Source organism: Thiemannella venezuelensis (assembly GCF_014203605.1).
GTDB lineage: Bacteria > Actinomycetota > Actinomycetes > Streptosporangiales > Streptosporangiaceae > Planomonospora_A > Planomonospora_A venezuelensis.
The window spans coordinates 1-57,379 of record NZ_JACHJJ010000007.1; the positions used below are offsets into that span (position 1 = coordinate 1).

Here is a 57,379-nt window from a genome sequence, read left to right on the forward strand (position 1 = left end):
CCTGCGGGCGGTGGCCGAGGGCGTGGAGACCGCCGACCAGGCCGAACGGCTCTACCAGCTGGGCTACCGGCTGGCCCAGGGCTTCCACTTCGCGCGGCCGCTGCCGCCCGCGGAGATCGAGCGCCGGCTGGCCGGGCGCTCGGTCCCCGCGGGCGGCGACGACCCCGGCCGGTGGGAGCCGTCCTCGCTGGCGAGCTGACGGACCGCGCCCCTCAGCGGCACGCCCCGGCGAGCCGGACCGCCAGGTGCGGGCTGCCCGCCCAGTGCAGGTGCAGGTAGGAGGCGGTGACACGGCCGGCGGCGAACCCGTCGGCGCCGCCCCGCCAGCGGAACAGCGGCCGGTCGGGGGCGGGCGTGACGGCGGTGCGGTGGAACTCGTGGCCGCGGTAGCGCTCCCCCTCCCTGGTGAGCACCGAGTCGCGGACGGCCACCGCGTCACGGTAGCCCAGGGTGAGCGTTCCGGTCATGGCGGCCTCGGTCTCCAGCACCCCGCACATGGGTCTGCCCTCGAGCGACCGGGCGAGGTAGAGCAGACCGGCGCACTCGGCCGTGATCGGGCCGCCGAACGCGGCGACCTGCGCGCGCAGCGGCTCGTTGGCGGCGAGTTCGGCCGCGTAGACCTCGGGGAAGCCTCCGCCGATGACGATCGCCCCGGTGCCCTCGGGCAGGGCCTCGTCGGTGAGGGGGTCGAAGACGGCGATCTCGGCTCCGGCCGCGGTGAGCAGCTCGGTCTGCTCGGTGTAGCCGAAGGTGAAGGCCGCCCCGGCGGCGACCGCGACCGTGGTCCCGGCCGGTCCGGGAGTCCGCGCGGTGTCCGGTGCGGGGAGGGGCGTGCCGGCGGGCGCCTCGGAGGGGACCGGAGCGGAGGCGAGGGCGGCGGCGGGGTCCCACGGGCGTGCGGTCAGGGGCGGTGCCGTGCGCGCCAGCCGTACGAGCCCGTCCAGGTCGCAGGAGGCGGCGACGAGCGCCTCGGCGGCGTCCAGCGCCGTGCCCGCCCGGGTACGGCGCTCGGCGGCGGGGACCAGGCCCAGGTGGCGGGAGGGCGTGGTGACGGCGTCGCTGCGGCGGAGCGCGCCGAGGACGGGTACACCGCTCTCGGCGAGGGCCTCGCGCAGGAGCTGCTCGTGCCGCTCGGAGCCGACCCGGTTGAGGATCACCCCGCCGAAGCGGAGCCGGGTGTCGTAGGAAGCGAAGCCGTGGACCAGGGCGGCCACGGAGCGGCTCTGCCGGGCCGCGTCGACGACCAGGACGACCGGGGCGTCCAGCAGCCGGGCCACGTGCGCGGTGGAGGCGAACTCGCCCGACCCCGCCCCGTCGTACAGGCCCATCACCCCTTCGACGACCGCGATGTCCGCACCCGCGGCGCCGTGCAGGAACAACGGCGCGACGAGTTCCTCCCCCACCAGCCAGGGGTCGAGGTTGCGCCCGGGCCTACCCGTGGCGAGGGCGTGGTAGCCGGGGTCGATGTAGTCGGGCCCGACCTTGTGCGGGGAGACCGCGAGCCCGCGGCGGGCCAGCGCGGCCATGAGCCCGGTCGCGACGGTGGTCTTCCCCGCCCCGGACGCGGGCGCGGCGATCACCACCCGCGGCATCCGCGCGCTCATCCGCCCGCCTCCCGCGCACCCCTCACCGGCGCCCCGCCCCGCGGCGACGCGCGGCCCGGTGACGCCGGATGCGGGGCGGGGGACCCCGGATCCCCGGCGCCTCCGCGCGGTGCGGACCGGTTCACCATTCGATGCCCTTCTGGCCTTTCTGGCCGGCGTCCATGGGGTGCTTGACCTTGCCCATCTCGGTGACCAGGTCGGCGGCCGCGACCAGGTCCGGGTGGGCGTCGCGCCCGGTGATGACGACGTGCTGGCCGCCGGGGCGCGCCGCGAGGGCGGCGACCACGTCGCCCACGTCGATCCAGCCCCACTTCATCGGGTAGGTGAACTCGTCGAGCACGTACAGGCGGAAGGCCTCGGCCGCCAGGTCGCGCTTGATCTGCTCCCAGCCCTCGCGCGCGTCGGCGGCGTGGTCGGCCTCGCTGCCCGGACGCTGGATCCAGGACCAGCCCTCCCCCATCTTGTGCCAGGCGACCGGCCCGCCCTCGCCCGACTCGCCGAGGACCCGCAGCGCGCGTTCCTCGCCGACGCGCCACTTGGCGGATTTGACGAACTGGAACACCCCGATCGGCCAGCCCTGGTTCCAGGCGCGCATGGCCAGGCCGAAGGCCGCGGTGGACTTGCCCTTGCCCGGCCCGGTGTGGACCATCAGCAGCGGCCGGGTACGGCGCTGCCGGGTGGTCAGGCCGTCCTCGGGCACGCTGACCGGTTTCCCCTGGGGCATGGTCGCGCCTCCTTCTGCGTGCTCACGCGGCGGTCCGCCGCTCCCTGATCAGTCCGGCGAGGCCGGTGAGGTCGTCGAGGCGCACGGTCTCCGCACCCAGCCGGCGGGCGAGGGACCGGGCCAGGCCGAGGCGGACGTGCCCGCTCTCGCAGTCCACGACCACGCTCGCCACCCCGGCCAGCAGCCCGGCCGCCCGGTGCGCCTCCTCGACGGTGCCGGAGGTCGCGCGGCCGTCGGTGACCAGCACCAGCAGCGGCCGCCGGGCCGGGTCGCGCAGGCGTTCGGTGCGGAGCACCCCGGCGGCGCGCAGGAGTCCGGCGGCCAGCGGGGTGCGTCCGCCGGTGGGCAGCTCGCGCAGCCGGGCGGCGCCCGCCTCGACGGAGGACGTGGGCGGCAGGACGAGGTCGGCGCGGGCGCCGCGGAAGGTGATGAGGCCGACCTTGTCCCGGCGCTGGTAGGCGTCGAGCAGGAGGCTGAGCACGGCCGACTTGACGGCGCTCATGCGCTTGCGGGCGGTCATGGAACCGCTGGCGTCGACGACGAGGAGCACCAGGTTGCCCTCGCGGCCCTCGCGGACGGGCTCGCGCAGGTCGTCGCGGCGCAGCAGCAGGCCGGGGCCGGTCCTGCCGCGTTCCCGCTGGTACGGCGCTGCGGCGAGGGCGGTCGCCGCCAGGTGGACGGAGCCGGGGCGGCCGTCGGGGACGCGGGCTCCGATGGTGCGCCCGAGCGGGGTCCTGGCCCGGGAGCGGCGCCCGGGGGCTCCGGCGCCGACCCCCGGGACGGTGAACAGCCGGGCCCGGCGGAGCGGGTCGGCCTCGGCGACCTGCTCGCGGTGCCCGCCCCCGGTCTCCTGCGGGCGCCCGGCGGGGCCGGATCCCGCCGCGGCGGGCGGGTCGCCGTGCTCGCCGGGTGCCGGGTCGCTCGCGGAGGACCCGCCGCCGGCGCCGCCCGGCGGCGGGGCTCCGCCGGCCGCGGAGGACGCGCCGTCCGCGCCGGGCTCCGCGGAGGCCTCGGCGGCGCCGTCCGCGGCGGGCCCCGGGGATCCGCCGTCACCGGGGCCGTCACCCTCGGGATCGTCGTCGGGGTCGTCGGGGACCTGGGCGAGGAGGTCGTCGAGACGGGCCTCGTCCAGACCCGGGGCGTCGAAGGGGTCGCGGCGGCGGCGGTGCGGGAGGGCGAGCCTGGCCGCCTCGCGGACGTCCTCGGCGGTGACCCTCGTACGGCCCCGCCAGGCGGCGTGGGCGATGGCGGCGTTCGCGGTGACCAGGTCGGCGCGGAGGCCGTCGACGTCGAATCCCGCGCAGACCGTGGCGATCCGCCGCAGCGCGGAGTCGGGCAGGACCACGTCGGCGACGCGGGCGCGGGCTCCGGCGATCCGGGCCGCCAGCTCCGCCTCCCGGCCGGCCCAGGCCTCGGCGAAGGCGGCCGGTCCGGCCTCGAAGGCCAGGCGGCGCCGCACCACCTCGGCCCGCTCCGCCGGGTCCCGTGAGGCCCTGACCTCCACGGTGAGGCCGAACCGGTCGAGGAGCTGCGGGCGCAGCTCGCCCTCCTCGGGGTTCATGGTGCCCACCAGCAGGAACCGGGCGGCGTGCCGTACCGAGACGCCCTCGCGCTCGACGTAGCAGGTGCCCAGGGCGGCGGCGTCCAGGAGGAGGTCGACGAGGTGGTCGTGGAGGAGGTTGACCTCGTCGACGTAGAGGACGCCGCGGTGGGCTCCGGCGAGCAGTCCGGGCTCGAAGGCCTTCACGCCCTCCGTGAGGGCGCGTTCGATGTCGAGCGAGCCCGCGAGGCGGTCCTCTGAGGCGCCGACGGGCAGCTCGACCAGGCGGGCGGGTCGCGAGCCCCCGGTCCCGGCCTCGTGCGGCCCGTCGGGGCATCCGGGGTCGGGGGCGGCCGGGTCGCAGGAGAAGCGGCAACCGCGCACGACCTCCACGGGCGGCAGCAGCGCGGCGAGCGCCCGCACGATCGTGGACTTGGCCGTGCCCTTCTCACCCCGGACGAGCACGCCGCCCACGCGCGGGGAGACCGCGTTGAGGATCATGGCGAGTTTGAGGTCGGCGAGCCCCACGACCGCGGTGAAGGGGTATCGGGTGTCGGGCACCGTCGGGGTCTCCTTGAAGGTCGTCATTCGGGGAAGCCCAGCCGCCAGCGGCCGCCGCGCCCGGTGAGGGCGACGCGGGCCAGGGGCGCGACGTCGACCCGCCAGAAGGACCCGGCGGGGGCGCCGAGGGCGTGGACGACGGCGGCGCGGACGACCGCCGGGTGGGTGACCGCGACGGTCCTGCCCGGTGCCCTGACGGACAGCCACCCCGCCACCCTGCCGATGAGGTCGAGGACCGACTCCCCGCCGTGGGGCGCGGCGGCGGGATCGGTGAGCCAGGCGGTGAGCGCCTCGGGCTCGGCGGCCCGGACCTCGGCGAGCGTCATGCCGCGCCAGCGGCCGTGGTCGCAGTCCGCCAGCAGCGGATCGGGTTCGCCGGTCCGCAGGCCGAGCGCCTCGGCGGTCTGCGCGCAGCGCCGCTCGGCGGCGCAGGCCACCCGGGCGCCGGATCGCGGCGCCGGGCCGGCGGCCCCCTTCCCTCCCGCCCCCGCCGCCGGGCCGGCGAGGGGGGCCAGGTCCGCGGCCCGGCGCAGGCCGCGCTCGTCGAGCGGCTCGTCGCGGGGGAAGGCGGCCCGCGCGGTCGCCCGGGTCGAGGCGTGGCAGACCAGCAGCAGGCGGGTCGCCCCGCTGGAGGCCGTCACGCCGGGGCGGGTGCGGGTGCTGCCGGGGTCCGCTCTCGCGAGGCGAAGGCGAACAGCGCGCCGACGCCGAGCCAGAACACCGCCTGGGTGCCCAGGGAGGCGATCCGGAAGTCCCAGAGCAGGTCGGCGGGGAATCCGGGGGGGACCTCGGCGATCTCCGGCAGGAGGAGCCAGGCCGCGCCCACGGGCAGCAGCGTCGCCGCGCCCCCCGCGAGCCAGCGCAGCCAGGGCTCGGCTCCGGCGGTCGCGCGGTGGGCGGCGGCGCCCGCGGCCGCGGCGAGGATCCCGACGGCCACGGCGACCAGGTAGAGCACGGTGCGCTGGTCGATCGTGGCGGGGTCGCCGACGGCGGGCGGGTTGGCCGGGTACTTCAGGAAGGGGACCAGGACCACCGCGGCGAACGCCGCGGCGGCGAGCACGACCGCGAGCACCGGCTCGGAACGGGGACCGGCCCGGCCGCGCACGGCCGCGTGGACCAGGGCGAACAGGCCGCCGACCGCCACGCCGTACAGGGCCAGGGCGAGGAACAGCCCGAACCGCTGGCCGCCCCGGCTGACGAGGGCGTCCCCGCCGTGGGAGTGGCCTGCGGCCCCGTCCTGCGCATGGGAGTGGTCCTCCGCGGACGCTCCGGAGTGGGCGTGCTCCCCCGCCGGGACGGCGGAGGCGGCCGCCGCCTCTTCCAGGGCGATGGCCCGTTCGATGTGCGGCTCGCCCACGGCGTAGGCGAAGACGGCCGCGAGCAGGCCCGCGAGCAGCCCCGCCAGCATGCCGCGGACCAGGAGTCTGGTGATCATCTCTGGCTCAGTGGCACGGAACGCCGAGCAGGTGGCGCCCGTCGTGCATGAGCTCGTGCAGGTAGTCGCCGGCCTGCGAGACCGCGCCCTGGTCGAAGGCGACCAGGTAGGCGACGAGCAGCAGCGCCGGTACGGCGAGCAGCCAGCGGGCGAGCGTGGTCCAGGGAACGGGCCGGGTCTGCGGAGCCGAGATGTGGCTCACGGCTACCTCCTTCAGGGATTGCGCGTCCCTCTCGTCGGTGGTGGCGGCCGAGTGACCTGGCTCCCGGCCCCGCAGGGCCGATCACAGTGGCGCGACCGCACCGGAATCTCACCGGATTTCCCTCGCACCGCCACAAAACATCCGGAACGTATCCCGTGATCCTCTTTCCCGTCAATTCACACTGCCCGGTGCGGCCGGGCAGAGCCCGGAGGAGTCCGGGCGCGCCGGAACCCGGGACCCGGAGCCGGGTCCCGGGCGCGCCCGGCGCTCGTCACTCGCCGGTGAGGGCGGTGACCAGTTCGGCGGCGGTGCGGCAGCGGTCGAACAGCTCGCCCACGTGGGCCTTGGTACCGCGCAGCGGCTCCAGGGTCGGGACGCGCTGCAGCGACTCGCGGCCGGGGATGTCGAAGATGACCGAGTCCCAGGAGGCGGCGGCGACCGCGTCGCTGTACTGGCTCAGGCAGCGGCCGCGGAAGTAGGCCCGGGTGTCGCTGGGCGGGATCTCGACGGCGCGCTGCACCTCCTCCTCGCTGACCAGGCGCTGCATCCTGCCCCGCGCGACCAGGCGGTTGTAGAGGCCGCGGTCGGGGCGGATGTCGGAGTACTGCAGGTCGACGAGCTGCAGGCGCGGGTGCGACCAGGGGAGACCGTCGCGGGTGCGGTATCCCTCCAGGATCTCCAGCTTGGCCACCCAGTCGAGCTCTCCGGCCAGTTGCATGGGATCGTCGGCCAGGCGGGTGAGGACCGACTCCCAGCGGTCCAGGACGTCCTTGGTGGGCTCGTCGACGCCGTTGCCGCTGCGGGTCTCGGCGTACTTCCTGGCCAGTTCGAGGTACTCCATCTGGAGCTGGAGGGCGGTGAGCCTGCGCCCGTCCCGCATGGGGATCTCGTACTTCAGCGTGGGGTCGTGCGAGACCGCGCGCAGCGCCTGGACCGGGTTCTCCACGGCGAGGTCGCGGGTGAAGTAGCCGTCCTCGATCATCGCGAGGACCAGGGCGGTGGAGCCCAGCTTCAGGTAGGTGGAGATCTCCGACATGTTGGCGTCACCGATGATGACGTGCAGCCGGCGGTACTTCTCCGGGTCGGCGTGGGGCTCGTCCCTGGTGTTGATGATCGGCCGCTTGAGCGTGGTCTCCAGGCCCACCTCGACCTCGAAGAAGTCGGCCCGCTGGCTGATCTGGAAGCCCTCGCCCCGCGAGTCCTGCCCGATGCCGACCTTGCCTGCGCCGGTGACGACCTGCCGGGAGACGAAGAACGGCGTCAGGTATCTGACGATGTCGGCGAAGGGCGTGGCCCGCCGCATCAGGTAGTTCTCGTGGCAGCCGTAGGAGGCGCCCTTGTTGTCGGTGTTGTTCTTGTAGAGCTGGATGGGCGCGTTGGAGGGGATCGCCGAGGCGCGGACCGCGGCGTCGTGCATGACCCGTTCCCCCGCCTTGTCCCAGATCACCGCGGCCCGCGGGTTGGTGCACTCGGGCGTGGAGTACTCGGGATGGGCGTGGTCGACGTAGAGCCGCGCGCCGTTGGTGAGGATCACGTTGGCCAGGCCGAGGTCCTCGTCGGTGAGCTGACTGGCGTCGGCCACCTCCCGGGCGAGGTCGAAGCCCCGCGCGTCGCGCAACGGGTTCTCCTCCTCGAAGTCCCACCGCGCCCGCCGTGCCCGGGCCGCCGAGGCGGCCAGGTAGGCGTTCACGACCTGAGAGGAGGTCACCATCGCGTTGGCCCCCGGCTGTCCGGGCACGGAGATGCCGTACTCGGTCTCGATGCCCATCACCCGCCGTACCGTCATGCGCACCCTCTGTTCGTCCGGGGCTATCCTGTCCGCCGTGTATATCCCCGAGCCTAGACCTTTCACTATGCCCTGGGGTCAGACAGTTATGGCACCGAGGCCTTTTCGCCCAGGACTCGCGGCGCCGGGGAGGCGGCGGCCGGCTCCGGCGCCCTGCGCCGCCGGGCCCTGACGAGCTCCTGGACCGGACGTTCGGCGAGCCGGTAGACCGCGTAGGAGAACGCCGTCACCGCCAGGACCGTGACGGCCGCGGTCAGCCAGGGCGGCAGCGACCCCCTCAGCGCCGGGACGATCAGTACGGCCGCCGCCGTGTGGAACAGGTAGAGCGGGTAGGTGATCGCGCCCAGGACGACCAGGCCGCGCCAGCGCAGCCATCCGAGCCAGCCGAGCGCCACCATGGCCATGAGCGCGTAGAAGGCGACCACCGTGGCGACGACCGCCCACTCGGGCACGGGCATGGCCTCGTAGCCGACCAGCTCGATCCGGCCGGAGACCCGGTCCAGGGCGGCGCTGACGGCCAGGCCCGCGCTGATCCCGGCCACGCACCACAGGACGAGCCGGGGACCGTACCTGGTCATCAGGTAGAAGGCCATGCCGCCGACGAAGTAGGCGGCGTACTTGGGCATCACCAGCAGCTCGACCCAGTGGTTCTCGCTGCCCGCGAAGAACCCGGCCGCCAGCAGCCAGACGCCCATGAAGGCCAGGCAGCGGCCGAGCGTCACCCCGAAGACCACCAGGACGGAGATCAGCAGGTAGAACCGGAGCTCCACCCAGAGCGACCAGTAGACGCCGGTGGCGTCGTAGACGCCGAACAGGCGCTGGAGCATCGTCAGGTTGACCGCGTAGCCCCCGGCGTCCAGCTTGGGGTCCAGCGCCGTGGCCGAGGTGAGGCCGTACAGGGCGGCGGTGACGCCGACGCTGACCCAGTAGGCGGGGTAGAGCCGGACCACCCGGGAGAGCGCGAAGGAGCCCAGGCCCCGCCCCCAGATGCTCATCAGGATGACGAAGCCGCTGATCATGAAGAACAGCTCGACGCCGAGGATGCCCAGGCCGGAGATCGTGGAGATCGCCGGGAACAGCTCGGCGGGGGTCTCCCCCCAGACCGAGCGGAAGGCGACGAAGTAGTGGAAGGCGAGCACCGCCAGGGCGGCGACGAAGCGCAGGAGATCCAGCTCGGCGAGGCGGCCGCCCCCTCGGGCCGCTCCGCGGGATCCCGTACCGGTCAACGAGCGGCCGCCCGCCCGAGATGTTCATGCACGCCCCTTTGACGGGGAAGCGATCAGTTGGGTTCCAAGTGACGACATTTCACTTTTGTGACGGATGTGAAAATACGCGGACCCGGCGCCCGGCCCGGAACGCGCAGCGGCGCGGCCCCCGGTCCGGGGAGCCGCGCCGCCGAGGGTCCGGTCAGAGGTACTGGCCGGTGTTCGCCACGGTGTCGATGGACCGGCCGGCCTCGGCGCCCTGCTTGCCGGAGACCAGCGTGCGGATGTAGACGATCCGCTCGCCCTTCTTGCCGGAGATGCGGGCCCAGTCGTCCGGGTTGGTGGTGTTGGGCAGGTCCTCGTTCTCGGAGAACTCGTCCACGCAGGCGGTCAGCAGATGGTTGATCCGCAGACCCTTCTGCCCGGTCTCGAGGAACTGCTTGATCGCCATCTTCTTGCCGCGGTCGACGATGTTCTGGATCATCGCGCCGGAGTTGAAGTCCTTGAAGTACAGGACCTCCTTGTCGCCGTTGGCGTAGGTGACCTCCAGGAAGCGGTTCTCCTCGCTCTCGGTGTACATCCGCTCGACGACCCGCTGGATCATGCCCGCGATCGCGCCCTCCCGGCTGCCGCCGTGCTCGGCGAGGTCGTCGGGGTGGAGCGGGAGCTCGGGGATGAGGTACTTCGAGAAGATGTCCTTGGCCGCCTCGGCGTCCGGCCGCTCGATCTTGATCTTGACGTCCAGGCGGCCGGGCCGCAGGATCGCCGGGTCGATCATGTCCTCGCGGTTGGAGGCGCCGATCACGATCACGTTCTCCAGGCCCTCGACGCCGTCGATCTCGCTCAGGAGCTGGGGCACGATCGTGTTCTCGACGTCGGAGGAGACGCCCGAGCCGCGGGTCCGGAAGATCGAGTCCATCTCGTCGAAGAACACGATCACCGGGGTGCCCTCGGAGGCCTTCTCCCGGGCCCGCTGGAAGACCAGGCGGATGTGCCGCTCGGTCTCGCCGACGTACTTGTTGAGGAGCTCGGGGCCCTTGATGTTGAGGAAGAAGCTCTTGCCGGACTGGCCGGTCTTCTCCGCGACCTGCTTGGCCAGGGAGTTGGCGACGGCCTTGGCGATGAGCGTCTTGCCGCAGCCGGGCGGGCCGTACAGCAGCACGCCCTTGGGCGGGCGGAGCTTGTGCTCGCGGAAAAGGTCGGCGTGCAGGTAGGGAAGCTCGATGGCGTCCCTGATCTGCTCGATCTGCCGCATGAGCCCGCCGATCTCCTCGTAGGAGATGTCGGGCACCTCCTCCAGGACGAGCTCCTCGACCTCGGACTTGGGGATGCGCTCGTAGACGTAGCCCGAGCGCGGCTCCAGCAGCAGCGAGTCGCCGGCCCGGATCGGCTGGTCGAGCAGCGACTCGGCCAGCTTCACCACCCGCTCCTCGTCGGCATGCGAGATGACCAGCGCGCGCTGGCCGTCCTCGAGGAGCTCCTTGAGCATCACGATCTCGCCCAGTTCCTCGAAGCCGAGGGCCTCGACGACGTTGAGCGCCTCGTTGAGCATGACCTCCTGGCCGCGCTTGAGCGCCTCGACCTCCACCGCCGGGCTGACGTTCACCCGGAGCTTGCGGCCACCGGTGAAGACCTCGACCGTGCCGTCCTCCCTGGACTCCAGGAAGACGCCGAACCCGGACGGCGGCTGCGCCAGCCGGTCGACCTCCTCCTTGAGGGCGACGATCTGGTCCCTGGCCTCCTTGAGGGTCGCCACCAGACGCTCGTTCTGTCCGGTGACGGCCGCGAGCTTCATCTGGACATCGCGGAGACTCTCTTCGAGAACCCTGACCTGCCGGGGAGACTCCGTCAGCTTCCGACGTAGCGCGGTGATCTCCTCCTGCAGGAAGGAGACCTGTGTTGTGAGGTCGGCGACCTCCCGTTCGCGCTGCGCGGCCCGAGCCTCAGCGTCGTCGCGAGCTGCCACGCCGTCACCTCCTTCCCAGTCGAGACCGACTACTCAAGACCCTACCCATCTGAGGGCTGTCCGTTACCTGGCCGGGCAGTGTTCGTATGGCTACGTTAAGCGATCAGCGATTAATCCCCTATGGTGCGTTTAGCGCTGAGAGCATGAGAACACGGGGTTCCGGTCCATGTATACCCCGACATATGTCGTGGCCGAATCGTCACGCCCCGGACGTCACGGAGAGGTCGTGGACTCCTCGCCATAAGCACCCTTCGCCGGCCGTCTGCGCCGGGGTGGTGGGGTCACCCCGTCCGCCATGCGACGGGCGCTGACGAGGAAGCCGGTGTGCCCGACCATCCGGTGGTCGGGCCGTACGGCGAGCCCTTCGACATGCCAGTCGCGAACCAGGGTCTCCCACGCGTGGGGCTCGGTGAAACTCCCATGTTCACGCAAAGTTTCCACCGTGCGGGAGAGCTGCGTCGTGGTGGCCACGTAGCAGCAGATCACACCGCCGGGGGTGAGGGCCTTGGCGGCGGCGTCCACGCACTCCCACGGGGCGAGCATGTCCAGGATGATCCGGTCGACGTCGGTCTCGTCCAGCGCGTCGACGAAGTCGCCGACGACCAGGCGCCACTGGTCCATCGGCCCGCCGTAGAACTTCTCCACGTTCTTGGTCGCGACCTCGGCGAAGTCCTCGCGGCGCTCGTAGGAGGTGACCTTCCCCTCCGGGCCGACGGCGCGCAGCAGGTAGCAGGTCAGCGCGCCGGAGCCGACGCCGGCCTCCACGACGCGCGCTCCCGGGAAGACGTCGGCCATGCCGACGATCTGGGCGGAGTCCTTCGGGTAGATCACGGCCGCCCCGCGCGGCATCGAGAGCGTGTAGTCGGCCAGGAGGTGCCGGAACGCGAGGTACTGGGTGCCGCCGGAGGAGCGCACCACCGAGCCCTCCGGCCGCCCGATCAGGTCGCTGTGCGGGATGAAGCCCTTGTGCGTGTGGAAGACCCCGTCCTCCTTCAGCGTCACCGTGTGGCGCTTGTTCTTGGGGTCGGTGAGCTGAACCTGATCCCCGGCCTGAAACGGCCCATGCCTGCGAAAACCCATGCCCGCAAGGGTATCGGCGCGCGGATGCCGCCCGGTCCGCTCCGGCGGCCCGCGGGCGGACGCCGCGGGTGCCGCGGGTGCCGCAGACCGGCCGGCCCCTGCCCTGCCCCGTAAAGGGTTCGCCCCGCTTCCCCTCCTGCTGGTACCTGTAGGGAATGTTCCCCAGAGAGACCATCCCCGCCGGTCCGGTCCTGCTGCGCCCGCACTCCCCGGGCGACGCCGACGCCATCGCCCGCGCCTGCGCCGACCCCCGGATCGTCGAGTTCCTCCCCGCCGTGCCGTCGCCGTACACCCGCGACGACGCGCTCGCCTACCTGGAGTCCGCCGTGCGGGCGTGGCAGGCGGGCGGCGCCGAGTTCGCCGTCGCCGACCCCGGGACCGGCGAGTGGCTGGGGAACATCGGGCTCAAGCCGCCCGGCCCGCGCGGCAGCGCCGAGATCGGCTACCTGGTCGCGCCGTGGGCCCGGGGACGCGGGGTGGCCGCGGCCGCGACCCGGGCGCTGACCGCCTGGGCCTTCGCCCACGGGATGCACCGGGTGGACCTGCTGGCCGCCGTGGGGAACCTGGCCAGTCAGCGGGTCGCGCTCGCCGCCGGGTTCCGGCGCGAGGGCGTGCGGCGCGGGGACGAGCCGCTGCGCGACGGCTCCCGGGGCGACCTGGTCTCCTTCGCCCGGCTGCCCGCCGACTCCGGCGAGCCGGTCCGGCCGTACCTGCCCTTCCCGCCCGGCGGGTCGCTCTCCGACGGGGTGGTACGGCTGACGCCGCTGGGCCCCTCGGACGCCGCCGACTACCACGCGCTGGAGAACCTGCCCGAGGTCGTCAGGCACAGCGTCCCGCCGGAGGGCCCCTCCCTCGGCGAGGTCGACAAATCCTGCCGCGAGGCGGGAACGCTCTGGCTTGCGGGCTCGCGGGCGGAGCTCGCCATCCGGGACGCCGCCACCGGCGCGTTCGCCGGTCACATCCAGCTCAGCAACGTCGTCCCTCCGCTGGACGAGGCCATGACGGGCTACAGCCTGCTGCCGGAGTTCCGCGGCAGGGGCTTCGCCACCCGCGCGGTGGGACTGCTGGTGGAGTGGGCCTTCACGCACACGTCCCTGGCCCGGATCGTCGCGGGCACCTCCCCGGACAACACCGCCTCCCACCGGGTGCTCGAGCGGGCGGGCTTCACCCGGGAGGCGCTCGTGCGCGGCAGGCTGCCCGGCCCCGGCGGCACCCGGCTCGACGACCTCCAGTGGTGCCGCCTGCGGCCCGCGGGCTGAGCCGGGCGCGGGAGCCCGGCCCCCTCCGCAGGTCTGCGGGCGCGTCCCGTCTCCGCCGGGCGCTCCGCTCCCTCCCGTCCGCCGCGTGCCCACCGACCTCTCGGAACTCTTCCGTCCCACCCGTCCCGCATCCCGCATTCGGGGCTGGCCAAGAGGAGTTTTGGGGGTAATACTCCGAATCGCGCCACCCCGGCCCCCACCGCTTCGGTGCGGGCACCCGGCTCGACGAAGAGAGGGAAGGGATGAGCATCACCCATCAGATCGGCCTGGATCCCGGTGCCGTCCTGTGGTACAGCGAGCCCCGCGACTCCCTGCGGGGCCTGATCGAGATCTTCTCCGGACTCGACGCCGACGACCTGATCGAGCAGGTGGTCGCGGCGGCGGCGACGGTGTGCGCGACCGGCTACGCGGGGCTGGTCGAGGTCGACCCGGCCGAGGAGAGCGCGCTCCTGGTCTGCATGCACGCCCCGCCCGGCGACCCGCTGGCCGTACGGCGCTGGCTGCGCGACGGCACGGCGCTCAAGACCCTGGCCACCCGCCGCCGCCCGGTGTCCCTCTCCCGCGACCCCGCCCTGGGCCGTCCCGGTTTCCTGGCCGTCCCGGTGCCGCTGGCCACCCGGGGCGAGGCCTACCTGTGGGTGGCCGGGCGCCCCTTCGACCACCGGGACGAGGACCTGCTCGTCCGGTTCGCCACCGCGGCCGGGCGGGCGGTGGAGGCGGCCCGGGGGTTCGAGGCCGCCACCCGGCTCCTCCGCTCGGTGCACGCCTTCGCCCGCCCCGCTCCCGGGCCGGGGAGCACGTGATCAGTCGGCGCCGAACCGCGCCCTGAGCCGCGCGAAGGCGGCGTCGGTGCCCTGCAGCGCCCGGTCGATGTCGGCGTCGGTGTGGGCGGCCGAGATGAACCAGTTGTGCCAGGGATGGAGGTAGACGCCCTCCTCCAGGCATGCGGAGGACCAGAACATGCCCTTCTCCAGGGTCGCGTCGCCCTCGAAGGAGAGCCACGGGATCTGGACCGGGCCGGTCTGGTCGACCACGAAGCCGTGCGCGGCGGCCTGGGCGGCCAGGCCCTCGCGCAGGCGGGTTCCGGCGCGCTCCATGAGGGCGACGCCGCCGATGGCGTGCAGGGTCTCGATGGTCGCCTTCGCCGCGGCCATCGGGGCGGCGTTGAACCAGAACGAGCCGGTGGAGTAGATCGTCTGGGCCGGGCCGCGCAGCGCGTCCACGCCGGTGACGGCGGCGATCGGGTGCCCGTTGGCCATCGCCTTGCTGAAGGCGTAGAGGTCGGGGCGGACGCCCAGGGTCTCCCAGGAGCCGCCGAGGTCCAGCCGCCAGCCGCCGCGCACGTCGTCGATCACCAGGGCGGCGCCGAGCCGGTCGGCCAGGGCCCGCAGGCCGCGGGCGAACTCGGGCGTCGCGAGCTCCTGGTCCTCGAAGGAGTCGTGCTTGAACGGCGTGACGATGATCGCGGCGACGTCCGACCCGCCCGGCCCCTCCGCCTGCGCGGCGGCGGCCTCGGCGCCGGCGAGGTCGTTGTAGGTGAACTCGATCAGGTCGGCGCGCTCGTTGGGCGTGGTGCCCGAGGGACTGGGCGTGCACCAGGGGTCGGCGCCGTGGTAGGAGCCGTGCGCCATGAGCACCTTGGTCCGGCCGGTGGCCGCGCGGGCGACCATCAGGGCCTGGGTGGTGGCGTCGGTGCCGTTCTTGGAGAACATCACCCAGTCGGCCTGCGGGATGGTCTCCACCATGAGCTCGGCGAGCTCCACGTAGACCGGGCCGGGGCCGTTGAGGCAGTCGCCCTCGGCGAGCCGGGCCGCGACCGCGGACTCCACCGCCGGGTGGCGGTGACCGAGCACGATGGGGCCCCAGGAGCACATGAGGTCGACGTACTCGCGGCCGTCGGCGTCGAACTGGCGGCAGCCCTCGCCGCGCACGAAGAACTGGGGGTAGCCGGGGCCGTGCAGGGCCGCGTTGAGGTGGCCGTACATGCCGCCGGGGACGACCTTGGCGGCGCGGTCACGGAGATTCGCATCGATCGACATTTCCGGAAATATCACCTTTCATGCTCGCCGCGTGGCCCGGGTGGGGAAGCCGTACGAGGCGGGAGCCCGCGCGGGCCGCCGGGACGGGCCGCGGTGCGGGGGGACGCGGGACGGGAGGGGGAACGGAGGGAACGGAGGGAACACGGTGCGGGTCGCGGGAGCAGTGCGGGACGGGCCGGGGCTCAGAGGAGGGACGGGTCGAGGCCGTCCAGGCCCGCGTCGGAGCCGAGTCCTCCGGCGACGCGGGCGGCCACCGCGGTGCCGAGCCCCGCCGCGCCGAGGACGTCGCGGCCGGCGGCCAGACCGGCGATGAACCCCGCGCAGTAGGCGTCGCCGCAGCCGGTCGTGTCGACCACCGGCACGTCGAGCGCGGGCACGCGGGTGATCCCGGCGGCGGTGGCGACCAGGCTTCCCTCGCCTCCCAGGGTGACCAGCACGCCCCTGGGCCCCTCCCCCAGCAGCTTGACGGCGGCCTCCTCCGCGTCGGCGGCCCCGCTCATCATGAGCGCCTGCTCCTCGTTGGGCAGGAAGTAGTCCACGTGCGGCAGGAAGACGCGCGCTCCCTGCACCAGGTCGGGCATGTTGGACAGGAGGTCCATCGTGACGACCGTCCCTCCGCTCCGCGCCTCGTCCAGCAGGGCGAAGAAGCCCGGGTCGTGCAGGCCCCAGGTCACGTCCATGCCGCCCAGGTGCAGGAACCCCGCCGCCCTGACGCGCCCGTGGTCCAGGTCCGCCGGGGACAGGCCGAGGTTGGCGCCGGGCACGTGGAAGGAGGGGCGGCCGCCGTCGGGCCGGATGGGCAGGATCGAGGCGGCGGTCTGCTCGCCGGGCTTGCGGACGATCCCGCCGACGTCCACGCCGTGCCGCTCCATGACCATCAGGAGGAAGTCGCCCAGCTCGTCGTCGCCGACCGCGCCGGCCGAGGCGACCTGGACGCCCAGTTTCGCGAGGTCGACGGCGGTCCCGGCCGCGGCGCCCGCCGCGGTGATCCGGATCTGCTCCAGCAGGTGGGTGTCCTGCCCGGCCGGGATCGACTCCACGGGCCGGGCGAGCACGTCCACGATGTGCACCCCGAGGGTGACGACAGTCATGGCGAGCCCTCCTCATATCTAAGGTCCTGAGCGGATAATAGACGGGCGCCCGAATACCATGTCAACGAGCGGACCGGGAGGAGCGGGGAAATGCCGAAGATCGTCAATCACGCGGAGCGCCGCGAGGAGGTCGTCGAGGCCGCCCGCCGCATCATCCTGCGCGACGGCATCGAGGCGGCGACGACCCGGGCCATCGCCAAGGAGGCGGGCTACTCCAACGGCGTGCTCACCCACTACTTCGCCGACAAGGACGAGATCATGCTCTCGGCGCTGCGCTCCTCGCACCGGCGCATCGTGGAGCGGCTGCGCACCAAGCTCTCCGGCCGCACCGGCCTGGCCGCCCTGCGCGAGCTGCTCCTGGACAACCTGCCGCTGGACGGCGAGCGCACCGCGGAGAGCGGCCTGGAGGTCGGCTTCTGGAGCCGGAGCCTGACCAGCCCCGCCCTGCTGGAGGCCCAGCGCGCCGAGGCGGGCGAGCTGCGCTACCTGGTGCGCAGCCTGCTCGGCGCGGCGGCCTCCGGCGGCGAGATCACCACCGCCGAGGACCTCGACGACGTCACCGAGCGGCTGCTCGCCCTCGTCGACGGGCTCAGCGTGCACCGGCTCCTCTACCCCGACCGGCTGGGCGCCGAGCGCGTCCAGCGGCTGCTGGAGGCCGAGCTGGACCGGCTCCGCTAGCCTCACGGCACGCCGGGACGCCCGCCCGGACCACGGGGGCGCCCCCGTGGTCCGGGCGGGCGTCGGAAGCCGGGCTCCGCCGGGGAGGGGCCCGCCTCCGCCCCCGCCGTCAGAGCAGCGCGTGGATCCGGTCGGCCACGCCCCTGGCCGTGGGCCGCTTGCCCGCGTCCCCGGTGCAGGCACGGACCAGCTCCGCCAGCTCGGGGGCAAGCTCGCCGCGGACCTCTGGCGCGGTGCTGTTGATCTTGCGTAGGGTCAGCAGCGGGTCGTGCACGGGCAGCTCGCCGTAGAGCCCCGTGCCGCCGCTCGCCGCCCAGTGCAGCGTCGCGCCGAGCGACCACACGTCCGAGGCCGGCGTGGGCCGGTCCCCCTGCAGCACCGCCGGGTCGGTGAACTCCACCGACCCCAGCGCGCCCATCCCGGTCACCGTCGCGCCCGGCGTCAGCACCTGCGACAGCCCGAGATCGGAGAGCTTGCCCCCGGTCTCGGTCAGCAGCACGTTGCCGGGGGTGATGTCGCGGTGCACGATGCCCTCCTCGTGCAGCGCCTGCGCGGCGTGCGCGGCGCAGGCGACGGCCCGCAGGGCCCGCTCCCGCGAAGGCGGCTCGGCCGGGCGGCCCAGCGAACCGGCGGGCAGGTACTCCATCGAGTAGTAGAACACCCCGCCCTGCTGACCCGCGTCGTAGAGCGTCACCAGGTACGGCGAGCGCACGGCGGCGAACGCCTTCAGCTCCCGGGTGGCCCGCCGGAAGGCGTCGGCCCCGGTGCCTCCGAGTACTTTCACGGCGACGAACTCGGCATCCACCGGCAGCCGCTCGGGCTTCCTGGCGAGGTGGAACTCCCCGTGGTTGCCCTCCCCCAGCGACCGGACGAACTTGTAGTCGGCGATGCCCTCCACCGGCGTTCTCCCCTCCGAACCTCATACGGCCCTCGCGACGCCGCCTTCCTCACGGTAACGTCGCCCTGGTCATTGTCGGGGCTTTTCTTTGCCCACGGGAAGGGTGCTCGCCGGTGCTCCGCATGGATCTTCTCCTGCTCGACCTCGTGATCGTCTTGGCCGCCGCGCGGCTCCTCGGGGCCGCGGCCAGGCGGATCGGCCAGCCCCCGGTGGTCGGCGAGATCCTGGCGGGCATCCTGCTCGGCCCCACCCTGCTCGGCCCGTTCCTGGGCGACGCCCTGTTCGGCCCGGAGATGAAACCCCCGCTGCAGGCCCTGGCCAACGTCGGGCTGGTGCTCTTCATGTTCGTCGTCGGCCTGGAACTGGACCAGAAGCTGGTGCGGGGCAAGGGCCGGATCGCGGTGACCGTCGCGCTCGGTTCCACGGTGCTGCCGTTCGTGCTGGGCTGCGGGCTCGCGCTGGCCATCGCGGGCGATCACGTCGGCGGGGAGAAGACCCTGTCCTTCGTGCTGTTCATGGGAGCGGCGATGGCCGCCACCGCCTTCCCCGTGCTGGCCCGCATCCTCACCGACCGGGGAATGCAGCGCATCACGCTCGGCGGCCTCTCGCTGGCCGCCGCCGCGGTGATCGACGTGCTCGCCTGGACCGTGCTGGCCGTCGTGGTGGCCATCGCCGGGACCGGCGACGCGGAGGGGCAGTGGAAGGTCGCGCTGGCGCTGCCGTACGCGCTGGTGATGTTCCTGGTGGTCCGCCCCCTGCTGGCGCGGCTGGTGCCCGCCCGGGAGAAGGCGGGACGGCTGACGCCGGGGCTGCTCTCGCTGGTGCTCATCGGACTGATCGGCTCGGCCTGGGCGACCGAGTGGATGCACGTGCACTTCATCTTCGGCGCGTTCCTGTTCGGCGCGGTCATGCCCCGCGAGGGCGCCGAGCAGCTCATCCACGAGATCCTGGAGCGCCTGGAGCAGCTCGCCGTCCTGCTCCTGCTGCCGATGTTCTTCGTCGTGGCCGGGCTCAACGTCAACCTGCGGGAACTGGACCTGTCCAGCCTCGGCACCCTGGCCGCGATCCTGGCGGTGGCGATCGGCGGCAAGCTGCTGGGCTCCTACGCCGCGGCCCGCACGCAGGGGGTGCCCGGACGGCAGTCCTGGGCGCTGGCCACCCTGCTGAACACCCGCGGGCTCACCGAGATCGTCATCCTCACCGTCGGCCTGCAGAAGGGCGTGCTCGACAACGAGCTGTACTCGCTGATGGTGGTGATGGCCCTGGTCACCACCGGGATGACCGGCCCGCTCCTGCGCAGGATCTACCCCGACCGGCGCATCGCCCGCGACATCGCCGAGGCCGAACGCGCCGCGCTGGGAGAGACCGCCGCGCACCGGGTGCTGGCCGTCGTCCCCGCGCCGCCCGCCGGGCAGGGGCCGCTGGTGGACCTGGCCTCCGTCCTGGCCCGCGCGGCCTCCCCCTCCGAGGTGGCCCTGGTCCACCTGCGCCCCTACCCGAACGGCCGGCTGGAGGTGGGCACCGGCCTGTCGTCGGAGCTGGCCGAGATGGCCGGGACCCTCCAGGAGCTGGAGACGCTCGCAGCCGGGGCCCGTGCCCGGGGCTCGGTGGCCAGGGTGGTGAGCCGGTTCGCCGCGGACGTGGCCGCCGAACTGCCCGAGGTGACCGCCGGGGCCCGGCCCGACCTGCTGGTGCTGCCCGCGGACATGCCCGGCCACGCGGCCGTCCGGACGGCCGCGGAGTGCCGCGTGGTGACCGTGCTCCCCCCGGGCCGTCCCGACACCGCCGACGCGGGGACGGCCGGCGCGGGGACGGGACCCGTCGCGGTGCACGCCGGCCGGGGCGGCTCCGACGCCGCCGTCCACGTCGCGCTCGTGCTCGCCCTGCTGGACGACCGGCCGCTCGTCGTCACCGGCGGCGGCCGGACCGGCGCCCTGGTCCGGCGGCTGGCCGGGCTGGGGGTGGCGGTCACGGCGGGTGAGGTCCCGCCCGGCGCGCTGGTCGTGGCCCCCGACACCGCGGCCGCGCCGGCCGGTGCGCACCTGCTCGTCCGCGCCGAGCAGGATGCCGACCCGGTCGACTGGGCCGCCGCGGTCGCCGCCCTGCGCGCCGTGCCCGCGCCGGCGACCCGGTCCTGAGGCGCGGGCGGTACCGCTAGCCGTTGCGGTGCGACTCGTAGCGCATGGTGCGCGAGACGCCGATCCGCACGGTCGTGCCGGGCGCGACCGTGACCGGCTCGTTCGGCGGGATGTCGTAGAAGTTGGGGTCGTTCGGCGGCTGGATCTGCGTGCCGTTGACCGATCCCAGGTCGACCAGGTTGACGTCCCAGCCGTCCAGCGCCACCCGCAGATGGCGCCGGGAGACCGAACCGTCGGGGCTGGTGACCTTGGCCGGGCGGACCGAGCCGTCGGCGACCTCCGGGGCCCGCTCGGGGTCGCGGCCGAGCAGGTAGTCGGTGTCGAGGCGGAGCGTCATGCCGTCGTCGAGCAGGAGCACGCCCAGCGGCGGGCGCGGCCCCTTGTAGGGGACGAGCGTGCGCTGCACCAGCGCGATGCCGCAGACCGCACAGTACGGCACCCGCGGATCGTTGAAGTGGTCGTTCTTGCAGTCCACGCCGTAGACCAGCGGGCGCGACTCGGGCTCGGGCTGCACCGGCATCTCGGGGGCGGTCTGCGAGGGGCCGCCGGGGGTCAGCAGCTCGTACTCGAACGACTCGTGGCGGAAGTCGACGGGGTCGCCGCCCATGCCGTTGGCGCGGGCGGTCTCGATGTCCTCGTGCCCCGCCATGACCGGGCCGGGGCCGGAGGGAGGGCCCTGCGGCGGGATCTGCGGCATGGGCTCGGAGTGCCAGCCCGCCGGGGCGGGAGCCTGGGGCTCCATCGGAGGTGCCGTGTAGGGGTCGGCGGGGCCGAGCGGATACGGCGGCGGACCGGGCGGGGCCGTCTCCACCGGGGGCCCGGACCGCTCCATCGGCGCCGGGCCGGGGTCCAGCGGCGCCCCCCAGTCGGGGACCGGCGGCGGGCCGGGCACGGCGGCCCCCGCGGCGGGCTCGGGCGCGGCGGGCACGGAGAACTCGGGCGCGGGCTGCGCCTGGTGCGCGGAGGGCTCCGGGTGCGCGGGAGGCGCCGGGTGCGAGGAGGGCACCGGGCGCGCGGAGGGCACCGGGCGCGCGGAGGACTCGGAGGGCGCGGGAGAGGCGGCCGCCGGCCGCTGCGCGGACCACGGCGCCTCGCCTGCCTCGGACGGGTCGCACTCGACCCCGCCGCCGACGACCACGCCGCTGTCCAGCCGGGCGAGCCGCTGCGCGGCCCCGGCCTCGGGCAGGCGGAGCTCGACCCGGGTGACCGGGCCCGGCACCAGCCGGTCGGACCAGGTGAGGGCGTCGCGCCCGGCGAGCCTGACCTCCCCGCCGGCGCCGGTGACCGACGCGGACGCAGGGCCGCTGACCAGTACGGCCACTCCCTCCGGCACGGGACCGGCGACGGCGCACGCCACCGGCTCGCCCATCATGGAGGCCAGCACCTGGGCGACGCGCCGGGCCAGCGCCCGTCCGTCCCCGCCCGAGGCGGCGGTCTCCCGGACCGCCCCCAGCAGGTCCTCCGCCACGGCCTCGGCCGCGTCGCACACCAGCAGCAGTCCGCCCACATGGGCGACCAGCCCGTTGCCCGGAAGCGGACGCACCGCTCCGAAGCCCTGGTCGGTCACAGAACTCTCCCTCCCCGGAAACGCCACCGGATGAACGGCACCCTCATCGGGCCGTTCGCCACCAGCCACATCGATACCCAGACGACGGTGAAGTGCGTCCAGAACGCGGCCGGTGGGATCGGATCGATGAAACCGACCGCACCGGACCGTAGCAAAAAGTACAGCAGAAGGCCTTCGGGCACGAGCGTCAGCAAACCGAACAGGGTCGGCCAGTCCTTCTCCCACCGGAACTGCATGAGGAAGTGGTAGAGCAGCTCCCAGCCGACGCCCAGGACGCCCACCGCCACCAGGACCAGCAGGCCGGTGACGTAGAGGTCGCCGAGCGGCCCTGCGGCGCCGGGCACGACCGGCATGACCAGCAGCGTGATGACCACACCGACGGTGGCCAGCAGGAACAGGCGCGTCTGGATGCGCCCGATCAGGGTCGGAACCATGAGAACACCTCTTCCTTACACCGGCGAGTTGAAGACCCACTTGAACCACTGCGAGGTCGAGCGCAGCGGCCCCATCTTCCGGACGAAACCCCGTCTGGCCAGGTCGTCGGCGATCTCCTGGGCCGCGATCTGCAGGCCGAGGAAGGTGTCGACGCCGGGGAAGTAGCCGCCGAGGGTGGCCGAGCCGGAGGCGTACAGGGCGCCGTCCCCGCTGGCCGTGCCCTTCACCTCGAAGTGGCGCTCCACGTCCAGCCGCCCGACCGGGTTGCGGCCGGCTCCGCCGTACGTGAGCAGGTCCGCGAAGACCCGGTGCTCGGCGATGTCGGCCTCCAGGCCCGTGCAGTCGATGATGTAGTCGGCCACCGGCTCGCGGACGATGCCGTCGCTGCTGCGCACGTAGCTGACCAGCCGGCCGTCGGGGGCGCGCTCCACCCGGTCCACCGTACCCTGCACGGCGTGGTAGTAGCCGCCCGAGCGCCCGGCGCGCATCTGCTCCTGCCAGCGCCGCCGGTAGGGGGTGTTCGTCCCGCCCATCTCCTTGTACTTCTTGGCCCGGTCGGCGCCTTCGAGCTTGCGCATCTCCGCCTTCAGCTGGCCGCCCCACACCGACTTGGGGTAGTTGAAGCCCTGGTAGGCCCAGCCGTCGCCGCCCTTGCGCCGGGCCCAGATGTGGGGTCCGTGCGAGCCGGTGACGAAGGTCCGGAAGATGTGGATGATCTGGGTCTTCAGCCCGAGCCGCTCCCGGTCGTCGAACAGGCGCTGGAGCACCCGGGAGGCGACGATGCCGCCGCCCCGGATGACCACCGTGCCGGGCCGGGTCTTGAGGAACTCGTAGACCTGCTCGTGCGGCTCGTAGGCGTTGACCACGTGCTGGTAGTCGGAGTACTTCGTGCGGAACTCCTGCAGGTCGGGCAGGAACTTCAGGCCCGGGTAGCCGACCGCGATGTGCACGAACCGCGAGCGGAAGACGATGCGCTTGGTGGGCGCGGCGCCCTCGGGCGGGGTGACCACGGTGAAGTAGCCGCCCCCGGACCGGCGGCGCACCATCCGGACCTGGCCCTTGACCAGCATGTCCCAGTAGCCGATGCGCTTGGCCTCGCGCTCCAGGTTCTCGAAGACCGTCCCGGCGCGCGGCGTCCAGTAGTCGTTCAGGAGGGGCTCGGTGAGCAGTTGCCACAGGTAGGCCGGGTTCTTGTCCTTCCAGGCCTCCTCCAGCGCGTAGGAGGGGAATCCCCAGAGGTTGTCGGGGCGGGAGGAGGAGTCGGAGCGGATCCGCTCACTCCGGGGGATCTGCGAGCACCTGGTGAGGAACTCGTAGGTCTGCCAGGGATGGTCGATGTTGGACACGACCCGCATCTGCGAGGTCGGGACACCGTAGATCCGCAGGTAGTCGAGGGTTACGAAGGAGCCGATACCCCCACCCGCGGTGAGGAAGGGGATGTCGTACATCGGGATTCCGGCGGACGCGACCATCTGGTCCGTCCACTCCGGAGCGCCGAGGAGCTCCGGAGTCAGGTCACCGGCCGAGGCCGGCGTATGGGGGGCTGCCAATTGATGCGTCCCTTAGCTCCGTGGCCAACCGGGTCAGTTGACCAGAACACTAGTCTCGGTGCGCGCCGAAAACGAGGGGACGAACAGGGCACTCTTCCCCCGGTTTCCCTCGAGTGCCGCTCACCGGGCGCCTGAGCGCCGTCCGCGTCCCGTTTCCCCGCACCCCTTCAGACGCCCGAAACCCCCGATAGGTTCGCTCAGGCTCCGATGAACACGCGGTTCACGTCCGAGGTGGCGAGCACGCCGAAGATCTCCCCGCCCCGCTCGACGAGGAGGTACTCCCCGGCGGGGGCGCCGCGCATGGCGTCGATCAGGGACTCCCCCGCCAGGTCGGCGGCCAGCACCAGTTCCGGTTCGAGGCTGCGCGCCAGTGAGCCGACGGTCACCCAGGGGCGGCGGGCCTCCGGGGTCGCCTCCACCGCGACCTCGTTGACGATCCCGGTCGGGCGGCCCTCGTGGTCCACCACGACCATGGCGCCCGCCTGCGCCTCCGCCGTACGGCGCAGCGCCTCGGCCAGCGGCACGTCGGCGGTGACCGCGATGGCCCGGCGCGCGAGGGCGCGGGCGTTCACCTGCGGGATGCGGGCCCGCATCCGGGCTCCGACCAGCGCCTGCGTGGAGCCGAACCAGATGAAGGAGGCCAGCAGCACCGACCAGATGAGCATGAACCAGATCGGCTCCTGACCGCTCATCAGCGACAGCACGATGGGCCAGGCGACCAGCAGGACCGCCAGGACACGGCCGCCCCAGGCCGCCACGACCGTTCCCGAGCCGGAGTTGCGGGTGACCTTCCACACTCCCGCGCGGAGCATGCGCCCCCCGTCCAGCGGCAGGCCGGGCAGCAGGTTGAAGATCCCGACGATCAGGTTGGCGAACCAGAGCTGGAGGGTCAGCTCACCGAGGATGGTGTCGGGGTCCAGGATCCGCCCCAGGGCGTAGCCCGCGCCGCCGAGCCCCAGCGACAGCAGCGGCCCGGCGAAGGCCACCATGAACTCCCGGCCCGGGGTCTCCGGCTCGCGCTCGATCTCGGAGACGCCGCCGAGCAGGTAGAGCGTGATGCGGCGGACCGGCAGGCCGTACATCTTCGCGACCACGCAGTGCGCCAGCTCGTGCAGCAGCACCGAGACGTACAGCAGCACCGCGAAGGCGAGCGCCACCACGTAGGACAGCTCGGTGCTCAGGCCGGGCAGCCGCCCCAGCACCGTGGGCTGGTAGAGGAAGGTGATGAACGCCGCCACGATGAACCAGGTCGGCGAGACGTAGACCGGGATGCCGAACGGGCGTCCCATCCGCAGACCCGGACGGTCCTGGCGCGGGCTCTCGCTGCTCACCGCTGGCTCACCACTCCTCGGTTCCTCGACGCGTTTCCCCGGTTCACTGGGTCTTCCGGCCTCGATGCTACGCTCCCGCGGGCCGCCTGGCCGCACCGTGGACGCAACGCCGGTGCGGAAGGCGTCACGCGGCACGGGGCGCGAACTGTCGCCGGGGTGACCTACAGTGCGGACATGTCACTGACCGAGCCCACGATCATCGGAGCGCTGTCGCCGTCCCGCGCCGGCGACTTCATGACGTGCCCGCTGCTCTACCGGTTCCGGGTGATCGACCGGCTGCCCGAGCCGCCGTCGCCCGCGGCCGTGCGCGGCACGGTGGTCCACTCGGTGCTGGAGCGCCTCTACGACCTGCCCGCCCCCGCCCGCACCGTCGCCGCGGCCCTGGAGCTGCTGGAGCCCCAGTGGCGCCGGCTCCTGGAGGAGGAGCCGGCCTACCGCGGGATGTTCTCCGGCGAGGAGGAGCAGGCCGCCTGGCTGGGCCAGGCCCGCGCCCTGCTGGAGCGCTACTTCGCGCTGGAGGACCCCAGCCGCCTGGAGCCCGCCGAGCGGGAGCTGTACGTCGAGGCGGTGCTCGACAGCGGCCTGATGCTCCGCGGTTACATCGACCGGCTGGACGTCGCGCCCACCGGCGAGGTCCGCGTGGTCGACTACAAGACCGGCAGCGCGCCCGGTCCCGCCTTCGAGGCCAAGGCGCTGTTCCAGATGAAGTTCTACGCCCTCGTGCTGTGGCGGCTGCACGGCTCGGTGCCCCGGCTGCTCCAGCTGATGTACCTGGGGGGCGCCGGCGAGATCCTCCGCTACTCCCCCGACGAGGCGGACCTGCGGGCCACCGAGCGCAAGGTGCAGGCCCTGTGGAAGGCGATCGAGCGGGCGCTGGACACCGGCGAGTGGGTGGCCAGGCCCAGCCGCCTGTGCGACTGGTGCAACTACAAGGAGCTGTGCCCGGAGTTCGGCGGCACCCCTCCGCCGCTGCCGGCGCGGCAGCCGGGCGACACGGTGCGCAGCACCCGCGGCCCCGCGCCGCGGGCCGCCACCGACGAGATCTGAGCCCTCGGAGGGCCGGCGGGGGGGCGGACGGCCCTCCGATCCGCGGGCCGGGGTCATCCCCGGGGAGGAGGCGGATTTCCCCCTCCAGCAGGGTGGCCCGGGGTGCCGGACGCCTAAATTGATTGTGTGCGCAACACCCTCGGCGGCCTGCGACCCTGGCTCCACGACCGTCCCCTGATCACGGACGCGCTCCTCGCGGTGCTGCTGGCGGCCGCCGCCGTCCCCCTCGCCCGCGACGCCGCCCTCTTCGGCGGCCCGGCCTGGCCGGGCGGACCGGGCCCGGCGGGAGTGGGCCTGATCGTGGCCGGCTGCCTGCTGACGGCGCTGCGCCGCCACCGCCCGTTCCTCGTGCTGTTCCTCGTCACCCTCGCCGAGGTGACCCTGTCGGCCCTCTCCATGGGAGGTTCCCCGCTCTGGCCCGCCACGCTGGTGATGGTCTCCACCGTCGCCGCCCGCCGCGGCCTGGCGCTCAGCCTGTGCGCGCTCGCGGTGAGCCTCACCGGCCGCCTCGCCTCCGCGGCGGCCCGGGGCGATCTCGGCGACTGGACCGCGCAGCTGCTCGTGGCCGTCCTCACCGTGGCCTTCTGGCTGGTGGGCCGGAGCCTGCGGTTGCGCCGGGCCTACCTGTCGGAACTGCGCGAGCGCACCGAGCGGACGGCGCGCGCCCGGGAGGCCGACACCCGGGCGGCCAGGGCGGAGGAGCGCTCCCGCATCGCCCGGGAACTGCACGACGTGGTCGCCCACCACGTGAGCGTGATGACCGTGCAGGCCGCCGCGGCCCGCCGGGTGCTGGCGAGCAACCCGGACGGGGCCCGCGAGGCGCTGTCGGCGATCGAGGAGACCGGCCGGACCGCGATGGCCGAGATGCGCAACATCGTGGGCGTGCTGCGGACCGACCCGGCCTCCCCCGCCGAGCGGGGGCCGCAGCCGGGTGTGCAGGAGATCCCCGCGCTGGTCGAGCAGATGTGCGAGGCGGGCCTGCGCACGGAGCTGCGCGTGGAGCGGGCGGACGGCGGCGCCCGGGAGGCGCGGGAGGCCCGGGAGGCCGTCACCGCCGGGGGCCCGAACCCCGGTGGCGCGTTCCCACCCCTGCCCGCGGGAGTGGATCTGGCCGCCTACCGCCTGGTCCAGGAGGCGCTGACCAACAGCATGCGGCATGCGGGAGCGGGCGCGCACGCCTGGGTCACCGTACGGCACGGGCCCGGCGAGCTGACCGTTCACGTCGAGGACGACGGTCAGGGCCCCCGCGCCGCCCGGGCCGAGGCGGGCCGGGCCTCCGGCGGGCGGGCCGCCGCCGAGCGGATCGGACACGGACTGGTCGGCATCCGCGAGCGGGTCGCCCTCTATGGTGGAGTCCTGCGGATCGGCCCGCGCACCGGGGGCGGATTCGAGGTAAGGGCCCGTTTCCCGATCAAGGACTAGTCCATGACGATCAGAGTGCTGCTGGTGGACGACCAGCCACTGCTGCGCACCGGTTTCCGCCTCATCCTGGAGGCCGAGCCGGACGTCACGGTGGTCGGCGAGGCGGGGGACGGCAAGGCCGCCCAGGACCAGTCGCGGGCGCTCCTGCCCGACGTGGTGCTGATGGACATCCGGATGCCGGGCGTGGACGGCATCGAGGCGACCCGCCGCATCGTGCGCGAGGCCGCCGGCGGGGCCCACGTGCCCCGCGTGCTGGTGCTGACCACCTTCGACCTGGACGAGTACATCGTGGAGGCGCTGCGCGCCGGCGCCAGCGGCTTCCTGCTGAAGGACGTCCCCCCGGACGAGCTGGTGCAGGCCATCCGGGTGGTCGCCGCGGGCGACGCCATCGTCGCGCCGAGCGTCACCCGGCGGCTGCTGGACAAGTTCGGCGCCCACCTCCCCTCGGCCCACCAGCAGTCCACCCCGGCCCGTCTCGACCGGCTCACCGAGCGCGAGCTGGAGGTGCTCCGGCTGATCGCCCGCGGCATGTCCAACGCGGAGATCGCCGCCGAGCTGGTGGTGAGCGAGACGACGGTCAAGACCCACGTCGGCAACGTGCTGACCAAGCTGGGCCTGCGCGACCGCGTGCAGGCCGTCGTCCTCGCCTACGAGACCGGCCTGATCACCCCCGGCGCCATTCCCTAGCCCGCCGGGAGGTGGCGCAACGTGGGCAACACGGTGATCGGACCGGTGGTCGCCGCGGACCCCGCCGCGACGGCGCCTCCCCGCCGGGCACCGCTTCCGCCCTGAGGCCGGGCCCCGGGCGGCTCCGGAGCACCGGGACGCACCCGGCTCCCCGGGGGGCCCGGTTCCCCGCGGTGAGGGGCTCGTCAGGACGAGGGGGTGCCCACCTCGGTGGCGGCGGGGTCGTGGGCGCCGGCGGCGGCCCGGACGGCGCCCGCCGCGATCTCCTCCGCCCAGTGGCAGGCGACCTTGCGGCCGGGGCGCGTCTCCCTCAGGGCGGGCACCTCGTCGGCGCACCGCGTGGGCCGGCGGAACGGGCAGCGGGTGTGGAAGCGGCAGCCGGGCGGGACGTCCACCGGGGACGGCAGGTCGCCGACGAGCAGGATCCGCCGCCTGCGCTCCTCCACCTCGGGGTCCGGGATCGGGATCGCCGACATCAGGGCGATCGTGTAGGGGTGCAGCGGCTGGGCGTACAGCGCGTCGGAGGGGGCCTCCTCCACCAGCGCGCCCAGGTACATCACCCCGATGACGTCGCTGACGTGCCGGACGACGGCCAGGTCGTGGGCGACGACGACGTAGGTGAGGCCGAGCTGCTCCTGCAGGTCCTCCAGGAGGTTGACGATCTGCGCCTGGATGGAGACGTCCAGCGCGGAGACCGGCTCGTCGGCGATGATCAGCTCGGGGTTGAGGGCGATCGCCCTGGCGATGCCGATGCGCTGGCGCTGCCCGCCGGAGAACTCGTGCGGGTAGCGGCCGGCCGCCCCGGAGGGCAGGCCCACGAGGTCGAGCAGCTCGCGCACCCGCCGTGACCGGTCGCCGGTGAACCCGTGGGCGCGCAGCGGCTCGGTGAGCACCGACTCCACGCTCTGCCGGGGATCGAGGCTGGCGAGCGGGTCCTGGAAGACCATCTGCATGTGCCTGCGGAGCCTGCGCATGCGTTCGGGGCTCTGCCCGCCGAGGTCGGCGCCGTTGAACAGCACGGTGCCCGCGGTGGGCTCCACCAGGCGCAGTACGGCCTTGCCGAGCGTGCTCTTGCCGCAGCCGGACTCCCCCACCAGCCCGTAGGTCATGCCGCGCGCCACGTCGAGGTCGACGCCGTCCACGGCGCGCACGTGACCGGCGACGCGTTGCAGCAGCACGCCCCTGCGGACGGGGAAGTGCACCTTGAGGCCGCGGACGGACAGCAGCGGCTCGCCGGATGGCGCCGGGCCGTTCCCCTGGCCCGCCTCAGGCGAACCGCGCAGCGGGTCGCTCTCCGGGGAGCCGCTCGTGGCGCCCCGCTCCGGAGGATCCGGCCTGGAAGGACCGGTCGAAGCGCTCACGGGTGCACCACCTTCGCCTCCGGCGAGTCGGACGGGAGCGGGTTGACGCAGCGCAGGGCGTGGCGCCCGCCCTCCAGATCGGGGGCGTCGGGGGTGCACGCCTCGACCCGGTTGGGGCAGCGGGGCGCGAACGCGCAGCCCCGCGCCCAGGGGATGGTGTCGCGGGGCGAGCCCTTGATGGGTTCCAGGCGGACGCCGCGGGGCTGGTCCAGGCGGGGCACCGAGGCGAGCAGGCCGCCGGTGTAGGGATGGCGGGGGCTCGCGAACAGGTCGTACCGGGGGGCGCGTTCGACGATGCGGCCGGCGTACATGACGTGGACGGTGTCGCACATCCCGGCGACCACCCCCAGGTCGTGGGTGATCAGGACGAGGGCGGTCCCGGACTCGGCCACCAGCGTCCTGAGCAGTTCCAGGATCTGCGCCTGGATGGTGACGTCCAGGGCGGTGGTGGGCTCGTCGGCGATGAGCAGCCGGGGCCGGCAGGCCAGCGCGGCCGCGATGAGCGCGCGCTGGCGCATGCCCCCGGAGAGCTGGTGGGGGTACTCCCGCAGCCGCCTGGACGGGTCGGGGATGCCCACCCTGCGCAGCAGGTCGGCCGCCTCCCGGCGCGCCTCGCCGTTGCCCAGGCCGCGGTGGCGGGTCAGCACCTCGGTCACCTGCGTGCCGATCGGCACCACGGGGTTGAGCGAGGTCATCGGGTCCTGGAAGACGACGGCCAGCTCCCTGCCGCGCAGGGCGCGCAGCTTGTCGGGGGGCAGGGCGAGCAGGTCGGTCCCGTCGAAGGCGACGCCGCCCGTCACGTGCACGCCCCGCTTCGGGAGCAGGCCCATGATCGCCAAGGAGGTGACGGACTTGCCGCAGCCCGACTCCCCCACCAGGCCGACGGTCTCACCGGGGGAGACGGAGAAGCTGACGCCGTCCACGGCGCGCACGTCGGCGCGGCCCCGCTGCCGGAAGACCACGGTCAGGTCCCGGACGTCGAGAAGGCTCCCGGGGCTCCCGGGGCTCCCGGGGCTCGCAGCGTTCGCAGGACCCATCGGATCCGCAGGGCTCACGGGATCACCGCCGGTACTTGGGGTCGAGGGCCTCGCGCAGCGACTCCCCCAGCAGGGTGAAGCCGAGCGCGGCGACGATGATGGCCAGGCCGGGGAAGACCGCCAGCAGCGGCGCGCTGGACAGGTACCGCTGGGTGTCGGCGAGCATCCTGCCCCACTCCGGGATGCTCGGGTCGTTGCTGGACAGGCCGAGGAAGGCCAGGCCCGCCGCGTCCACGATGGCCGTCGCCAGGGTGAGCGTGCCCTGCACGATGACGGGGGTCAGCGAGTTGGGCAGGATGTGGCCGAGCACGATCCGGCGCCGCCGCACCCCCACCGCGGTGGCGGCCAGCACGTAGTCGGAGCGGCGCTGAGCCAGCATCTGGCCGCGGAGCAGCCGGGCGAAGACCGGCATGTTCACCACCGCGATGGCGATCATCACGGCGTCCAGGCCGGAGCCGAGCATCGCGGCGACGCCGATGGCGAACAGCAGGCCGGGGACCGAGAGCATCATGTCGACCAGGCGCATCACGACGCCGTCCACCCAGCCGCCGAAGGCACCGGCGAGCAGGCCCAGCAGCAGCCCGCCGGCCATGCCGAGCAGCAGCGAGACCACCCCGATGACCAGGGACCAGCGGGCTCCCCACAGGACCCGGGTGAACTCGTCGCGGCCCAGGTCGTCCAGGCCGAACCAGTGCTCGGCGGAGGGGCCGGGGATGGAGGTGGGGGTGACCTGTCCGACCGGTTTGTCCGGCGGGTACGGCGCCAGCCAGGGGGCGAGCAGCGCCGCGGCGACGAACAGGACGACCAGGACCGCGCCCGCGATCGCGACCGGGTTGCGGCGCAGCCTCCGCCAGGCGTCCCTGCCGAGGCTCCCGCCCGCCTCCTCCGGGGCGACGGTCTCCACCTGGGCCAGGCTCATGTCCCCTCCCTCCCCCGGCGGCCGCGCTCACTCGCGTGCCGCCGCCGCGCCCGCGGCCCGTTCCGCTCGCTCACGTCACCCTCACCCTCGGGTCGATGAGCCCGTAGGCGACGTCCACCAGCAGGTTGACCAGTACGAAGATCACCGCGGTGAACAGGATGAAGCCCTGCAGCACCGCGTAGTCCCTGGCGACGATCGAGTCGGCCATGAACTTGCCGAAGCCGGGGAAGGCGAAGACGGTCTCGGTCAGCACCGCGCCGCCGAGCAGCAGCCCGACCTGGAGGCCGACGACGGTGACGACCGGGAGCAGGGCGTTGCGCAGCACGTGCCGCCCGCGGATCGTCGCGGGCGCCAGCCCCTTCGCCTCGGCGGTGCGCACGTAGTCCTCGTGGAGCACGTCCAGCACCGAGGCCCGGGTGATCCGCACCACGATCGCCAGCGGGATGGTCCCGAGCGCGACGCCGGGCAGCACCAGGTGGGCCAGCGCGTCGCCGAACGCCTCCATGTTCCCGGTGACCAGGCCGTCCAGCACGTAGAACCCGGTGGGGTGCCCGGCGTCCAGCAGGGGGTCCTGCCGTCCGTCGGTGGGCAGCAGCCCCAGTTTCTCGGCGAAGACGAACTTGAGCATGTAGCCGAGGAAGAAGACCGGGATCGTGATGCCGAACAGCGACCCGGCCACCGAGACGTGGTCGATCCAGGTGCCGTGGCGGCGGGCGGCGAGGTAGCCGAGCGGCACGCCCGCCCCCACCGCGAAGACCATCGCGACGAGGGCGAGCTCCACGGTGGCGGGGAAGGTGCGCAGCAGCTCCTCGACGACCGGGTGCTGGGTCCTGCTGGACACCCCGAGGTCGCCGCGGAACACGTTGCCCACCCACGTGAGGTACTGCTCGTACCAGGGCCGGTCGAGGCCGTAGAGCTTCTTGACCCGCGCCACGGCCTCGGGGGTGGCCCGCTCTCCCAGCAGGGCCTCGGCGGGCCCTCCCGGCAGCGCCCTGACCCACAGGAACAGCAGCACCGACAGGCCCAGCAGGATCGGTACGAGCAGCGCCAGCCGCCTGGCGACGAACCCCAGCATCGATCAGTTCAGCGAGATAGAGGCGAGCTTGTCGTTGAGCACCGGGCTCGGCACCCAGCCCTGGACGTTCTTGGCCGCGGCCGAGAACGAGGGGCTCTGCGCGTACGGCACGCCGGGCACGAAGTCGGCGATCAGGGCGTTGGCCTGCTTGTACAGCGCCTCCCGCTTGGCCTGGTCCGGTTCCTTCTCCGCGTCGCCCAGGGCCTTGAAGATCTCCTCGTTCCGGAACGACCACTGGCTGGAGAAGGACTGGAAGAACGTGCCGAGGAAGTTGTCCGGGTCGCCGAAGTCGCCGTTCCAGCCGAGCAGGAAGAGCGGGCAGTCGCCGGCCTGGGTGGTGTTGAGGTAGTCCGGGCTCCACGGCGAGGTCTTCGGCGTGACCTTGAAGCCCGCGGCCTCCAGATCGGCCTTCATCAGCTGGAAGTTTCCGGCCGGGTCGACCATGTAGGCGCGGCTGACGCCGCTGGGGTAGCAGAACTCCAGCGTGGGGGACGGGACGCCGGACTCGGCGATGAGCTGCTTGGCCTTGTCGACGTTGTAGTCGTACGTGGTGAAGTCCTCGGTGTAGCTCCACAGGCTGTCCGGCATGAACGCGTTGGCCACCTTGGCGCCGGCGCCGTACTTGGTCTTCACGACGTTCTCGCGGTTGATCGCGTGGGCGATCGCCTGGCGGATCTTCTGGTTCTTCATGATCTCGGTCTTCTGGCTGAAGCCGAGGTAGCCCATGTTGAACGGCGCCCGCTCCAGCACCTGCGCCCCGGAGCTCTTGAGCGACTCCAGGTCGGCCGGGTCGGCGTAGTCGAAGGCGTGCACCGAGCCGGCGCGCAGCGCCTGCGCCCGGTCGGCGGCCTTCTCGATCGGCCGGAATATGATCTTGCTGAGCTTGGCCTTCTCACCCCAGTAGTCGTCGTTGCGGACGAGTTCCAGCCTGTCGCCCCGGGTCCAGCCGCCGAACTTGAACGGCCCGGTGCCGACCGGGTGCTCGGTGCCGAAGGTCCCGGTGAACTGCGGCGACTCGGCGGTCCCGCTCACCTCGTCGGCCTTGTAGTCCTTGAGCGCCTTGGGGCTGGCGATGCCGAACGACGACAGCGTCAGCGCCGACAGCACCACGGCGGACGGTTCGGTGAGCTTGAGCTCGACCGTGCCGGCGTCCTTGGCCGTGCATCCGCCGTACAGGCTCTTGCCGAGGGTGTCGGACTCGTTCTTGGCGAAGCCCCGGAAGACCGTCACCCAGTAGTAGGAGACCGAGTCCGACTGCGCCAGGCCGGTGAAGTTGTACCAGCGGTCGAAGTTGGCGCACACGGCCGCGGCGTCGAGCGCCTCGCCGTCGTGGAACTTCACGCCCTGGCGGAGCTTGAAGGTGTAGGTCGTGGCGTCCTCGCTGACCTCCCAGCTCTCCGCGAGGCCGGGTGCGACGCCGGTGCCGCCCTCCTCGGTCGCCACCAGCGTCTCGAAGATCTGGTTGGTCACCCGGGAGGACTCGCCGTCGCTGTGGAAGGCCGGGTCGAGGATGGCGGGGTCCGCCGAGGAGGCGAAGATGAGGGTCGAGCCCTCCGCCCCCGTCCCGGTGGCTCCCGGTTCCGGATCGTCTCCGCCGCCGCACGCCGCCGCCGAGATGGCCAGGGCCAGGCCCGCCACCACCGCCGCCGTCCTGCGCAGGGGCATACCGTCTCGTCGCATGCTGCACCTCATCGCCGTCTTGCGGCCGGATCCGGCCGCCGTGCGGACTCCCCGTGATCGCAGGATCCATGCGGGCGGCACCCCTGGCCACCCCCGGCGTGAGGCTGTGGCGCAAATGTGACAGTCGGTTGACCTGAACGGTAAGCAAGCGTTTCACAGCGGTACGGCGCCATGCCGTCCGAGGCCGTCCCGGACACCGGGCCCGGAACGCGCGGACGCCCGCCGGGCACGGCTCGTGCGAGTCGTGCCCGGCGGGCGCCGGCGGAACGGCCGCGGCCGGGTGCGCCGGTCCCTCAGCCGACCGGCTTCTTCGGGTGCGCGGCGTCCGCCACGTTCTGCGCGATCTTCGCGGCGGCCGGGGCCGCCACCTTGTCCGCGTTCTCCGGGAAGTGGCAGGCCACCTGGTGGCCGGGGGCCAGCTCCACCAGCGGCGGCTCCTCCGTCTTGCAGATCACCTGGGCCTTCCAGCACCTGGTGTGGAAGCGGCAGGCGGGCGGCGGGTTGAGCGGGCTGGGCACGTCGCCCTGGAGCCGGATGCGCTCGCGGTCCTTGCGCCGGGCCGGGTCCGGGATCGGGACGGCGGACATCAGCGCGTTGGTGTACGGGTGCATGGGCGACTCGTACAGGTCCTTGCGGTCGGCCAGCTCGACGATCTTGCCGAGGTACATGACCGCGACCCGGTCGCTGATGTGCCGGATGACCGACAGGTCGTGCGCGACGATGACGTAGGTCAGGCCGAGCTCGTTCTGCAGGTCCTCCAGGAGGTTGACCACCTGGGCCTGGATCGAGACGTCCAGGGCGGAGACCGGCTCGTCCGCGATGATCATCTTCGGCTTGAGCGCGAGCGTGCGGGCGATGCCGATGCGCTGGCGCTGGCCGCCGGAGAACTCGTGCGGGTAGCGGTTGTAGTGCTCGGGGTTGAGCCCGACCAGTTCCAGGAGCTCCTGGACCGCCTTCTTGGTCCCCTGCTCGGTCTGCACGCCCTGGATGCGGAAGGGGGCGCCGACGATGGCGCCGACCGTGTGCCGCGGGTTCAGCGAGGAGTAGGGGTCCTGGAAGATCATCTGGATGTCGCGGCGGAGCGGCCGGATCTTCGCCTGCGGCATGTGGGTGATGTCGTGGCCCTCGAAGACGATCTTCCCGGCGGTCGGCTCCATCAGCCGGGTGACCAGGCGGCCCGTCGTGCTCTTGCCGCAGCCGGACTCGCCGACCAGGCCGAGCGTCTCGCCCTTGCGGACGTCGAAGCTGACCCCGTCGACCGCCCTGACCGCGCCGATCTGCCGCTTGAGCAGACCCTTGGTCACCGGGAAGTGCTTGACCAGGCCCTGGACGGACAGCAGCGTGTCGGGAGCGCCCACGCTCGCGCTCCCTTCGTCTGCCCTGTGGCTCACTGCCCCTCCAACATCGGCTTGATCTCGTTCTCCCAGATGCCCCGCCGCTCCTCGCGCGGCAGGTGGCAGCGGACCAGGTGCCCGCCCTCGGTCTCCAGGAGCTGCGGCACCTCGGTGGTGGCCTTGCCCGCCGTACGGCCGGCGTAGGGGCAGCGCGGGTTGAAGGCGCAGCCGGACGGCACGTTGATCAGCGAGGGCGGGGTGCCCTTGATCGGCATCAGCCGGTCGGTGGGCTCCCGGTCCAGGCGCGGCATCGATCCCAGTAGACCCCATGTGTAGGGGTGCTCGGGCCGGTAGAAGATGTCCTCGGCCGTGCCGTACTCGATGCACTTGCCGCCGTACATCACCAGGATGTCGTCCGAGAGCTCGGCGACCACGCCGAGGTCGTGGGTGATGACGATCAGCGCGGAGTTGAACTCGCGCTGCAGGTCCAGCATGAGGTCCAGGATCTGCGCCTGGACGGTCACGTCGAGGGCGGTGGTCGGCTCGTCGGCGATCAGCAGCTCGGGGTCGCACGAGAGCGCCATGGCGATCATGGCGCGCTGGCGCATGCCGCCGGAGAACTCGTGCGGGTAGCTGTCGACGCGCTTGTCCGGCTGGGGGATGCCGACCCGGCCGAGCATGTCGATCGCGTGCTTGCGCGCGACCGCCTTGCTGACGTCGTGGTGGATCCGGTACGCCTCGATGATCTGCTGGCCGACCGTGTAGAACGGGTGCATCGACGAGAGCGGATCCTGGAAGATCATCGCCATCTTCTTGCCGCGCAGCGTCCGCACGTGGTCCTGGCTCGCGCCGACGAGCTCCTCGCCGTCCAGCCAGATCTCGCCGGAGATCTTCGCCCGGCCGCCCTTGTGCAGGCCCAGGATGCCGAGGCTGGTCACGCTCTTGCCGGAGCCCGACTCGCCCACGATGCCCAGGGTCTTGCCCCGTTCGAGCTTGAAGGACAGGCCGTCGACGGACTTGACCAGGCCGTCCTCGGTCGGGAAGTGGATGCGCAGGTCGCGCAGTTCCAGGAAGGCGCTGGGCGCGGGAGTGCTCATGACAGCCTCACCCTCGGGTCGACCACCGCGTACAGGATGTCCACGATGAGGTTGGCCAGGACGATGAAGAACGCCGCGAACAGGGTGACACCCAGCACGACGGGCAGGTCGTTGCCCCGGATCGCGTCGATGACCAGCTTGCCGATGCCGGGGATGGAGAAGGTGCTCTCGGTGAGCACCGCGCCGCCCAGCAGCAGGCCGAGGTCGAGGCCGAAGATGGTGAGGATGGGGGTGAGCGTGGCGCGCAGGGCGTGCTTGGTGACGACCGTGCGCTCCTTGAGGCCCTTCGCGCGGGCCGTGCGGATGTAGTCCTCGCCCATGGTCTCCAGCATGCCCGCCCGGGTGAGCCGGGCGTACAGGGCCGCGTAGAGGAAGGCCAGGGTGACCCAGGGCAGCACGAGCGCCTGGAACCACATTACCGGATCCTCGGTGAGCCCGGTGTAGCTGCCGCCGCCGGGGAAGATTCCGAGCGTGTAGGCGAACACGGAGAGCGAGACCAGGCCGGTGAAGTAGATGGGCAGCGAGACGCCGGCGAGCGCCACCGTCATGGCGGCCCGGTCGACCGCGGTGCCGCGTTTCAGCGCCGAGATGACGCCGATGCTCACGCCGGCGACGAGCCAGACGACGGCCGCGCCCAGCGCCAGCGACATGGTCGCGGGGAGCCGGTCGAGCAGCGTCGGCCAGACCGGCTGGTTGTTGTTGAACGAGAAGCCGAAGCAGGGCGCCGGGCACTCGGCCTTCCTGGGCCCGAGCGAGTAGTCCTGGCCGGCGACGATGCCCTTGGCGAACCGCCCGTACTGCACGATGAGCGGGTCGTCCAGGTGGAGTCTCTTGACCGCGCCCTGGATCGCCTCGGGTGTGGCGTCCCGCCCGACGTAACGCGACGCCATGCCCTCGGGGGTCTGTCCCAGGGCACGCGGGATGAGAAAGAAGATCGCGAAGGTTGCCACGCTGACGATGACGAGCATCAGCACGGCGGCGATCACGCGGCGGACGATGAAAGCGACCACGATCGTTCGGCCGGGGCGCCCGGGAGGATCACTCCCGGGCGCCCTAGGCCTTCACCTGCCTTTGGCTAGCTAGGGAGGACTACTGCTTGACGCCGAGCCACGTGTAGTCGTACATGCCGTAGGCCGGGTGCACGTACACGTTGGTCAGGCTCTCCGGGCGGAAGAGCAGGGTCTTCTCGTAGACGAACGGCAGGAAGGCCGCCGACTCCATGACCTTCTTGTCGACCTCGCCCCAGATCTTGTTGCGCTCGGTGGCGTCGGTGGTCTGGATGCCCTTGTCGAGCAGCTCGTTCACCGCCGGGTCGTTGAGCTCCATCATGTTGTAGTTGCCGGAGGCCTTGATGAAGCGGCCGTCGACGATCTGCGACAGGAAGCCGAAGCCCGAGGGCCAGTCGGCGCCCCAACCGGCGATCATGATGCCCAGGTTGTTCTTGTGCACGAAGTCCGGCTTGCCGGCGTACTGCGCGCTCCAGTCACCCGAGGGGTACTTCTTGATCGAGGCCTTGATGCCGACCTTGTCCAGCGAGGCCTGCAGGGCCTCGGCGACCTGGACCTCCTTGGTGCGGTCGCCGCGGACCGCGATGTTGGTCTCGAAGCCGTCGGCCTTGCCGCAGGCCGCCAGGGCCTCCTTGGCCTTGGCCACGTCGCCCTTGTTGTCGGCGCCGTTCGGGAACAGGTCGTACTGCTGGTAGCCGACCGTGGTCGGGGTCATCAGCGTGCTGCCGATGTCACCGCCGAGCGGGCCGCCCCACGGCGCCTGGGTGGCGACCTGGTCGGTGGCGTACTGCACGGCCTTGCGGCACTCGATGTTGTCGAACGGGGCGACCTTGGTCGACATCATCGCGTAGCGGTTGAAGGGGGTGTACGGGTTGTCCGTGGAGTCCTTCAGCTTGGCGTCGCCGACGATCTTCGCGCGGGCCGCGGTCTGCACGCCGGTGCCGCCGAGGTCGACGTGGATCTGGCCGGCCAGCAGGCGCTGGTCGATGTCCTCGGCGCTCTGCTTCATCTGGACCTCGATGCGGTCCGGAAGCTGCTTGCGCGTGGTGTCGGTGGCCTGGTCCCAGTGCTCGTTCTTCACGAGGTTGAACTGCTTGCCGACCTCGTAGCTCTCGATCTTGTAGGGGCCGGTCGAGGCGACGGTCTTCTCGTACTCCAGGCCGGTGTCCTTGGCCTGCGGCACGGGGGCCGACTGCGGGTTGGCGACCAGGAAGTCGAACTCCGAGAACGGGGCCTTGAGCTTGAAGACGATGGTGTAGTCGTCCGGGGTCTCGATGGCCTTGAAGTTGTCGAGGTTCTTGTCCTTGTAGGGACCCTTGTAGCCCTCGGCGTCGAGGTACTCGGCGAAGTACTTCGGACCGTCGGTGAGCTCCTCGGAGAAATTGCTCCGGGCGATGGCGTACTTGACGTCCGCGGCCTTGACCTCCGTGCCGTCGTCGTACTTGATGCCCTTCTTGATCTTGTACGTCCAGGTCTTGCCGTCCTCGCTGGCCTCGCCCAGGCCCTCGGCGAGGTCCGGGACCAGCTTCAGGCCCTCCTCGCCGGGCGCGGCGGTGTAGGTCAGCAGCGGGCGGGCGTACAGACGCGTGAAGTTCCAGTTGAACGCGTAGTAGGTGTTGCCCGGGTCCATCGAGTCGGGCTCGTCGGAGTAGGCGAACTTGAGCGTGCCGCCCTTGGCGTCGTTGGCGTTGACGACCTTGGTGTAGCCGTCGTTGTGCTTGGCGGCGGAGGCCCCGGTGCCGGTGTTGCCCGTCCCGGTGGTCTTGTCGCCACCACCGCCGGCGGTGCCGCCGCAGGCGGCGAGGCTCATGGCCAGCGCGGTACCCAGCGCGGCGAGCGCCAGGGCGTTGGTCTTCCTCATCGTGGTTGTACACCCCTTGTCATGAGTGACGGTGATATCGAGGAACGGAAGCGTTGTCGCGCTACCGGGCTCGCGGGTCGAGGGCGTCCCGGAGCCCGTCGCCCAGAAGGTTGAAGGCCATCACGGTAACGAAGATCGCGAGGCCCGGGACGATCATGAAATGCGGTGCGATCTGGTAGTAGTCGACCGCACGGGTGAGCATGCCGCCCCAGGAGGCCTGAGGCTCGGCCACGCCCACTCCGAGGAATGACAGCGCGGCCTCGAAGAGGATGTTCGAGGGGATGAGCAGCGTGGCGTAGACCAGGATCGGCGCCACGAGATTCGGGAAGACCTCGCGGAAGATGATGTAGCGGTTCCCCGCGCCCAGCGACCGGGCCGCGTCCACGAACTCGCGCTCGCGCAGCGAGAGGGTCTGGCCGCGCACGATGCGCGCGATGTACGGCCAGTTGAAGAACCCGATGATGAACACGATCACCGCGACCCGCAGGCCGTTGCCGCTGAGGCCGAGCGCCTTGTCGGGCACGGCGCCGACGATGGCGATCGCGAACAGCAGCAGCGGGAAGGCGAGGAAGACGTCCATCAACCGGCTGATGAGCGTGTCGACCCAGCCGCCGAAGAAGCCCGCGAGCACGCCCAGCAGCGAGCCGAGCACCACCGAGACCAGAGTGGCGAGGAAGGCCACCAGCAGCGAGATCTGCGCGCCGGACAGGATCCGGGCGAACAGGTCGCGGCCGTTGACCGGTTCCAGCCCGAACGGGTGCTCCAGGCTCATGCCGCCCCAGGTGCCGAGCGGCGCGCTGGTCATGGGGTCGATGAGATCGTTGTTGGGCAGGTTCGGCGGGTCGCCGAAGAGCGCGATCAGCCCGCCGAACGGACGCTCGGCGAAGATGGCGATCAGCGTCAGGAACACCACGACGAAGGCGCCGACGAAGGCGGCCTTGTCGCGTTTCAGTCGCATCCATGCGATCTGACCGAGCGAACGGCCTTCGATGGCCTTTCCGCCCGCCCCTTCAAGCACGGCCTCCGGCTGGGCCTCCATGGCCTGCCCGGAGACATCGAGCGGTGCGGTCATACCAGTGGCCCCCTGGATCCCAGACGACATTGTCCGAAGAGAGCGTCCCCCGGGTCGGGGTCTCGCGCCCTGAGTCTACGGTCCTGTTTCGCAGTCCCGTTCCGCAGAATCTATGGGCTGATCTGCGGTGACCAGTCCTTTAGGGGGCTATGTGGCTTAACTGTGATTCACGTGAAATTCATTCGTTTTGATCTTGAATCGAATGTCCGGAGGACGTTCCGCTTCTGTCTCGATTTTGTGACACGCCGAAGACGGCGCGCCGACGCGGCCCGCGGCCTCACCCGATCCCGCGGCGCTTGAGGATCGCCTCGATGTCGGAGAAGTCGTCATCGCCCGCGGGGCCGGCGCTCTTGCCGGGCTTGGGCGACGCTCCGGGGGTGCGCTGCGGCAGCGGCTGCGTGACGGCGTTCGGCCGCCCCTGCCGCACGGCGGCGGCCGCCGGAGCCGCCGGAGCCGCGGGCGCGGCGGACGCGGCGGGCGCGGCCTTGCGGGCGGAGGCCGTACGGCGGGCCCGCAGCACCCCGGAGACCAGGAACAGCACCACCGACACGCCGGCCACGGCCACGCCCGCCCACACCATGGGGTTGAGCACGAGCCCGGCGACGAACCCGGTGACCGCCGTGCCGATCTGCCACAGGGTCGGCAGCGCGCCGGTCAGGTAGGCCGCCACCGGAAGCAGCGACCACGCCGCCATGCGCAGCCCGGCCGCGGCCCCCCGGCGGCGCAGCAGCAGGAAGCTCAGGACCAGCCCCACCCCGGTCAGTCCGGCGCACAGCGCCAGCCACGGAATCTGGGCGTATGTCAACATGGCGGAACCACCCCTCGTATCGGTTTGCCTTCCTCCATCCTGGCACGCGGATACGCGGGCGTTCCTCCTCCTTCGGGAGGGATCATCCCCTAGGGGTCGCGGACCTCCCGCCGGGCGGAGGCCGGGGTGTCCTCCGGGTCACAGCCACCGGGGTCACAGCCACCGGGTCACGGCGCCGGGTCACAGCCGCCGGTCACGGCTCCCGGGCGGACAGCTCCCGCAGGGTCTCGAGGTCGATCTCGCGCAGCGAGGCGGCGACGAGCCGGCCGGGGGCGTGCGGGATCGGCAGCACGCTCGGCACGGCCACCACCCGGCAGCCCGCGGCGGTGGCCGCCGTCACCCCGTTCGGGGAGTCCTCCAGTGCCACGCAGCGGGCCGGGTCCACGCCGAGCAGCCGGGCGGCCGTCAGGTACGGCTCCGGGTCGGGCTTGGTCCTCGCCACGTCCTCGCAGGTCACGATCCGGTCGAAGTGGTGCCTGCCGATGACGCCGTCCAGGCACGCGTCGGCGATCACCCGGGCCGAGGAGGTGACCAGGGCGGTGGGCAGGCCCGCCCGCCGTACGGCCGCCAGCAGCCCGGCCGCGCCCGGCATCATCTCCACGCCCTCGGAGAGCCTGCGGACCATGCCCGCCAGCATCCAGGCCTCCACGTCCTGCGGAGAGGCGCCGGAGCCGGAGCGCCGGAGCATGTAGGCCACCGTGGCCGGCATCGAGCCACCCACCAGGTGCTCCTGGTCGGCCGGGGACCAGTCGCCGCCGAGCCGCTCCATCACCTCGGTCTCGACCTGGAACCAGATCTTCTCGCTGTCCACGAGCAGCCCGTCCATGTCGAAGAGGACCGCGTCCATCCCCGAAGAGTCCTCTCTGGTCAGACGTTGAAGTAGCCGGCCTCGGGGTGGTGGACGATCAGGGCGGAGGTCGACTGCTCGGGGTGGAGCTGGAACTCCTCCGACAGGTTCACCCCGATCCGCACCGGGTCGATCAGCTCCATCAGCTGGACCTGGTCCTCCAGGTTGGGGCAGGCCGGGTAGCCGAAGGAGTAGCGGCAGCCGGTGACGTTGACCTTGAGCATGTCCTCCAGCGACTCGTCACCGCCGATGCCCAGCTCCGAGCGGACGCGCGCGTGCCAGTACTCGGCCAGCGCCTCGGTGAGCTGCACCGACAGGCCGTGCAGCTCCAGGTAGTCGCGGTAGGCGTCCTTGGCGAACAGCTCGGCCGTCGCCTCGGAGATCCGGCCGCCCATCGTGGCGACCTGGAAGGCGACCACGTCGACCTCGCCGGAGTCCTTCGGGCGGAAGAAGTCGGACAGGCACAGGTGCCGGTCGCGGCGCTGGCGCGGGAAGGTGAAGCGGGTGCGCTCGTTGCCCGCCTCGTCGAGGATGATCAGCGAGTCGCCGTCGCTCACGCACGGGAAGTAGCCGTAGGCGACCGCCGCCTGGAGCAGGCCCTCGGTCTGCATGCGCTCCAGCCACATCCGCAGCCGCGGCCGGCCCTCGGTCTCGACGAGCTCCTCGTAGGAGGGGCCGTCTCCGCCGCGGGCGGCCTTGAGGCCCCACTGGCCCATGAAGGTCGCCCGCTCGTCCAGGAACGCGGCGTAGTCGGCCAGCGGGATGCCCTTGATGATCCGGTCGCCGAGGAACGGCGCGACCGGAACCGGGTTGTCGGCGGCCACGTCGGAGCGGGCGGGCAGGTCCTCCACCGCGGTGCGCTGCAGGACCGCGCCGGTCTTGACCCGGCGCTGGCGCAGCGGCGGCAGGGACGCGCCGTCCTCGCCGCGCTTGACCGCCATGAAGGCGTCCATCAGGCGCAGGCCCTCGAAGGCGTCGCGGGCGTAGCGGACCTCGCCCCGGAAGAGCTCGGCGAGGTCCTGCTCGACGTAGGCGCGGGTGAGGGCGGCGCCGCCGAGCAGCACGGGGAACCTCTCGGCGATGCCCCGGGAGTTCATCTCCTCGAGGTTCTCCTTCATCACCACCGTGGACTTCACCAGCAGCCCGGACATGCCGATGACGTCGGCCTTGGCGTCCTCGGCCGCCTCCAGGATGGCCGAGACCGGCTGCTTGATGCCGAGGTTGACGACCTCGTAGCCGTTGTTGGACAGGATGATGTCGACCAGGTTCTTGCCGATGTCGTGCACGTCGCCCTTGACGGTCGCCAGCACGATGCGGCCCTTGGTCTCGCCCTCGACCCGCTCCATGTGCGGCTCCAGGTAGGCCACGGCGGTCTTCATCACCTCGGCCGACTGGAGCACGAACGGCAGCTGCATCTCGCCGGAGCCGAACAGCTCGCCGACGGTCTTCATGCCGTCCAGCAGCACGTCGTTGACGATCTCCAGTGCCGGCCGCTGCTCCAGGGCCAGGTCGAGGTCGGCCTCCAGGCCCTTCCTCTCGCCGTCGACGATGCGCCGCTTGAGCCGCTCCCAGAGCGGGAGCCCGGCCAGTTCCTCGGCCTTGCCCGCCTTCATCGCGGCGGCGTCGACGCCCTCGAACAGCTCCATGAAGCGCTGCAGGGGGTCGTAGCCCTCGCGCCGCCGGTCGTAGACCATGTCGAGGGCGACCTGGCGCTGCTCGTCGGGGATGCGCGCCATCGGCAGGATCTTGGAGGCGTGCGCGATCGCCGAGTCCAGGCCGGCGTTGACGCACTCGTTGAGGAAGACGCTGTTGAGCACCATGCGGGCGGCCGGGTTGAGCCCGAAGGAGATGTTGGACAGCCCGAGCGTGGTCTGCACCGCCGGGTAGCGCCGCTTGAGCTCGGCGATGGCCTCGATGGTCTCCAGGCCGTCGCGCCGGGTCTCCTCCTGGCCGGTGGCGATCGGGAAGGTCAGGCAGTCGACGATGATGTCCTCGACCCGCACCCCCCAGTTCCCCGTCAGGTCCTCGATGAGGCGGGTGGCGATGCGGACCTTGTCGTCGGCGGTGCGCGCCTGGCCCTCCTCGTCGATGGTCAGCGCGACCACGGCGGCGCCGTGCTCGCGGACCAGCTTCATGATCCTGGTGAAGCGGGAGTCCGGGCCGTCGCCGTCCTCGTAGTTGACCGAGTTGACGACCGCGCGCCCGCCGAGCATCTCCAGGCCCGCCTCCAGCACGGCGGGCTCGGTGGAGTCGAGCATGATCGGCAGCGTGGAGGCGGTGGCGAACCGGAAGGCCAGCTCCCGCATGTCGCCCGCGCCGTCGCGGCCGACGTAGTCGACGCACAGGTCCAGCATGTGCGCGCCGTCGCGGGCCTGGGCCCGGGCGATCTCGACGCACTCCTCCCAGTTCCCGGCGAGCATGGCCTCGCGGAAGGCCTTGGAGCCGTTGGCGTTGGTCCGCTCGCCGACGGCCAGGTAGGAGGTGTCCTGCCGGAAGGGCACGTGCTGGTAGAGCGAGGAGGCCCCGGCCTCGGGGCGGGGGCGGCGGGCGGCGGCCTCCTGGCCGCGGACCCGCTCGACGACCTTGCGCAGGTGCTCGGGGGTGGTGCCGCAGCAGCCGCCGACGATCGACAGGCCGAAGGACCGGGTGAAGGTCTCGTGCGCGTCGGCCAGCTCGTCGGGGCCGAGCGGGTAGTAGGCGCCGTCGGAGGTCAGCACCGGCAGCCCGGCGTTGGGCATGCAGGAGAGCCGGACCCGCGCGTGGCGGGCCAGGTAGCGCAGGTGCTCGCTCATCTCGGCCGGGCCGGTGGCGCAGTTGAGCCCGATCACGTCGACGCCGAGCGGCTCGATCGCGGTCAGCGCCGCGCCGATCTCCGAGCCGAGCAGCATCGCGCCGTTGGTCTCGATGGTGACCTGGGCGATGATCGGCACGTCCCGGCCCGCGTCGGCGATGGCCCGGTGCGCGCCGACGACCGCGGCCTTGACCTGGAGCAGGTCCTGCGAGGTCTCGATGATCAGCGCGTCGGCGCCGCCGGAGATCAGGCCGGCCGCGTTGTCGTAGTAGGCGTCGCGCAGCTCGCCGTACGGCTTGTGCCCGAGGGTCGGCAGCTTGGTGCCGGGGCCGATGGAGCCCAGCACGAAGCGGGGCCGACCGGGGGCGGACCAGTGGTCGGCGGCCTCGCGCGCGACCCGGGCCCCCGCCTCGGAGTAGGCGAAGACGCGCTCGGAGATGTCGTACTCGCCGAGCGCGGCGAGGTTGGCGCCGAAGGTGTTGGTCTCCACGCAGTCGACGCCGACCTCGAAGTAGGCGTCGTGCACGGCCCGGACGATGTCGGGGCGGGTGACGTTGAGCACCTCGTTGCAGCCCTCGTGGCCCTCGAAGTCGTCGAGCGTGACGTCGTGGGCCTGCAGCATCGTCCCCATCGCCCCGTCGGCGACCATCACGCGCTCGGCCAGGACTTCACGGAAGGACGGTGCGTTCGTCATGGGGCAAAGCTTACTGGGAACGGATCGGGCGCTATCGTTCATGATGGCAATTGAACTTCCCGTCCAATTACCTCCCCCGCGAGCGCGCTCCGGGCCCGATCCCCCTGCGAGGTACCCGATGGCGACCTACCAGACCATCCTCGTCGGCACCGACGGCTCCGCCTCCTCCTTCCGCGCGGTCGCGGCCGCCGCCTCCCTCGCCGCCGCGACCGGCGCCGGCCTGGTCCTGGCCTGCGCCTACCTGCCGATGCGCGAGCGCGACCGCAGCGCCGCCGCCGACGTGCTCGGCGAGCTGTCCTACAAGGTGAGCGGCTCCACCCCCGCCGACGACGCGCTGCGCGCCGCCCGCGAGCACGCGGTCGCCGCCGGGGCGCGGAAGATCGAACTGGCCGCGGAGGAGGGCGACGCGGTCGACGCGCTGGTCGCCCTCGCCGCCCGGTACCGGGCCGACCTGCTGGTGGTCGGCAACCGGGGGCTCAACAGCCTCGCCGGGCGGCTGCTCGGCTCGGTGCCCTCGGCCGTCTCCCACCGCGCCGGATGCGACGTGCTGATCGTTCACACCACCTCCGGGAGGTGACGCGGAGGGCCCCTCAGCGCATAGGCTTGTGCCGGTACGGCGGGACGGCAAGGAGGAGGAGGCGGCGCGTGATCGAACCCGAGGGTCTACCCGAGCTCGTCGATCCGGTGCTGATCGCCGCGTTCGAGGGGTGGAACGACGCGGGCGAGGCCTCCAGCGGAGTGCTCGCGCATCTCGAGAGCGAGTGGAAGGCCACCGAGCTCGTCTCCCTCGACCCGGAGGACTACTACGACTTCCAGGTCAGCCGCCCGATCGTCGAGATGGGCGAGGGGCTGACCCGCTCGATCACCTGGCCCACCACCAGGCTCCTGGTCGCCAGGCCTCCGGGGTCCGCCCGCGACGTGGTCCTGCTGCGCGGGATCGAGCCCAACATGCGCTGGCGCTCCTTCTGCGAGGAGATCATCATGGTCTGCCGCGAGCTGGGCGTGGAGCTGGCGGTGCTGCTCGGCGCGCTGCTCAACGACTCCCCCCACACCCGCCCGGTGCCGGTCGTCGGCGCGGCGACCGACGAGGGGCTCGCGCGGGCGATCAACCTGGAGCTGACCCGCTACGAGGGCCCCACCGGCATCGTCGGCGTGCTGCAGCAGGCCTTCGGCGCCGCGGGCCTGCCCGCCGTCTCGCTGTGGGCCTCGGTCCCGCACTACGTGGCCCAGCCGCCCAACCCCAAGGCGACCCTGGCCCTGCTGAGCCGGATGGAGGACCTCCTCGACATCCCGATGCCCCTGGGCGAGCTGGCCGAGGAGGCCAGGGCCTGGGAGCACGGCGTGGACGAGCTGGCCGCCCAGGACACCGAGGTCGCCGACTACGTCAGGGAGCTGGAGGAGCGCAAGGACGCCACCGAGCTGCCCGAGGCGAGCGGGGACGCCATCGCCGCGGAGTTCGAGCGCTACCTGCGCCGCCGCGACCGCGACTCCGACGGCTGAACCGTCCGTCCGGACGGGCGCGCAGGCCGGCCCGGCGGCGTCCGCCGGTCAGACCGCGGGGGCGGAGGACGGCCGTGACGGAGACGACCGGAACACACAGCACATAGTTACCATCATTTACACCATTTCTCACTGGTTTCGGGTAATAATCAGTCTCCAGCCGTTCCGGCCGGTTCGCACCCGGGCCGGGACGCCCGTCCGCAACGCTTTGGCAACCAGGAGAAACACGTCTCGGTAAACATCGCTGAATGGCGCCATCACCACGCCGACCCTTGTCCATGTGACTGCGCACGTTAGGGCAACAATGGCGACTCCCCAGCTCGACCCGTACCAGAAAGCACAGGAGACGCGACGCCGCGTTCTTGAGATGGCCGTATTCATGAAGCGCGAGGACGGTGAGGCCGGCATGTCCCAGAGCCCGGCGCCCTACCCGAGCCTGCGGGGGGCCGTCACCCCCGGGCAGGCGGTCGACATGTTCCTCGCGCTGCTCCAGGACCGGCTCCCGCTCTGGCTGAAGATCCTCGACGACCTCATGCACCTCGTCGGCAAGGGCCGCGTCGGCGAGAACCTGCTGCCCATCGCGCGGGCGGGCATCGACTACTACGCGGAGGTCCAGTCGGCGGCGCTGCCGGCCTTCACCTCCCCGTCGGTCACCGTCCGCTTCCGCGAGGCGATGAAGGACACCGAACTCGGCCCCATGTCGGAGGTCATCCCGCTGACCGAGTACCTCGCGGCCGAGCAGCGCGCGGGGCGGATCGCTCCCGGAGTCGACCCGCTCGCCAGCGCCAGGCTGCTGCTCGCCGGCTGCTTCCGGCACGCCTACTACGAGCTGTTCGTCGGCACCGACTTCGTCCCCTCCAGGGACGACAGCGCCGAGGAGATCGTCAGAGAGCTGCGGCTGGAGCCCCCCGGTCACAGGCCAGCCGATACCCCCGCTTGACGACCGTCTCGACGATCCCGGCCGGGCCGAGGGCGCGGCGCAGCCGGGTGACGGCCATCTCGACGGCGTGCTCGGCCGAGTCGCGCGCCGGTCCGCCGGGCAGGACGGTCCGCAGCTCGGAGCGGGCCACCACGTGACCGGGCTTGTCGGCCAGGCGCTTTAGCACCGCCATCGGGGCGGGCGGCAGCGGCCGGAGCTCACCGTCCACGACGACGGCGTGGCCGCGGATCTCCAGGGCGTGGCCGCCCGCGACCAGGCGGGTGACACCGTGTTCCGGCAGGTGCCGGGCGAGGGTGCGGGCCAGCGAACCGAGCCGGGAGCGCTCGGGCTGCACGGTCGGCACCCCGCGCTCCTCCAGCGGCCCCGCGGTGACCGGGCCCACGCAGGCGGCGACCACCCGGCCGGCGAAAGCCGCGAGCAGCGCCTCCTCCAGCCCGTCGGCGCGGGCCGCGCCGAGCATGGCCAGCACCGCCGGGGCGCTGGTGAAGGCCACCGCGTCCACCCCGCCGGAGACCGCCTGACTGATCAGGCGGCGTAGCGGCGAGGGGTCGCGGTACGGCAGCCACCGGTAGACCGGGACCTCGATGACCTCCGCCCCGGCCTCGCGCAGCGCGGCCGTGAAGCCGGTCAGCGGCTCCCCGTGCAACTGCACCGCGATCCGGCGGCCGCGCAGGTCCTGGGCCAGGAGGTACTGCTTCACCTCCTCGCACGACTCGGTCGCCGGGGTCCAGTGGTCGTTCAGCCCGGCCGCCCTGACCGCGCCGCGCGCCTTGGGCCCCCGGGCCAGCAGCCGGGCGGAGGTCAGGCGCGCCACCAGGTCGCCCGAGAGGCCCCATCCCTCGGCCGCGGCCATCCAGCCGCGGAACCCGACCCCGGTGGTGACCACCACGTCGTCGATCGGGCCCGCCAGGCTCTCCCGGGTCGCGGCCAGCAGGTCGGCGTCCTCGGCCAGCGGCACCAGCCGGATCGCCGGCGCCGAGACCACCCGGGCGCCCCGCCGTTCCAGCAGCGCGCAGAACTCCTCGCGCCGCCGGGTCGCGGTGACCCCGATGGTGAACCCGGCCAGCGCGTCCGGCTCCGTCTCCGGGGAGGCCGGCGGGAGGGCCTGCGAGACCGGGGAGCTCAAAGGACTCTCACTTCCACCGCACCGCCGGACAGGCGGACCGGATAGGTCGGCACGGTCACCGCCGGGTCGTCCAGGCACTCCCCGGTAACCAGCGAGAATACCTGCTTGTGCATGGGAGAGGCCACGGTCGGCTCCGCGCCCCGGGTGCCGACGATGCCCCGGGACAGGACGTAGGCCCCGCTGAACGGGTCGAGGTTGCCCGTCGCGTACAGGTCGCCGTCGAAGGTGCGGAACACCGCGATCTGGCGCCCGTCCACCAGGACGCACGCGCCCTGCTCGGGCAGCAGGTCGGTGTAGGCGCAGACCGCGGTCCAGCCGGTGGTCTCCGGGGCGGCGTCCAGGTTCTCGCGCAGGATGGTCATCGGGGAAACCCCTCCTTTTCCGATCGGTGTGAGGTCGGGAGTCGCGGATGTCAGGATCGGACCGCCGCCAGCGGGATCAGGACCGGCTTGACCTGGTCCCGCTCCGGTTCGAAGGCGATCGACGGGTCCGGGGTACCGGGCGCGTTGACGAAGGAGACGAAGCGCCGCATCCGGTCGGGGTCCTCCAGGACCGCCCGCCACTCGTCGGCGTACCCGGCAACGTGCCGCTCCATCTGCGCGTCCAGCTCGGCGCAGATGCCCAGCGAGTCCTCCAGCACGACCTCCTTGACGTAGTCGAGGCCCTGGTTCTCCAGCCAGACCGAGGTGCGCTGGAGCCGGTCGGCGGTGCGGATGTAGAACATCAGGAAGCGGTCGATGACCCGGATCAGCTCGTCGGTGGTCAGGTCGGAGGCGAACAGGTCGGCGTGCCGGGGGGTGAATCCGCCGTTGCCGCCGACGTAGAGGTTCCAGCCCTGCTCCGTGGCGATGATCCCGAAGTCCTTTCCGCGGGCCTCGGCGCACTCGCGGGCGCAGCCGGAGACCGCCGACTTCAGCTTGTGCGGCGAGCGCAGGCCCCGGTAGCGCAGCTCCAGCGCGATCGCCAGGCCCACCGAGTCCTGCACGCCGTACCGGCACCAGGTCGAGCCGACGCAGGACTTGACCGTGCGCAGCGCCTTGCCGTACGCGTGGCCCGACTCGAAGCCGGCGTCGACCAGGCGCTTCCAGATCAGCGGGAGCTGCTCCACGCGCGCCCCGAACAGGTCGATCCGCTGCCCTCCGGTGATCTTCGTGTAGAGGCCGAAGTCGCGGGCTACCTCGCCGATCACGATGAGCTTGTCGGGGGTGATCTCCCCGCCGGGGATGCGCGGGACGACCGAGTAGGTGCCGTTGCGCTGGATGTTGGCCAGGTAGCGGTCGTTGGTGTCCTGCAGCGCGCCCTGCTCGCCGTCGAGGATGTGGCCGTTGCCGAGGGAGGCGAGGATCGAGGCGACGACCGGCTTGCAGATGTCGCAGCCGCGCCCGGTGCCGTGCTCGGTGATGAGCTGGGAGAACGTCGTGATCCCGCGCACCCGGACGATGTCGAACAGCTCCGCCCTGCTGTAGGTGAAGTGCTCGCACAGGGCCTTGGAGACCTCGACGCCGGACTTGACGAGGATCTGCTTGAGCATCGGGATGCAGCTGCCGCAGGTGGTGCCCGCGCGGGTGCACGCCTTGATCTCCGCGACGTCGGTGAGGCCCTTCTCCGCGATCGCCGTGCAGACCTGGCCGTGGGTGACGTTGTTGCAGGAGCAGACCTGCGCGTCGTCGGGCAGGTCCATGTTCGCCGGGCCGCCGGTGAACAGCAGCTCGCTGGGAGAGCCCGGCAGCTCCCGGCCGACGAAGGGCTTCAGGGTGTTGTACGGCGTGGCGTCGCCGACGCAGATCCCGCCGAGCAGGGTGCGGGCGTCGTCGCTGACGAACAGCTTCTGGTACACCCCGGTCACCGGGTCCATGAACGTCACGTCGAGCGCGCCGTCCATCGCGCCGAACTGGGCGACCTCCACGCCCAGCAGCTTGAGCTTGGTGGACATGTCCGCGGGGGTGAAGGCCGCCTCGCCGCCGAGGATGCGGTCGGCGGCGACCTCGGCCATGGTGAAGCACGGCCCGACGAGACCGTAGACCATGCCCTCGTGCAGCGCGCACTCGCCGACGGCGTAGATCGCCGGGTCGCTGGTGCGCATGCCGTCGTCGACCACGATGCCGCCGCGCTCGCCGACCGCCAGCCCGCTCGACCTGGCCAGTTCGTCACGGGGCCGCACGCCCGCCGAGAAGACCACGACCTGCGCCTCGATCGTCTCCCCGTCCGGCTTGACCAGCCCGGTCACCCTGCCGTCCGGCCCGGCGGCGATCTCCTTGACCCCGGCGCCCGTGTGCACGCCCAGGCCCAGCCCCTCGATGTGGCCGCGCAGCACGGCCCCGCCGCCCTCGTCGACCTGGCGGGGCATGAGCCAGCCGCCCATCTCCACGACGTGCGTCCGGAGACCCAGCCCCCGCAGCGCGTCGGCCGCCTCCAGGCCGAGCAGCCCGCCGCCGATCACCACGCCGGCGGCGGCGCCCTGCGACGCCTCCCTGATCGCGTCCAGGTCGTCGATCGTCCGGTAGACGAAGCAGCCCTCCAGCTCCCGGCCGGGCACCGGCGGCACGAACGGGCTCGACCCGGTGGCCAGCACGAGCACGTCGTACGGCTCGGCGCGCCCGTCGGCGGTCGTCACGACCTTCGACTCCCGGTCGATCCCGGTGACCCGGGCGCCCAGCCGGAGCGTGATGCCCTCCGGGACCGGATAGCTGAGGTCCTCGGCGCTCTTGCCGGTCAGATAGGAGGTGAGCGCCACCCGGTCGTAGGCGGCCCTGGGCTCCTCCCCCAGCACCGTGATCCGCCCGCCGAACCCCCGGTCCAGCAGCGTCTCGATCAGCCGGTACGCCGTGGGCCCGTGCCCCACCACGACCAATCGCGTCATGTCCGCGCTCTCCTCACCGCGATCCATGGTCGCGCTCGTCTCCTCATTCGCTCCGCTCACTGCGGCGGCTCCCCGCTCCGTCACGCCGAGACCCCTTCCTGCTCGCACAGCCAGCCGACGATGCCCTCGACCGCGTCGCGGCAGCCGCCGCAGCCGGTCGTGGCCCGGGTGGCGGCGGCCACGGCCTCCACGTCGCGGGCGCCCGACTCCCAGCAGGCCCGGATCTGCCCCTTGGTCACGTTGTTGCACTGGCAGACCTTGGCCGCGTCCGGCATGCGGACCGGGCTGTCGGCGACCGCCGCTCCGGCCAGCCCCGGGAACAGCAGGCCCGCCCGGTCGCCGGGAAGCGGACCGCCCCGGTCGAACAGCTGGGTGAGCGTGCCCACCGCCGCCGTCTCGCCGAGCAGGATCGCGCCGACCAGGCGGCCGTCGCGGATGACGAGCTTGCGGTAGGTCCCGCGGGCCCGGTGGCTGAAGCGCACCACCTCGGCAGAGGTGTCCGATGCCTCGTCCACGTGGGTCTCGCCCATCGCGGCCAGCTCCACGCTCTTGGCCTTCAGCCGGGTCACCAGCCGCGACCCGCGGTAGCGGGCGCCCTTGTCGGCCCCGGTCACCAGGTCGGCGACCACCGCGGCCTGCTCCCAGGCCGGGGCGACCAGCCCGTAGACGCTTCCCGCGTGCTCGGCGCACTCGCCGATCGCGTGGATCGCCGGGTCGCTGGTGCGCAGCTCGTCGTCGACGACGACCCCGCGCGCCACCTCCAGCCCCGCGGCCGCGGCCAGGCCGGTCACCGGCCGCACCCCGCAGGCGAGCACCACCAGGTCGGCCTCGACGGTCTCGCCGTCCGCCAGCCGTACGCCGCCGCCGAGGATCTCCTCGACCACGACGCCGGTCCGCGTGACCACGCCCAGCCCCGCCAGGGTCTCCCCCAGCACCAGCCCGGCCTCGGCGTCCAGCTGGCGTTCCATCAGGTGCCCGGCCAGGTGCAGCAGGGTCACCGGGAGCCCGCGCCCGGCCAGCCCCCGGGCCGCCTCGATGCCGAGCAGCCCGCCGCCGACCACCACCGCCCGCCGCGCCTCGGAGGCCGCGGCCAGGATCTCCTGGCAGTCGTCCAGCGTCCGGAAGGCGACGGCCCGCTCCGCGCCCGCCACCGGCGGCACGACGGCCTCGCTCCCGGTGGCCAGCACGAGCACGTCGTACGGCTCTGCGTGCCCGTCGGCGGTCGTCACGACCTTCGCCTCCGGGTCGATCGCCGCCACCTCGACGCCCAGGCGGGCCGTCACGTCGTGGTCGGCGTACCAGGCGGGATCCAGCAGCCGCACCTGGTCGGGGACCATGGTCCCGGCCACCACGTTCGACAGCAGCACCCGGTTGTACGGCTGCCAGCTCTCGGCACCGAAGACCGTCACCTGCACGTCCTTGTCGCGAGCGCGTACCTCGCTCACCAGGCGGGCACCCGCCATCCCGTTGCCCACCACCACCAGCCTGGTCATCCGACACGCTCCAGTCTCACGGCGCACACTTTGAACTCCGGCATCCGCGACACCGGGTCGAGCTCGGGGTTGGTCAGCAGGTTCGCTCCGGCCCAGTGGAACGGCATGAACACGGTGTCCGCCCGGATCGCCGGGTTGACCCGGGCCACGCCCTCGGCCTCACCGCGGCGGCTGACCACGCGCACGGTCCGGCCGTGCTCCACGCCGAGCCGCTCGGCCAGATCCGGGTGGAGCTCCACGAACGTCTCGGCGACCACCGCGTTGAGCGCGGCGATCCTGCGGGTCTGGGCCCCGCTCTGGTAGTGGGCCAGAACCCGGCCGGTCGTCAGGTACAGCGGGTACGCCTCGTCGACGTCCTCGCCCGGCGGCCGGTGCTCGACGGGTGTGAACCGGGCGCGGCCGTCGGGAGTGGCGAAGCGGTCCAGGAAGGGCCGGGGCGTGCCGGGGTGACCGGGGTCCGGGCAGGGCCAGAAGACCCCGGTCTCGGCGGCGATCCGCTCGTAGGTGATGCCCGCGTAGTCGGCGATGCCCCCGGCGCTCGCCCGGCGGAGCTCGTCGAAGGCCTCGCGCGGCTCCACCGGGAACGCCCGGGCGGCCTCCTCCGGCGTCGTCCACGCCGGGCGGGCGCCGGGGAGGTGCTCCGCCGGGGCGCCCAGCCGTACGGCCAGCGCCTGGATGATCTCCAGGTCGCTGCGCACCCCGGGCGGCGGGGCCAGGGCGCGGCGGCGGAGCAGGACCCGGCCCTCCAGGTTGGTCATCGTGCCGCCCTCCTCGGCCCACTGGGTGGTGGGGAGCACGACGTCGGCCATGGCCGCGGTCTCCGACAGCACGAGGTCGGAGACGACCAGCAGGTCCAGCGCGCCCAGCCGCTCCGTCACGTGCCCCGCCCGGGGCGCGGAGACCACCGGGTTGGAGCCGAACAGCAGCAGCGCGTGCGGGCCGGCCGGGGTGCCGAGGGCGTCGAGCAGTTCGTAGGCCGAGCGGCCGGGACCCGGGATGTCGTCCGGGTCGATCCCCCAGACCCCCGCGACGTGCTCGCGGGCGGCGGGATCGTCGATCTTCCGGTAGCCCGGGAGCTGGTCGGCCTTCTGCCCGTGCTCACGCCCGCCCTGGCCGTTGCCCTGGCCGGTCACGCACCCGTACCCGGACCCGGGGCGGCCGGGCAGGCCGAGCGCGAGCGCCAGGTTGATGAAGGCGGTCACCGTGTCCGTGCCCTTGGCGTGCTGCTCGGCGCCGCGCCCGGTGAGCACCGCGGCCCGGCGGGCCCCGCCGAGGGCCGCCGCGGCCCGGCGCATCAGGGAGACCGGCACTCCGGTGATCCGCTCCACCCGCTCCGGCCACCAGGCCGCGACCGAGGTGCGGACCGCGTCGAAGCCGTTCGTCCGGCCGGCCACGTAGTCCTCGTCGACGTGGCCCTCGGTGATCACCAGGTGGAGCAGGCCGAGCGCGAGCGCCAGGTCGGTACCGGGCGTGGGCTGCAGGTGGAGGTCGGCCTGGCGGGCGGTGGCGGTGGCCCGGGGGTCGATGACGATCAGCTGCCCGCCGTTCTCGCGCATCGCGGCCAGGTGGCGGACGAACGGCGGCATGGTCTCGGCCACGTTGCCGCCCGCGAGCAGCACCGCGTCCGCACCGGCCAGGTCGGTGATCGGGAAGGGCAGGCCGCGGTCCATGCCGAAGGCCCGGTTGCTCGCCGCGGCCGCCGACGACATGCAGAACCGGCCGTTGTAGTCGATCTGGCTGGTCCGCAGCACCGTCCGGGCGAACTTGCCGAGCAGGTAGGCCTTCTCGTTGGTGAGTCCGCCCCCGCCGAACACGGCCACGCCGTCGGGGCCGTGTTCGGCCTGCACCGCGCGGATCCGGTCGGTGATGAAGTCCAGCGCCTCATCCCAGCCGACCGGCTCGCCGTGCAGGAGCGGGGTGGTGAGCCGCTGCCCACCGGTGAGCAGCTCTCCGGCGGTCCACCCCTTCTGACAGAGACCTCCGGCGTTGGCCGGGATGTCCTGCCGAGGGGTGATCGTCACCGTCTCGTCCGGACCGTGCTCGGGCGCCTCCACGGCGATGTTCATGCCGCACTGCAGTGCGCAGTACGGGCAGTGGGTCGCCGTCGGGGCCTTCACAGGCGCCAGGACGGGAAGTGAGAGCGGCATGCGTCCGATAGTGCTTTCGAGCGGTTTCACCGCTGGGTCCCTTCTGTTACCGCTGTGCTACAAGCCGCCAACCGGGTTCACATTCGCGGTCCGCCACCGGTGAGCCGGCGGGCCGTCCGGGCGCGGGCGGGCCGCTCAGACGCGCGCGTAGGCCAGGCTCGGCACCCGGCCGGTGGTCCGCAGGTAGCAGGCCCAGGTCAGCACCGCGCACAGCCCGTAGAAGGCGGCGAAGGAGGCCAGCGCGGCGCCCGCGCCCCCGGTGGCGGCGATGGAGCTGCCGAAGCCGCGGTTGATGAAGAAGCCGCCGAACCCGCCGATCGCGGCGATGATCCCGACCGCGGCGGAGGCGTCCCGCTTGCCCACCGCGAGAGCCGCCTCGTAGGCGGGCGTGCCGGAGGCGATCCCGGCGGTGGCCTTGGCCCGGAAGATCGCCGGGATCATCCGGTAGGTGGAGCCGTTGCCGATGCCGGTGGTCCCGATCAGCAGCATGTACGCGGCGAAGAACAGGGCGAAGCTGTGCTGGGCCAGTCCCTGCCAGACCAGCGCCAGCGCGGCGGCCATCACGCCGAAGTTGACCAGCGTCACCCGCGCCCCACCGATCCGGTCGGCGAGCCAGCCGCCGGCCGGGCGGATCAGCGAGCCGACGAGCGGGCCGAGGAAGGCCAGCGTGATCAGGGACGCCTGCTCGGGGAACTGGCTCTTGATGAGCAGCGGGAAGGCGGTGGAGTAGCCGATGAAGGAGCCGAAGGTGCCGATGTAGAGGACCGCCATGATCCAGGTCTGGGCCCGCCCGGCGATCTTCAGCTGCTCCCGGGGGTTGGCCCTGGCCACGGTCAGGTTGTCCATGAAGAGGTAGGCGCCGACGGCGGCGGCCAGGATGAACGGGATCCAGAACAGCCCGGCGGCGGCCAGCCCGAACCCGCCGATGACCAGCGGCATGAGCAGCTGCACCGAGCTGACCCCGATGTTGCCGCCCGCGGCGTTGAGCCCGAGCGCCGCCCCCTGCTTGGACTGCGGGTAGAAGTAGGTGATGTTGGCCATGCTGGAGGCGAAGTTCCCGCCGCCCACGCCCGCGGTGGCCGCGATCACCAGGAACACCCAGTACGGCGTGGCGGGGTCGCCGACCGCGACCGCCAGCAGCACCGCCGGGATGAGCAGCATCAGGGCGCTGAACACGGTGAAGTTCCGGCCGCCGAACGTGCCCGGGCCGAACGTGTAGGGGATGCGCAGGGCCGAGCCGATCAGGTTGGGCAGGGACACGATCCAGAAGAGCTGGTCGGTGGAGAACCTGTAGTCGCCCAGCTTGACCGTCACGATGCTCCAGACCGTCCAGAGCGTGAACCCGAGGTGCTCGGCGAAGATCGAGAAGATCAGGTTCCGCCGGGCGACCTTCTTCCCGCCGCTCTCCCAGAAGGCGGGGTCGTCGGGCCGCCACTCGCTGATCCAGCGCTTCGCCATGGTTCCTCCTGCTGCGGTCTCGGGGGA

The 57,379-nt window shown here is 72.6% G+C and carries 47 protein-coding genes and 1 riboswitch; of the genes, 11 read left to right on the forward strand and 36 right to left on the reverse strand.

Annotated elements, in window-relative coordinates; translation table 11 throughout:
• The coding region (locus FHS22_RS12495) for an EAL domain-containing protein (protein WP_184941276.1) at window positions 1–199 on the forward strand (199 nt) is incomplete at its 5' end.
• A gap of 13 nt (window positions 200–212) precedes the next feature.
• Here the strand turns inward: FHS22_RS12495 and FHS22_RS12500 are convergent.
• From FHS22_RS12500 to FHS22_RS12545, 10 genes are all read right to left on the reverse strand, one after another.
• The gene (locus FHS22_RS12500; protein ID WP_184941278.1) at window positions 213–1,604 is read right to left on the reverse strand and encodes a cobyrinic acid a,c-diamide synthase CobB; all 1,392 of its coding nucleotides are present in this window, start codon (window positions 1,602–1,604) and stop codon (window positions 213–215) included.
• Window positions 1,605–1,725: 121 nt separating this feature from the next.
• On the reverse strand, window positions 1,726–2,328 hold the full coding sequence (gene cobO / locus FHS22_RS12505) for a cob(I)yrinic acid a,c-diamide adenosyltransferase (RefSeq protein ID WP_184941279.1): 603 nt from the start codon (window positions 2,326–2,328) through the stop codon (window positions 1,726–1,728).
• Window positions 2,329–2,350: 22 nt separating this feature from the next.
• Window positions 2,351–4,456, reverse strand: a complete 2,106-nt coding sequence (locus tag FHS22_RS12510) for a VWA domain-containing protein (RefSeq protein ID WP_184941281.1) — start codon at window positions 4,454–4,456, stop codon at window positions 2,351–2,353.
• Entirely contained in the window at window positions 4,453–5,070 is a 618-nt protein-coding gene (locus tag FHS22_RS12515; protein WP_184941283.1) for a histidine phosphatase family protein, read from the reverse strand. Before FHS22_RS12515 ends, FHS22_RS12510 begins: the two co-directional genes overlap by 4 nt.
• Window positions 5,067–5,864: a CbtA family protein gene (locus FHS22_RS12520; RefSeq protein WP_184941285.1), complete on the reverse strand. Its 798-nt coding sequence runs from the start codon at window positions 5,862–5,864 to the stop codon at window positions 5,067–5,069. The genes FHS22_RS12515 and FHS22_RS12520 overlap by 4 nt, the downstream gene beginning before the upstream one ends.
• 7 nt (window positions 5,865–5,871) lie before the next feature.
• Window positions 5,872–6,066: a CbtB domain-containing protein gene (locus FHS22_RS12525; protein ID WP_184941287.1), complete on the reverse strand. Its 195-nt coding sequence runs from the start codon at window positions 6,064–6,066 to the stop codon at window positions 5,872–5,874.
• Between the two features lie 28 nt (window positions 6,067–6,094).
• Window positions 6,095–6,213: riboswitch (cobalamin riboswitch) on the reverse strand.
• Between the two features lie 124 nt (window positions 6,214–6,337).
• Window positions 6,338–7,852 carry a depupylase/deamidase Dop gene (gene dop / locus FHS22_RS12530; protein WP_184941288.1) on the reverse strand — a complete coding sequence of 505 codons (1,515 nt, stop codon included), beginning with the start codon at window positions 7,850–7,852 and terminating at the stop codon, window positions 6,338–6,340.
• An 86-nt stretch (window positions 7,853–7,938) separates the two neighbouring features.
• Complete coding sequence (locus FHS22_RS12535; protein ID WP_184941290.1) at window positions 7,939–9,078, reverse strand: acyltransferase family protein; 1,140 nt, start codon at window positions 9,076–9,078, stop codon at window positions 7,939–7,941.
• A gap of 181 nt (window positions 9,079–9,259) precedes the next feature.
• Window positions 9,260–11,023, reverse strand: a complete 1,764-nt coding sequence (gene arc / locus FHS22_RS12540; protein WP_184941292.1) for a proteasome ATPase — start codon at window positions 11,021–11,023, stop codon at window positions 9,260–9,262.
• A gap of 213 nt (window positions 11,024–11,236) precedes the next feature.
• Window positions 11,237–12,103 (reverse strand): tRNA (adenine-N1)-methyltransferase, encoded by an 867-nt coding sequence (locus FHS22_RS12545; protein ID WP_184941294.1) that lies wholly within the window; start codon window positions 12,101–12,103, stop codon window positions 11,237–11,239.
• Between the two features lie 155 nt (window positions 12,104–12,258).
• On the opposite strand from FHS22_RS12545, the gene FHS22_RS12550 reads away from it, so the two are divergent.
• Both FHS22_RS12550 and FHS22_RS12555 read left to right on the forward strand, forming a co-directional pair.
• Window positions 12,259–13,362, forward strand: coding sequence for a GNAT family N-acetyltransferase (locus tag FHS22_RS12550; RefSeq protein WP_184941295.1), 1,104 nt, complete (start codon window positions 12,259–12,261; stop codon window positions 13,360–13,362).
• A 242-nt stretch (window positions 13,363–13,604) separates the two neighbouring features.
• Window positions 13,605–14,165 carry a hypothetical protein gene (locus FHS22_RS12555; protein ID WP_184941297.1) on the forward strand — a complete coding sequence of 187 codons (561 nt, stop codon included), beginning with the start codon at window positions 13,605–13,607 and terminating at the stop codon, window positions 14,163–14,165.
• On the opposite strand, the gene FHS22_RS12560 is transcribed toward FHS22_RS12555, so the two are convergent.
• Window positions 14,166–15,401, reverse strand: coding sequence for an aminotransferase class III-fold pyridoxal phosphate-dependent enzyme (locus tag FHS22_RS12560; RefSeq protein WP_184941299.1), 1,236 nt, complete (start codon window positions 15,399–15,401; stop codon window positions 14,166–14,168).
• 182 nt (window positions 15,402–15,583) lie between these two features.
• A complete protein-coding gene (locus tag FHS22_RS12565) occupies window positions 15,584–16,492 on the reverse strand; it encodes a carbohydrate kinase family protein (RefSeq protein ID WP_184941301.1) in 909 nt (302 codons plus the stop codon).
• Between the two features lie 90 nt (window positions 16,493–16,582).
• Between FHS22_RS12565 and FHS22_RS12570 the strand changes: the two genes are divergently transcribed.
• Window positions 16,583–17,170, forward strand: coding sequence for a TetR/AcrR family transcriptional regulator (locus FHS22_RS12570; RefSeq protein WP_184941303.1), 588 nt, complete (start codon window positions 16,583–16,585; stop codon window positions 17,168–17,170).
• Between the two features lie 109 nt (window positions 17,171–17,279).
• Here FHS22_RS12570 and FHS22_RS12575 read toward each other — a convergent pair whose 3' ends face one another.
• Window positions 17,280–18,068, reverse strand: coding sequence for a serine/threonine-protein kinase (locus FHS22_RS12575; RefSeq protein WP_184941305.1), 789 nt, complete (start codon window positions 18,066–18,068; stop codon window positions 17,280–17,282).
• A gap of 122 nt (window positions 18,069–18,190) precedes the next feature.
• Here FHS22_RS12575 and FHS22_RS12580 point away from each other — a divergent pair, with 122 nt between their 5' ends.
• Window positions 18,191–20,206 (forward strand): cation:proton antiporter, encoded by a 2,016-nt coding sequence (locus tag FHS22_RS12580; RefSeq protein WP_184941307.1) that lies wholly within the window; start codon window positions 18,191–18,193, stop codon window positions 20,204–20,206.
• A 16-nt stretch (window positions 20,207–20,222) separates the two neighbouring features.
• Here the strand turns inward: FHS22_RS12580 and FHS22_RS12585 are convergent, their stop codons facing one another.
• From FHS22_RS12585 to FHS22_RS12600, 4 genes are all read right to left on the reverse strand, one after another.
• Window positions 20,223–21,773: an FHA domain-containing protein gene (locus FHS22_RS12585; protein ID WP_184941309.1), complete on the reverse strand. Its 1,551-nt coding sequence runs from the start codon at window positions 21,771–21,773 to the stop codon at window positions 20,223–20,225.
• Window positions 21,770–22,207, reverse strand: coding sequence for a hypothetical protein (locus FHS22_RS12590; RefSeq protein ID WP_184941311.1), 438 nt, complete (start codon window positions 22,205–22,207; stop codon window positions 21,770–21,772). The genes FHS22_RS12585 and FHS22_RS12590 overlap by 4 nt, the downstream gene beginning before the upstream one ends.
• A gap of 15 nt (window positions 22,208–22,222) precedes the next feature.
• Complete coding sequence (locus FHS22_RS12595) at window positions 22,223–23,758, reverse strand: hypothetical protein (protein ID WP_184941313.1); 1,536 nt, start codon at window positions 23,756–23,758, stop codon at window positions 22,223–22,225.
• A gap of 197 nt (window positions 23,759–23,955) precedes the next feature.
• Window positions 23,956–25,047, reverse strand: coding sequence for a site-2 protease family protein (locus FHS22_RS12600; protein ID WP_184941667.1), 1,092 nt, complete (start codon window positions 25,045–25,047; stop codon window positions 23,956–23,958).
• Between the two features lie 216 nt (window positions 25,048–25,263).
• Between FHS22_RS12600 and FHS22_RS12605 the strand changes: the two genes are divergently transcribed.
• From FHS22_RS12605 to FHS22_RS12615, 3 genes are all read left to right on the forward strand, one after another.
• On the forward strand, window positions 25,264–26,136 hold the full coding sequence (locus FHS22_RS12605) for a RecB family exonuclease (RefSeq protein WP_184941314.1): 873 nt from the start codon (window positions 25,264–25,266) through the stop codon (window positions 26,134–26,136).
• Window positions 26,137–26,262: 126 nt separating this feature from the next.
• Window positions 26,263–27,558 carry a sensor histidine kinase gene (locus tag FHS22_RS12610; RefSeq protein ID WP_184941316.1) on the forward strand — a complete coding sequence of 432 codons (1,296 nt, stop codon included), beginning with the start codon at window positions 26,263–26,265 and terminating at the stop codon, window positions 27,556–27,558.
• A 3-nt stretch (window positions 27,559–27,561) separates the two neighbouring features.
• On the forward strand, window positions 27,562–28,245 hold the full coding sequence (locus FHS22_RS12615; RefSeq protein WP_184941318.1) for a response regulator: 684 nt from the start codon (window positions 27,562–27,564) through the stop codon (window positions 28,243–28,245).
• Between the two features lie 185 nt (window positions 28,246–28,430).
• Here the strand turns inward: FHS22_RS12615 and FHS22_RS12620 are convergent, their stop codons facing one another.
• The 13 genes from FHS22_RS12620 to metH all read right to left on the reverse strand — a co-directional run bounded on the left by FHS22_RS12620 (window position 28,431) and on the right by metH (window position 45,828).
• The gene (locus FHS22_RS12620) at window positions 28,431–29,471 is read right to left on the reverse strand and encodes an ABC transporter ATP-binding protein (protein ID WP_275955160.1); all 1,041 of its coding nucleotides are present in this window, start codon (window positions 29,469–29,471) and stop codon (window positions 28,431–28,433) included.
• 131 nt (window positions 29,472–29,602) lie between these two features.
• Entirely contained in the window at window positions 29,603–30,643 is a 1,041-nt protein-coding gene (locus tag FHS22_RS12625) for an ABC transporter ATP-binding protein (RefSeq protein ID WP_184941320.1), read from the reverse strand.
• Window positions 30,644–30,665: 22 nt separating this feature from the next.
• Window positions 30,666–31,562, reverse strand: a complete 897-nt coding sequence (locus FHS22_RS12630) for an ABC transporter permease (protein WP_184941321.1) — start codon at window positions 31,560–31,562, stop codon at window positions 30,666–30,668.
• 70 nt (window positions 31,563–31,632) lie between these two features.
• Window positions 31,633–32,637, reverse strand: coding sequence for an ABC transporter permease (locus tag FHS22_RS12635; RefSeq protein WP_184941323.1), 1,005 nt, complete (start codon window positions 32,635–32,637; stop codon window positions 31,633–31,635).
• 3 nt (window positions 32,638–32,640) lie between these two features.
• On the reverse strand, window positions 32,641–34,317 hold the full coding sequence (locus FHS22_RS12640) for an ABC transporter substrate-binding protein (RefSeq protein WP_221473579.1): 1,677 nt from the start codon (window positions 34,315–34,317) through the stop codon (window positions 32,641–32,643).
• Between the two features lie 293 nt (window positions 34,318–34,610).
• Complete coding sequence (locus FHS22_RS12645) at window positions 34,611–35,675, reverse strand: ABC transporter ATP-binding protein (protein WP_184941324.1); 1,065 nt, start codon at window positions 35,673–35,675, stop codon at window positions 34,611–34,613.
• Between the two features lie 29 nt (window positions 35,676–35,704).
• Window positions 35,705–36,748, reverse strand: a complete 1,044-nt coding sequence (locus tag FHS22_RS12650) for an ABC transporter ATP-binding protein (protein ID WP_184941326.1) — start codon at window positions 36,746–36,748, stop codon at window positions 35,705–35,707.
• Entirely contained in the window at window positions 36,745–37,758 is a 1,014-nt protein-coding gene (locus tag FHS22_RS12655; RefSeq protein WP_184941328.1) for an ABC transporter permease, read from the reverse strand. The genes FHS22_RS12650 and FHS22_RS12655 overlap by 4 nt, the downstream gene beginning before the upstream one ends.
• Window positions 37,759–37,837: 79 nt before the next feature.
• The gene (locus tag FHS22_RS12660) at window positions 37,838–39,616 is read right to left on the reverse strand and encodes an ABC transporter substrate-binding protein (protein ID WP_184941329.1); all 1,779 of its coding nucleotides are present in this window, start codon (window positions 39,614–39,616) and stop codon (window positions 37,838–37,840) included.
• Window positions 39,617–39,677: 61 nt separating this feature from the next.
• Complete coding sequence (locus FHS22_RS12665) at window positions 39,678–40,688, reverse strand: ABC transporter permease (RefSeq protein ID WP_184941331.1); 1,011 nt, start codon at window positions 40,686–40,688, stop codon at window positions 39,678–39,680.
• 277 nt (window positions 40,689–40,965) lie between these two features.
• The gene (locus FHS22_RS12670; protein ID WP_338047727.1) at window positions 40,966–41,496 is read right to left on the reverse strand and encodes a cellulose synthase; all 531 of its coding nucleotides are present in this window, start codon (window positions 41,494–41,496) and stop codon (window positions 40,966–40,968) included.
• 193 nt (window positions 41,497–41,689) lie between these two features.
• A complete protein-coding gene (locus FHS22_RS12675) occupies window positions 41,690–42,343 on the reverse strand; it encodes an HAD family hydrolase (protein ID WP_184941333.1) in 654 nt (217 codons plus the stop codon).
• 20 nt (window positions 42,344–42,363) lie between these two features.
• A complete protein-coding gene (gene metH / locus FHS22_RS12680; RefSeq protein ID WP_184941335.1) occupies window positions 42,364–45,828 on the reverse strand; it encodes a methionine synthase in 3,465 nt (1,154 codons plus the stop codon).
• A 118-nt stretch (window positions 45,829–45,946) separates the two neighbouring features.
• Here metH and FHS22_RS12685 point away from each other — a divergent pair, with 118 nt between their 5' ends.
• The 3 genes from FHS22_RS12685 (at window position 45,947) to FHS22_RS12695 (ending at window position 48,268) form a co-directional block, all read left to right on the forward strand.
• Window positions 45,947–46,405 (forward strand): universal stress protein, encoded by a 459-nt coding sequence (locus tag FHS22_RS12685; protein WP_184941337.1) that lies wholly within the window; start codon window positions 45,947–45,949, stop codon window positions 46,403–46,405.
• A gap of 68 nt (window positions 46,406–46,473) precedes the next feature.
• Window positions 46,474–47,328 (forward strand): PAC2 family protein, encoded by an 855-nt coding sequence (locus tag FHS22_RS12690; RefSeq protein WP_184941339.1) that lies wholly within the window; start codon window positions 46,474–46,476, stop codon window positions 47,326–47,328.
• Between the two features lie 367 nt (window positions 47,329–47,695).
• Complete coding sequence (locus FHS22_RS12695; protein ID WP_184941341.1) at window positions 47,696–48,268, forward strand: hypothetical protein; 573 nt, start codon at window positions 47,696–47,698, stop codon at window positions 48,266–48,268.
• Here the strand turns inward: FHS22_RS12695 and FHS22_RS12700 are convergent.
• The 6 genes from FHS22_RS12700 to FHS22_RS12725 form a co-directional block, all read right to left on the reverse strand.
• Entirely contained in the window at window positions 48,213–49,394 is a 1,182-nt protein-coding gene (locus FHS22_RS12700) for a uroporphyrinogen-III synthase (RefSeq protein ID WP_221473581.1), read from the reverse strand. The genes FHS22_RS12695 and FHS22_RS12700 overlap by 56 nt on opposite strands.
• Entirely contained in the window at window positions 49,391–49,756 is a 366-nt protein-coding gene (gene nirD / locus FHS22_RS12705) for a nitrite reductase small subunit NirD (protein ID WP_184941343.1), read from the reverse strand. Before nirD ends, FHS22_RS12700 begins: the two co-directional genes overlap by 4 nt.
• 50 nt (window positions 49,757–49,806) lie before the next feature.
• Entirely contained in the window at window positions 49,807–52,254 is a 2,448-nt protein-coding gene (gene nirB / locus FHS22_RS12710) for a nitrite reductase large subunit NirB (protein WP_184941344.1), read from the reverse strand.
• An 80-nt stretch (window positions 52,255–52,334) separates the two neighbouring features.
• Window positions 52,335–53,747 (reverse strand): FAD-dependent oxidoreductase, encoded by a 1,413-nt coding sequence (locus FHS22_RS12715; protein WP_184941346.1) that lies wholly within the window; start codon window positions 53,745–53,747, stop codon window positions 52,335–52,337.
• Entirely contained in the window at window positions 53,744–55,894 is a 2,151-nt protein-coding gene (locus FHS22_RS12720) for a molybdopterin oxidoreductase family protein (RefSeq protein ID WP_184941348.1), read from the reverse strand. Before FHS22_RS12720 ends, FHS22_RS12715 begins: the two co-directional genes overlap by 4 nt.
• 135 nt (window positions 55,895–56,029) lie before the next feature.
• On the reverse strand, window positions 56,030–57,352 hold the full coding sequence (locus FHS22_RS12725; RefSeq protein WP_184941350.1) for an MFS transporter: 1,323 nt from the start codon (window positions 57,350–57,352) through the stop codon (window positions 56,030–56,032).
• Between the last annotated feature and the right edge of the window lie 27 nt (window positions 57,353–57,379).

Coding starts and splice junctions, on each gene's coding strand:
- metH (WP_184941335.1), bottom strand. CDS start 45,828: ATGACGAACGCACCGTCCTTCCGTGAAGTCCTGGCCGAGCGCGTGATG.
- nirB (WP_184941344.1), bottom strand. CDS start 52,254: ATGACGCGATTGGTCGTGGTGGGGCACGGGCCCACGGCGTACCGGCTG.
- FHS22_RS12565 (WP_184941301.1), bottom strand. CDS start 16,492: ATGACTGTCGTCACCCTCGGGGTGCACATCGTGGACGTGCTCGCCCGG.
- cobO (WP_184941279.1), bottom strand. CDS start 2,328: ATGCCCCAGGGGAAACCGGTCAGCGTGCCCGAGGACGGCCTGACCACC.
- FHS22_RS12555 (WP_184941297.1), top strand. CDS start 13,605: ATGAGCATCACCCATCAGATCGGCCTGGATCCCGGTGCCGTCCTGTGG.
- dop (WP_184941288.1), bottom strand. CDS start 7,852: ATGACGGTACGGCGGGTGATGGGCATCGAGACCGAGTACGGCATCTCC.
- FHS22_RS12665 (WP_184941331.1), bottom strand. CDS start 40,688: ATGACCGCACCGCTCGATGTCTCCGGGCAGGCCATGGAGGCCCAGCCG.
- FHS22_RS12580 (WP_184941307.1), top strand. CDS start 18,191: ATGGATCTTCTCCTGCTCGACCTCGTGATCGTCTTGGCCGCCGCGCGG.
- FHS22_RS12660 (WP_184941329.1), bottom strand. CDS start 39,616: ATGAGGAAGACCAACGCCCTGGCGCTCGCCGCGCTGGGTACCGCGCTG.
- FHS22_RS12635 (WP_184941323.1), bottom strand. CDS start 32,637: ATGCTGGGGTTCGTCGCCAGGCGGCTGGCGCTGCTCGTACCGATCCTG.
- FHS22_RS12570 (WP_184941303.1), top strand. CDS start 16,583: ATGCCGAAGATCGTCAATCACGCGGAGCGCCGCGAGGAGGTCGTCGAG.
- FHS22_RS12640 (WP_221473579.1), bottom strand. CDS start 34,317: ATGCGACGAGACGGTATGCCCCTGCGCAGGACGGCGGCGGTGGTGGCG.
- FHS22_RS12520 (WP_184941285.1), bottom strand. CDS start 5,864: ATGATCACCAGACTCCTGGTCCGCGGCATGCTGGCGGGGCTGCTCGCG.
- FHS22_RS12695 (WP_184941341.1), top strand. CDS start 47,696: ATGGCCGTATTCATGAAGCGCGAGGACGGTGAGGCCGGCATGTCCCAG.
- FHS22_RS12720 (WP_184941348.1), bottom strand. CDS start 55,894: ATGCCGCTCTCACTTCCCGTCCTGGCGCCTGTGAAGGCCCCGACGGCG.
- FHS22_RS12615 (WP_184941318.1), top strand. CDS start 27,562: ATGACGATCAGAGTGCTGCTGGTGGACGACCAGCCACTGCTGCGCACC.
- FHS22_RS12675 (WP_184941333.1), bottom strand. CDS start 42,343: ATGGACGCGGTCCTCTTCGACATGGACGGGCTGCTCGTGGACAGCGAG.
- FHS22_RS12545 (WP_184941294.1), bottom strand. CDS start 12,103: ATGGGTTTTCGCAGGCATGGGCCGTTTCAGGCCGGGGATCAGGTTCAG.
- nirD (WP_184941343.1), bottom strand. CDS start 49,756: ATGACCATCCTGCGCGAGAACCTGGACGCCGCCCCGGAGACCACCGGC.
- FHS22_RS12685 (WP_184941337.1), top strand. CDS start 45,947: ATGGCGACCTACCAGACCATCCTCGTCGGCACCGACGGCTCCGCCTCC.
- FHS22_RS12630 (WP_184941321.1), bottom strand. CDS start 31,562: ATGAGCCTGGCCCAGGTGGAGACCGTCGCCCCGGAGGAGGCGGGCGGG.
- FHS22_RS12550 (WP_184941295.1), top strand. CDS start 12,259: ATGTTCCCCAGAGAGACCATCCCCGCCGGTCCGGTCCTGCTGCGCCCG.
- FHS22_RS12605 (WP_184941314.1), top strand. CDS start 25,264: ATGTCACTGACCGAGCCCACGATCATCGGAGCGCTGTCGCCGTCCCGC.
- FHS22_RS12670 (WP_338047727.1), bottom strand. CDS start 41,496: ATGTTGACATACGCCCAGATTCCGTGGCTGGCGCTGTGCGCCGGACTG.
- FHS22_RS12725 (WP_184941350.1), bottom strand. CDS start 57,352: ATGGCGAAGCGCTGGATCAGCGAGTGGCGGCCCGACGACCCCGCCTTC.
- FHS22_RS12590 (WP_184941311.1), bottom strand. CDS start 22,207: ATGGTTCCGACCCTGATCGGGCGCATCCAGACGCGCCTGTTCCTGCTG.
- FHS22_RS12625 (WP_184941320.1), bottom strand. CDS start 30,643: ATGGGTCCTGCGAACGCTGCGAGCCCCGGGAGCCCCGGGAGCCCCGGG.
- FHS22_RS12560 (WP_184941299.1), bottom strand. CDS start 15,401: ATGTCGATCGATGCGAATCTCCGTGACCGCGCCGCCAAGGTCGTCCCC.
- FHS22_RS12600 (WP_184941667.1), bottom strand. CDS start 25,047: ATGGGACGCCCGTTCGGCATCCCGGTCTACGTCTCGCCGACCTGGTTC.
- FHS22_RS12650 (WP_184941326.1), bottom strand. CDS start 36,748: ATGAGCACTCCCGCGCCCAGCGCCTTCCTGGAACTGCGCGACCTGCGC.
- FHS22_RS12500 (WP_184941278.1), bottom strand. CDS start 1,604: ATGAGCGCGCGGATGCCGCGGGTGGTGATCGCCGCGCCCGCGTCCGGG.
- FHS22_RS12510 (WP_184941281.1), bottom strand. CDS start 4,456: ATGACGACCTTCAAGGAGACCCCGACGGTGCCCGACACCCGATACCCC.
- FHS22_RS12715 (WP_184941346.1), bottom strand. CDS start 53,747: ATGACCAGGCTGGTGGTGGTGGGCAACGGGATGGCGGGTGCCCGCCTG.